This is a genomic window from Bacteroides pyogenes (genome assembly GCF_014196225.1).
GTDB lineage: Bacteria > Bacteroidota > Bacteroidia > Bacteroidales > Bacteroidaceae > Bacteroides > Bacteroides pyogenes_A.
Map to the genome: position 1 here is coordinate 263,091 of NZ_JACIDI010000002.1, position 57,671 is coordinate 320,761.

Annotated in this window: 38 protein-coding genes and 2 pseudogenes (1 of these 40 only partly in view); 20 read left to right on the forward strand and 20 right to left on the reverse strand. The window is 47.7% G+C overall.

Features of this window, described 5'->3' with window-relative positions:
- Positions 1-248 precede the first annotated feature (248 nt).
- From dtd to GGR07_RS02125, 4 genes are all read left to right on the forward strand, one after another.
- The gene (gene dtd, locus GGR07_RS02110; protein ID WP_034542211.1) at positions 249-701 is read left to right on the forward strand and encodes a D-aminoacyl-tRNA deacylase; all 453 of its coding nucleotides are present in this window, start codon (positions 249-251) and stop codon (positions 699-701) included.
- Positions 702-703: 2 nt separating this feature from the next.
- Positions 704-1,042, forward strand: coding sequence for a nucleotide pyrophosphohydrolase (locus GGR07_RS02115; RefSeq protein ID WP_021644174.1), 339 nt, complete (start codon positions 704-706; stop codon positions 1,040-1,042).
- The gene (deoC, locus tag GGR07_RS02120) at positions 1,029-1,931 is read left to right on the forward strand and encodes a deoxyribose-phosphate aldolase (protein WP_021644175.1); all 903 of its coding nucleotides are present in this window, start codon (positions 1,029-1,031) and stop codon (positions 1,929-1,931) included. Before GGR07_RS02115 ends, deoC begins: the two co-directional genes overlap by 14 nt.
- 326 nt (positions 1,932-2,257) lie before the next feature.
- Positions 2,258-2,449 (forward strand): hypothetical protein, encoded by a 192-nt coding sequence (locus tag GGR07_RS02125; RefSeq protein ID WP_021644177.1) that lies wholly within the window; start codon positions 2,258-2,260, stop codon positions 2,447-2,449.
- 73 nt (positions 2,450-2,522) lie between these two features.
- On the opposite strand, the gene GGR07_RS02130 is transcribed toward GGR07_RS02125, so the two are convergent.
- On the reverse strand, positions 2,523-3,500 hold the full coding sequence (locus GGR07_RS02130; RefSeq protein ID WP_021644178.1) for a polyprenyl synthetase family protein: 978 nt from the start codon (positions 3,498-3,500) through the stop codon (positions 2,523-2,525).
- Positions 3,501-3,587: 87 nt separating this feature from the next.
- Here GGR07_RS02130 and polA point away from each other — a divergent pair, with 87 nt between their 5' ends.
- The 4 genes from polA to GGR07_RS02150 all read left to right on the forward strand — a co-directional run bounded on the left by polA (position 3,588) and on the right by GGR07_RS02150 (position 11,694).
- Positions 3,588-6,752 (forward strand): DNA polymerase I, encoded by a 3,165-nt coding sequence (polA, locus tag GGR07_RS02135; RefSeq protein WP_122056420.1) that lies wholly within the window; start codon positions 3,588-3,590, stop codon positions 6,750-6,752.
- A 345-nt stretch (positions 6,753-7,097) separates the two neighbouring features.
- On the forward strand, positions 7,098-7,490 hold the full coding sequence (locus tag GGR07_RS02140; RefSeq protein ID WP_034542209.1) for a DUF3836 domain-containing protein: 393 nt from the start codon (positions 7,098-7,100) through the stop codon (positions 7,488-7,490).
- 1,459 nt (positions 7,491-8,949) lie between these two features.
- Positions 8,950-9,744 carry a gluconate 5-dehydrogenase gene (locus GGR07_RS02145; protein ID WP_021644186.1) on the forward strand — a complete coding sequence of 265 codons (795 nt, stop codon included), beginning with the start codon at positions 8,950-8,952 and terminating at the stop codon, positions 9,742-9,744.
- A gap of 708 nt (positions 9,745-10,452) precedes the next feature.
- On the forward strand, positions 10,453-11,694 hold the full coding sequence (locus tag GGR07_RS02150) for a DUF4861 domain-containing protein (RefSeq protein WP_021644189.1): 1,242 nt from the start codon (positions 10,453-10,455) through the stop codon (positions 11,692-11,694).
- Between the two features lie 3 nt (positions 11,695-11,697).
- On the opposite strand, the gene GGR07_RS02155 is transcribed toward GGR07_RS02150, so the two are convergent.
- From GGR07_RS02155 to GGR07_RS14045, 3 genes and pseudogenes are all read right to left on the reverse strand, one after another.
- The gene (locus tag GGR07_RS02155) at positions 11,698-12,315 is read right to left on the reverse strand and encodes a polysaccharide deacetylase family protein (protein WP_021644190.1); all 618 of its coding nucleotides are present in this window, start codon (positions 12,313-12,315) and stop codon (positions 11,698-11,700) included.
- Positions 12,316-12,525: 210 nt separating this feature from the next.
- Positions 12,526-13,741: pseudogene (locus tag GGR07_RS14040) on the reverse strand (hypothetical protein); the annotation flags it as partial.
- 189 nt (positions 13,742-13,930) lie between these two features.
- Positions 13,931-15,886: pseudogene (locus tag GGR07_RS14045) on the reverse strand (glycosyltransferase family 117 protein); the annotation flags it as partial.
- Positions 15,887-16,269: 383 nt separating this feature from the next.
- Here GGR07_RS14045 and GGR07_RS02165 point away from each other — a divergent pair.
- A complete protein-coding gene (locus GGR07_RS02165) occupies positions 16,270-17,835 on the forward strand; it encodes an alpha-galactosidase (protein WP_122056671.1) in 1,566 nt (521 codons plus the stop codon).
- A 49-nt stretch (positions 17,836-17,884) separates the two neighbouring features.
- On the opposite strand, the gene GGR07_RS02170 is transcribed toward GGR07_RS02165, so the two are convergent.
- The 11 genes from GGR07_RS02170 to GGR07_RS02220 form a co-directional block, all read right to left on the reverse strand.
- Positions 17,885-19,912 carry a glycoside hydrolase family 97 protein gene (locus GGR07_RS02170; protein WP_021644195.1) on the reverse strand — a complete coding sequence of 676 codons (2,028 nt, stop codon included), beginning with the start codon at positions 19,910-19,912 and terminating at the stop codon, positions 17,885-17,887.
- 227 nt (positions 19,913-20,139) lie between these two features.
- Positions 20,140-20,520, reverse strand: a complete 381-nt coding sequence (locus GGR07_RS02175; RefSeq protein WP_021644196.1) for a hypothetical protein — start codon at positions 20,518-20,520, stop codon at positions 20,140-20,142.
- Positions 20,521-21,092: 572 nt separating this feature from the next.
- The gene (locus tag GGR07_RS02180) at positions 21,093-21,845 is read right to left on the reverse strand and encodes a metal ABC transporter ATP-binding protein (RefSeq protein ID WP_034542207.1); all 753 of its coding nucleotides are present in this window, start codon (positions 21,843-21,845) and stop codon (positions 21,093-21,095) included.
- Positions 21,842-22,780: a metal ABC transporter solute-binding protein, Zn/Mn family gene (locus GGR07_RS02185; RefSeq protein ID WP_034542206.1), complete on the reverse strand. Its 939-nt coding sequence runs from the start codon at positions 22,778-22,780 to the stop codon at positions 21,842-21,844. Before GGR07_RS02185 ends, GGR07_RS02180 begins: the two co-directional genes overlap by 4 nt.
- Positions 22,781-22,861: 81 nt before the next feature.
- On the reverse strand, positions 22,862-23,557 hold the full coding sequence (gene mnmD, locus GGR07_RS02190; RefSeq protein WP_021644201.1) for a tRNA (5-methylaminomethyl-2-thiouridine)(34)-methyltransferase MnmD: 696 nt from the start codon (positions 23,555-23,557) through the stop codon (positions 22,862-22,864).
- Between the two features lie 48 nt (positions 23,558-23,605).
- Positions 23,606-24,067: a YqaA family protein gene (locus tag GGR07_RS02195; RefSeq protein ID WP_034542205.1), complete on the reverse strand. Its 462-nt coding sequence runs from the start codon at positions 24,065-24,067 to the stop codon at positions 23,606-23,608.
- Positions 24,052-25,062, reverse strand: a complete 1,011-nt coding sequence (locus GGR07_RS02200; RefSeq protein ID WP_034542204.1) for a hypothetical protein — start codon at positions 25,060-25,062, stop codon at positions 24,052-24,054. The genes GGR07_RS02195 and GGR07_RS02200 overlap by 16 nt, the downstream gene beginning before the upstream one ends.
- Complete coding sequence (purD, locus tag GGR07_RS02205; RefSeq protein WP_122056672.1) at positions 25,052-26,347, reverse strand: phosphoribosylamine--glycine ligase; 1,296 nt, start codon at positions 26,345-26,347, stop codon at positions 25,052-25,054. Before purD ends, GGR07_RS02200 begins: the two co-directional genes overlap by 11 nt.
- 65 nt (positions 26,348-26,412) lie before the next feature.
- Positions 26,413-28,605, reverse strand: a complete 2,193-nt coding sequence (locus GGR07_RS02210; RefSeq protein ID WP_122056421.1) for a S9 family peptidase — start codon at positions 28,603-28,605, stop codon at positions 26,413-26,415.
- Positions 28,606-29,075: 470 nt separating this feature from the next.
- On the reverse strand, positions 29,076-30,728 hold the full coding sequence (locus tag GGR07_RS02215; RefSeq protein WP_034542203.1) for a THUMP domain-containing class I SAM-dependent RNA methyltransferase: 1,653 nt from the start codon (positions 30,726-30,728) through the stop codon (positions 29,076-29,078).
- 70 nt (positions 30,729-30,798) lie between these two features.
- Positions 30,799-31,701, reverse strand: a complete 903-nt coding sequence (locus GGR07_RS02220; RefSeq protein ID WP_034542202.1) for a serine O-acetyltransferase — start codon at positions 31,699-31,701, stop codon at positions 30,799-30,801.
- Between the two features lie 271 nt (positions 31,702-31,972).
- Here GGR07_RS02220 and GGR07_RS02225 point away from each other — a divergent pair, with 271 nt between their 5' ends.
- Together GGR07_RS02225 and GGR07_RS14140 are read left to right on the forward strand one after the other, a co-directional pair.
- The gene (locus GGR07_RS02225; RefSeq protein WP_147298115.1) at positions 31,973-32,692 is read left to right on the forward strand and encodes a hypothetical protein; all 720 of its coding nucleotides are present in this window, start codon (positions 31,973-31,975) and stop codon (positions 32,690-32,692) included.
- Positions 32,693-32,786: 94 nt separating this feature from the next.
- Positions 32,787-33,080, forward strand: a complete 294-nt coding sequence (locus tag GGR07_RS14140; protein ID WP_081723991.1) for a Rid family hydrolase — start codon at positions 32,787-32,789, stop codon at positions 33,078-33,080.
- Positions 33,081-33,379: 299 nt separating this feature from the next.
- Here GGR07_RS14140 and GGR07_RS02235 read toward each other — a convergent pair whose 3' ends face one another.
- The 4 genes from GGR07_RS02235 to GGR07_RS02250 all read right to left on the reverse strand — a co-directional run bounded on the left by GGR07_RS02235 (position 33,380) and on the right by GGR07_RS02250 (position 40,712).
- Complete coding sequence (locus tag GGR07_RS02235; protein ID WP_256680543.1) at positions 33,380-34,618, reverse strand: porin; 1,239 nt, start codon at positions 34,616-34,618, stop codon at positions 33,380-33,382.
- A gap of 197 nt (positions 34,619-34,815) precedes the next feature.
- Positions 34,816-36,159, reverse strand: coding sequence for a histidine-type phosphatase (locus GGR07_RS02240; RefSeq protein WP_051990525.1), 1,344 nt, complete (start codon positions 36,157-36,159; stop codon positions 34,816-34,818).
- Between the two features lie 732 nt (positions 36,160-36,891).
- Positions 36,892-39,510, reverse strand: coding sequence for a DNA mismatch repair protein MutS (gene mutS, locus GGR07_RS02245; RefSeq protein WP_034542287.1), 2,619 nt, complete (start codon positions 39,508-39,510; stop codon positions 36,892-36,894).
- Between the two features lie 326 nt (positions 39,511-39,836).
- Positions 39,837-40,712: a DMT family transporter gene (locus GGR07_RS02250; protein ID WP_034542199.1), complete on the reverse strand. Its 876-nt coding sequence runs from the start codon at positions 40,710-40,712 to the stop codon at positions 39,837-39,839.
- 319 nt (positions 40,713-41,031) lie between these two features.
- Here GGR07_RS02250 and GGR07_RS02255 point away from each other — a divergent pair, with 319 nt between their 5' ends.
- The 8 genes from GGR07_RS02255 to GGR07_RS02290 all read left to right on the forward strand — a co-directional run bounded on the left by GGR07_RS02255 (position 41,032) and on the right by GGR07_RS02290 (position 53,301).
- Positions 41,032-41,610, forward strand: coding sequence for an RNA polymerase sigma-70 factor (locus tag GGR07_RS02255; protein WP_034542198.1), 579 nt, complete (start codon positions 41,032-41,034; stop codon positions 41,608-41,610).
- Positions 41,611-41,915: 305 nt separating this feature from the next.
- Entirely contained in the window at positions 41,916-42,827 is a 912-nt protein-coding gene (locus GGR07_RS02260; protein ID WP_122056422.1) for a FecR family protein, read from the forward strand.
- A gap of 209 nt (positions 42,828-43,036) precedes the next feature.
- Positions 43,037-46,393 (forward strand): SusC/RagA family TonB-linked outer membrane protein, encoded by a 3,357-nt coding sequence (locus GGR07_RS02265; protein ID WP_122056423.1) that lies wholly within the window; start codon positions 43,037-43,039, stop codon positions 46,391-46,393.
- Between the two features lie 17 nt (positions 46,394-46,410).
- Positions 46,411-48,009, forward strand: coding sequence for a SusD/RagB family nutrient-binding outer membrane lipoprotein (locus GGR07_RS02270; RefSeq protein WP_122056424.1), 1,599 nt, complete (start codon positions 46,411-46,413; stop codon positions 48,007-48,009).
- Positions 48,010-48,031: 22 nt separating this feature from the next.
- A complete protein-coding gene (locus GGR07_RS02275) occupies positions 48,032-49,054 on the forward strand; it encodes a glycoside hydrolase family 18 (RefSeq protein ID WP_122056425.1) in 1,023 nt (340 codons plus the stop codon).
- A gap of 98 nt (positions 49,055-49,152) precedes the next feature.
- A complete protein-coding gene (locus GGR07_RS02280; protein ID WP_231381848.1) occupies positions 49,153-50,217 on the forward strand; it encodes a DUF1735 and LamG domain-containing protein in 1,065 nt (354 codons plus the stop codon).
- A 29-nt stretch (positions 50,218-50,246) separates the two neighbouring features.
- A complete protein-coding gene (locus GGR07_RS02285) occupies positions 50,247-51,662 on the forward strand; it encodes a BT_3987 domain-containing protein (protein WP_221213934.1) in 1,416 nt (471 codons plus the stop codon).
- Between the two features lie 22 nt (positions 51,663-51,684).
- Complete coding sequence (locus GGR07_RS02290; protein WP_147298116.1) at positions 51,685-53,301, forward strand: hypothetical protein; 1,617 nt, start codon at positions 51,685-51,687, stop codon at positions 53,299-53,301.
- A gap of 261 nt (positions 53,302-53,562) precedes the next feature.
- Here the strand turns inward: GGR07_RS02290 and GGR07_RS02295 are convergent, their stop codons facing one another.
- Positions 53,563-55,632 (reverse strand): acetate--CoA ligase family protein, encoded by a 2,070-nt coding sequence (locus tag GGR07_RS02295; RefSeq protein WP_122056426.1) that lies wholly within the window; start codon positions 55,630-55,632, stop codon positions 53,563-53,565.
- 582 nt (positions 55,633-56,214) lie between these two features.
- Between GGR07_RS02295 and GGR07_RS02300 the strand changes: the two genes are divergently transcribed.
- Positions 56,215-57,671, forward strand: the 5' portion of a protein-coding gene (locus GGR07_RS02300; RefSeq protein ID WP_122056427.1) for a TonB-dependent receptor family protein. 796 nt of this gene lie beyond the right edge of the window; the window shows 1,457 of its 2,253 coding nt (coding positions 1-1,457); its start codon is at positions 56,215-56,217; its stop codon lies off the right edge, out of view.

Here is a 57,671-nt window from a genome sequence, read left to right on the forward strand (position 1 = left end):
TTTCCACTTAAAGCCAATCATCGGAAGCGATGCGCTGTTTGCGGTGCAGTAAAAGCAGTATTTTCTTTCCATCTAAAGCCAATCACCGGAAGCAATGCGTTGTTTGCGTTGCAGTAAAAGCAGCATTCTCTTTCCACTTAAAGATGAATAGACGGTTGAGGCAAAGAAAAGCGGATCAATCTTCCGTTTTCTCTCGCGGATTTTGTACTTTTGCCTTTCATAACGTAAATACACGAAGGAAAGAGTCAATGAGAATCGTAATTCAACGGGTAAGCCGTGCGTCCGTCACCATAGGCGGAGCACGCAAGTCGTCCATCGAACAGGGGATGTTGATACTCGTGGGCATCGAAGAAGCCGACGGGACGGAAGATATCGACTGGCTCTGCCGGAAGACCGTCAACCTGCGCATATTCGACGATGAAAACGGAGTGATGAACAAGTCGATACTGGAAACGGGAGGAGACATACTCGTCATCAGCCAGTTCACACTGCACGCCTCTACCCGCAAAGGGAACCGACCTTCGTACATCAAAGCCGCCAAACCGGAGGTATCCGTCCCTCTCTACGAAGCGTTTTGCCGGAAACTGAGCGCTGCGCTGGGAAAAGAAGTGGGCACAGGCTCTTTCGGAGCCGATATGAAGGTGGAGCTTCTGAACGACGGACCGGTAACGATTTGCATAGACAGTAAAAACAAAGAATAGAGATGACGATAAAAGAGGCTCAACAACAGGTAGACGCATGGGTGAAGCAATACGGAGTGCGCTATTTCAGCGAACTGACCAACATGGCGGTATTGACCGAGGAAGTCGGCGAACTGGCACGTGTCATGGCGCGCAAATACGGCGACCAGTCGTTCAAACCCGGTGAAAAGGAGAATCTGGACGAAGAAATGGCGGATGTGCTCTGGGTACTCATCTGCCTTGCCAATCAGACGGGAGTAGACCTGACCGATGCTCTGCTGAAAAGCATGGAAAAGAAAACGAATCGAGATAATCAAAGACATATAAATAATCCAAAACTGAAAGATCATGGAGGAAAATAACTTGAAAGACAACAAATATCTGGCTACTCTGGCCAAGTATGACACCGGTCTGAAGGATGCGGATGTAGCAGCCCGCGTAGCGGAACTGACAGAGAAGAAGGTTCCGGAGAACAATACCGGAGAGGTGAAGAAGTTCCTGTTCAACTGCATCGACCTCACTACGCTGAACACCACAGACAGCGATGAAAGCGTAATGCGATTCACTGAAAAAGTGAACGAATTCGACAACGCATTCCCCGATCTGAAAAACGTGGCAGCCATCTGCGTGTATCCGAACTTTGCCGCCATCGTAAAGAACACGCTCGAAGTAGACGGAGTAAACATCGCTTGCGTATCAGCGGGATTTCCCTCTTCGCAGACCTTTATCGAGGTGAAAATAGCCGAAACATCGCTTGCCGTTGCCGACGGAGCGGACGAGATAGACATCGTTCTCTCGGTCGGCAAGTTCCTGAGCGGCGACTACGAAACAATGTGCGACGAAATCGAAGAACTGAAGGAGGCTTGCAAAGAAAGCCATTTGAAGGTGATTCTCGAAACGGGTGCGCTGAAGAGTGCCGCTAACATCAAAAAGGCCTCTCTCCTATCCATGTATGCAGGAGCCGACTTCATCAAGACTTCCACAGGCAAGCAACAGCCGGCAGCCACTCCGGAAGCGGCTTACGCGATGTGCGAAGCCATCAGAGACTATCACGAAAAGACAGGGCGCAAAGTGGGATTCAAGCCCGCAGGAGGAATCAATACGGTGCACGATGCCATTGTCTACTACACCATCGTAAAAGAAGTGCTTGGAGAAGAATGGCTGACGAACAAGCTGTTCCGTCTGGGCACAAGCCGCTTGGCAAACCTGTTGCTCTCGGACATCAAAGGGGAAGAAATCAAATTCTTCTAAACAACGCGAGCCTGTTTCCGCCGATATGGGTAAACGGCTGAAACAGGCTCGCACAACTTATACACGGCACACCCGAACCATGTCGCACGGGTTTTCCAATCGCATCCACCTCTTTCGCAAAGAAAGTCTTACCATTTTTCTGCAACGCAAGCCTCATCGCTTCTGCAACCAAAATCTTTTTACTTCCACAACGAAAGCCTCATCGCTTCTGCAAAGAAAAGCCTTATCGCTTTTCCATAACGAAAAGTCCTATGAATCTGCCTTAGCTGCCGTTTTCATTACCGAAAAGTGAACAAAAGCGTCATACAAGATACAAGCAAATATCAATGTACGGTTACAATAAGTGGTTAGGCGCATACACGGCTTCTGCATCCGAACCGGTTTATCCATATTTCTATGTCTTCGAAACAGAATATAAAGGTAATGGTCACGGACTTGAAAGCTGTTTCATCAACTCTACCATGCTTGCTACTGACTCATGCGAGCGGATGATTTCCTCCTTTTCTTCTAATGTGTAATGCCTATACATAATGCCCCCAAAAGTTTTCCGTCTAACTTTTGGGGGGCACTCTATTTTTTGACATGCAAGCGCTATTTTTCGCGCTCCACTACATAATCCAAGAAGCTGTTCAAAGCCTCCGATACATCGGGCAATGAGGGCATGGAAGCAAGAATGTCCGTGGCCTTTTGCCTATATCCCTCCATCGTCCTGAAAGCATATTCGATACCTCCTTTTTCTTTGGTAAAAGATACCAGAAACTCTATTTCGGTGGGAGTGGCCACTCCATCTTTCACCCGGATAGCCGTTTCCACTGCTTTCGGATCTTCGGTGGTATTCAATACATAGAGCACCGGAAGCGTCAGCTTCCCCTCCTCCATATCGTTTCCTGTCGGTTTACCGATTTCCTTGCTATCGGAGTAGTCGAAAATATCGTCTTTGATCTGAAAACAGATTCCGATATACTCGCCCAGCAGACGCGCTTTTTCAACCTCCTCCTCTCCCGCTCCCATCGACAAAACTGCGGCTTTGGTACAAGCGGCAAACAACGCAGCCGTTTTTTTACGGATTACGTCGAAATAAACGGTCTCGGAGAAGGTATGTGTGCTTACATTCGACAACTGAAGCAGTTCGCCGTCGGCAAGATCCTGCCCCAATGAAGAAATAACCTGAATGATATCGTGGTTCATCGTAAGCCCTGCGTGCACCAGACTGGTAGCCAACAGATAATCGCCGGTAAGTACCGCCACTTTATTGTTAAAGCTGGCGTTTACCGAAAGCTGCCCCCTGCGTTCGGAACTTTCGTCCACCACATCGTCGTGCACAAGGCTTGCAGTATGAAGAAGTTCGAGCGAAACGGCGGCATGAAGCGTGGAAAGGCGTATAGGACCATAAAGGCGTGCCACCAGTAAAGAAAGTATAGGGCGCATCATCTTGCCATTCCTCTGACGTATGTGAGCAATCACACTATCGAGCAATGTGTTCGAGCTGGAAAGAGAGCTGTCAAAAAGCTTTTTGAAGTCGGCCAGCTCGTTAATAATCGGTTTCTTGATGAGAGAGACACTGTCCATCCATACACTATTTGGACACAAAAGTAATAATAAAACGGTTAATACCGTATTTTTTTGTACTTTTACCATGAAAAATTAAGTTATTCTATGGAATCAGACAACAAATTATTCCTTTTAGATGCCTACGCGCTCATATACCGGGCTTATTACGCCTTTATCAGAAATCCGAGAATCAACTCCAAAGGACTAAATACATCGGCCATCCTCGGCTTCGTAAACACGCTTGAAGAAGTGTTGAAGAAGGAAAATCCCACACATATAGGAGTGGCGTTCGACCCTGCCGGCCCTACGTTTCGCCACGAGGCTTTCGAGCAGTACAAAGCTCAACGTGAGGAAACGCCCGAAGATATCCGTCTGTCAGTACCTCTTATCAAAGAGATTATCCGCGCCTACCGCATCCCTATTCTCGAAGTGCCGGGATACGAGGCGGACGATGTGATAGGCACGCTCGCCACCGAAGCGGGACGACGCGGAATCGCCACCTATATGATGACTCCCGACAAAGACTACGGGCAGTTGGTGGGCGAAAACGTCTTTATGTATCGACCCAGACATACGGGAGGGTTTGAAGTGATGGGCATCGAAGAGGTAAAAGCCAAGTTCGCCATCGAATCGCCCGCACAGGTGATAGACATATTGGGGCTGATGGGCGACTCGTCGGACAACATCCCCGGCTGTCCCGGTGTGGGAGAGAAAACCGCTCAAAAGCTGGTGGCGGAGTTCGGAAGCATCGAGAACCTGCTCGATCATACCGACCGGCTCAAAGGTGCGCTGAAAGCAAAAGTAGAGGCCAACCGCAAACAGATTGAATTCTCCAAATTCCTTGCCACTATCAAAACGGATGTCCCCATTGCGCTGGAGATGGACAAGTTGGTACGGGAAGAAGCGGATGAGGATTCGCTACGCCGGATTTTCGAAGAGTTGGAGTTCCGAACGCTTATCAACCGGGTATTGAAAAAAAACGGTGCGGGAAATGGGATATTATCATCTGCGGGAAGAAACGAGTATGCAGGAAGAAACACCGGAACAGACTCAAGCCGAAAAAGCGATTTTGCAAAAGGAAATATTTTTTCCGAAACAGGCTACAATGAATCCCAACAAGAGGGAAACAACCTTTCCGGAAGTGGAAACAGTGAATTTGCACAACAGGGGAGCAACTTTTTTGCAGAAGGCAACAGTGAATTTGCACAACAGGCAAACAATCTTTCCGCAAAAGGAGGCAATGAGTCCGCACAAGAAGGAAACAATCTTTCGCTCAAAGGGAAAAATGATCCGGCAAAAGGAAGAAGTGACCGCTCGGCAAAAGGAAGCGGTGGTTCGGCAAAAGGCAAAGACGGAGAATTGTCGCTCTCTCTTTTTCCTGAAGAAGAGGAAGCCGTACAAGGCGATTTGTTTGCGAATTTTGCAGGCAACGGAGCAGGTGTGCCGGAAAAAACGAGCCTAAGCACGTTAAAAACCATTAATACAGACTATCAACTTATTGATACAGAAGAAAAAAGAAAGAGAATTATTCAAAAGTTACTTACATCGAAAAATCTCTCATTAGACACCGAGACCACAGGAACCGAACCTATGGAGGCGGAATTGGTGGGAATGAGCTTTTCCATCGCCGAAAACGAAGCGTTTTATGTTCCGGTGCCCCCCGACCGGGAAGAAGCGGTAAAAATAGTCGCGCAATTCCGCCCGGTGTTTGAAAACGAAGATTCGCTAAAAATCGGACAGAACATCAAGTACGACATGATCGTGCTTCAAAATTACGGAGCGAAGCTAAAAGGCCGGCTCTTCGACACCATGATAGCGCATTATGTGCTGCAACCCGAACTTCGGCACGGCATGGATTATCTGGCGGAAATCTATCTGCACTACAAAACCGTTTCTATCGAAGAACTTATCGGGCCGAAAGGAAAAAACCAGAGGAGCATGCGTGACCTCGACCCGCAAGATGTTTACCTTTATGCCTGCGAAGATGCCGATGTCACTCTCAAGCTGAAAAACGTGCTGGAGAAAGAGTTGAAAGCAAACGATGCCGAAACCTTGTTCTACGACATCGAGATGCCGCTCGTACCCGTACTGGTGCATATCGAGCGAAACGGCGTGCTGCTCGACACGGAAGCCTTGAAGCAATCGTCTGCACATTTCACCGCCGAGATGCGACGCATCGAACAAGAGGTATACGAAATGGCGGGTGAATCTTTCAACATCGCCTCGCCGAAGCAAGTGGGCGAAGTGCTGTTCGACAAACTGCGAATCGTGGAAAAAGCGAAAAAGACAAAGACGGGGCAATACGTCACTTCGGAAGAGGTGCTCGAAAGCCTGAGGCATAAACATCCGGTGGTGGAGAAGATATTGGAACACCGCGGATTGAAAAAGCTCTTGGGCACATACATAGACGCCCTGCCGCAGCTTATCAACCCGCGCACGGGACGGGTGCATACATCGTTCAACCAAACGGTCACGGCTACGGGACGCCTCAGTTCGAGCAACCCGAACCTGCAAAACATCCCCATCCGCGACGAGAACGGCAAGGAGATACGCAAAGCATTCATCCCCGACGAAGGTTGCCTGTTCTTCTCTGCCGACTACTCGCAGATAGAGCTCCGCATCATGGCGCACCTGAGCAAAGACAAGGATATGATTGACGCTTTCCTGAGCAATCACGACATCCATACCGCTACCGCCGCAAAGATTTACAAGACTGATTTGAAAGAGGTAGATGCCGACATGCGGCGCAAGGCCAAGACTGCCAACTTCGGTATCATATATGGCATATCCGTATTCGGACTTGCCGACCGGCTGGGCATCGAAAGGAAAGAGGCCAAAACGCTGATCGACGGTTACTTCGAAACCTATCCCGAAGTAAAGACATACATGGACGAAAGCATTCAGGTTGCACGCGAACAGGGTTATGTAGAGACTATCTTCCACCGCAAACGCTTCCTGCCCGACATCAACTCCCGCAACGCAATCGTACGCGGATATGCCGAACGTAACGCCATCAACGCGCCGATTCAGGGCAGTGCCGCAGATATCATAAAGGTAGCCATGACGCGCATCTACAATCGCTTCCTTGCCGAAGGGCTTCAGGCCAAGATGATTCTGCAAGTGCACGACGAATTGAATTTCAGTGTACCCGTAAGCGAAAAAGAGCGGGTAGAAGAGATCGTTATCGAAGAAATGGAGCGCGCTTGCCGGATGCACGTACCCTTAAAAGCCGATTGCGGATGGGGAAAAAACTGGCTCGAAGCGCATTAAAAGAGACAAAAAACAGATGGAAATGAGCCCGGATGCAAGCAAAGAAAAGTAGCAAACAGACTCTAAATCAAAGTATAACAATCTTTAACCATAGATACAGAAAGCAAGAGGAAAGCTGGCTTTAGCAGACTTATTGATTCATTCCATATCCGGCAACACCACTGCCGGATATTTTTTTCTCTTCTCCTTTGACAAAAAGGAAGCAGACAACAGAGACCGTTGTTGACATATTGATACTATTTTACACACGCATAGAGGTTTATATAGAAATAATTCCTAAATTTGCAGCGCAATTCGAGAGAATCAATAGACAAATGAAAGTTTAATATAAAAAATAGAATAGTCATGAAAACAAATTTCTCTTTTAAAGTGGTAATCTTATCCGCAGTTCTTTTCGTTGCATCCATCGCAGCTTCTGCCCGTGTTTTCGACGGTCAGCTCATCTACAATCCGATAGAAGAAAACGGTATGATGGTAGGCCAAACCGTTTACAAAAAGGACGGAAACACGCTTGCCAACTATATGAAGCACAACTACAAGTACGACGAACAAAAGCGTATGGTTAAAAGCGAGACACAGAAATGGAGCGCAGCAAAGGAACAATGGGAAAACGACTTGCGCATCGAATACGCATATAGCGGAAAAACCGTGACCACTACTTACTATAAATGGAACAACAAAAAGAATACATACGTTTTGGTTCCTGAAATGACGGTAACCATGGACACAGAACTGTAAATAAATCCTCTCATTCTGAATTCTAATAACAATGCGAGCGCTGCTTCCCCACCGGAGGCGGCGCTTTCTTTTCCTTCTCGCACTGCTAAAAGAATCCTTCCCATCCTCACTCCTACTGATTAAGAGGAGCTATGCTCTTTTCTTTTTCCTTCTCCCATTGCTAAAAGAATCCTCCCCCTATATAAAGAAACTTGTTCAAAACGCCATACTCGATGCCTCACACACGACAGCATGACGCTGCGGTATAAGAACCTAAAAGTTCAAGACATCATACACGATGCCTCAGGAGCGATAACGGAGCTTTAACGTCCGATCACCGTTTTCCCGGGTTCTCCTATCGCGCGAAGCAATTGATCAGCATGCCCAATCGGCGCTTTTATCAGCTCCGGAACGCTATAAGTATAGGTAAACGAATCATAAAAACCGGAAAGCCGAGATAGCAGATACTAACTGTCCGGAAAGAATAAAAGGGACGAGCCGTTTCGTTCGTTTTTCTTTTTGCAATTCAATATAATCAGCACTCTTTCGATAGATATATTTTACCAATATGGTGACTATATATACTCACCATGCCTGACTATATATACTCACCATACATGACTATATATACTCATCATACATGACCATATATACTCACCATACATGACCATATATACTCACCATACATGACCATATATACTCACCATACATGACCATATATACTCATCATACATGACTATATATACTCATCATACATGACTATATATGCCCACCGCAGCGATAAACGACATCTGTCCAATCCGGCATATAACAGGCTGATTCTGGGGACCGATTGCAGATGAGCAACGCGCTGAAGAACTTATCCTCCGGCTGGTTCATGCCTCATGCCGGTCTTCCCGGTTCGAGACTCAAAGCCGGATATGCCGTGTCCGCCTCGTTCACTTTCAGCAACCGGCAAGTATCAAAGAGCGGAAAGAATCACCGAACGACGGCCAACTTCGCTCTTGCGAATGTTGCTTTTCTCATAGCCGCGAATAAAACAAAGGAACGTGCTACAAGAAGAAGAAAGCGCATAAACTGGACCGCCTTTTGCCGGATAGATCGTATCACCAGATTAGGAACATTTGCTTAATAATGAAAACGATTATCGCAAAAATACTTGAGTTGAAAAGCTGCATAGAGCCAATTCTGTACGTTTTTTGCAGTAATTGGAACAAAAACGCAAGGTTTCTCCGTTTTCTTTTGCTATTTTTGCACCGTGTGCGTAAACGAAGAACTTCTTACAAAGAATTTATTCAGAAAAGATAAAGCACCTTTATTGAGGGAATAGGTGGTGAGAATTTCGATTGCGAACGACAGGAGTTCTCCCCTATCATGGATTTAAAATAACAATTTATAAACTCAACCGTGCCTGCCGTGCCATCTTGCATCGTCTACTACCGATGCCCGGCACATCGGCACATTAAAAAAATTCAATCTTATGGTAAACTTTTCATTGGAAGGCAAAGTAGCGCTGGTGACGGGCGCTTCTTACGGAATCGGTTTTGCTATCGCGAGTGCTTACGCGAAAGCCGGCGCCAAAATCGTGTTCAACGATATCAAACAAGAGTTGGTAGATAAAGGTATGGCTGCCTACAAAGCCGAAGGAATCGACGCAAAAGGATATGTGTGCGACGTGACGAACGAAGAGCAGGTGAACGCTATGGTGGGCCGCATTGAGAAAGAAGTTGGCACAATCGATATTCTGGTGAACAATGCCGGCATCATCAAACGTGTTCCGATGCACGAAATGAGCGCGGCAGAGTTCCGTCAGGTGATCGACGTCGATCTGAACGCACCGTTTATCGTTGCCAAAGCGGTCATCCCTTCGATGATGAAGAAAGGACACGGCAAAATCATCAATATCTGCTCGATGATGAGCGAGCTGGGACGCGAGACGGTTTCTGCTTACGCAGCAGCCAAAGGCGGATTGAAGATGCTGACCCGCAACATTGCTTCGGAGTACGGCGAATACAACATCCAATGCAACGGCATCGGCCCGGGTTACATCGCTACTCCGCAAACTGCGCCGTTGCGCGAGATCCAGCCCGACGGTTCGCGCCATCCGTTCGACCAGTTCATCATTGCCAAAACTCCGGCTGCCCGTTGGGGAACTCCGGAAGACCTGGCAGGTCCTGCGGTATTCCTCGCTTCCGAAGCCTCCGACTTCGTAAACGGACATGTGCTTTACGTGGACGGCGGAATTCTGGCTTACATCGGCAAACAGCCGAAATAAACGCCATCTTCCGGCAAATGAAGAGAAAGGCTGAGGCTCTCGGCCCTTCTCTCCTGCCTGTCCGATATCGCTCTTTCTCTATGCGGAGAAAAACATGTCAACCAAACGCAAGAGGGTTCACATATAAAATATAGCCTTTTGGCTCTTTGGAGAAAAGCCCTAAGAAGCTCTCGGCCCCTCTCCTGCCCGCCCCCGCATCATCTGTTTGCAGCAGAGGCGGAAGCGCTTTGCCGGATGGCCTCGTGCTTTTCCTCATCGCCGGCATGAATAAAGGAGGGATTCTGTGGTGAGGGCATGACAACGCGGACGTTTCAGAAAGTACCGGAATGAAAATGGCTATACGGAGCCGTTCGGTTGGCATGTTGTGCTCCCCTTGATAGAAACCGGTGGAGACGAAAACGCGAGACACGGGTCGTATCGGAGTTTCTATCATTGCTCTACAGGCCTTGGTCGGAGACACAACTGAATATACGGGGTGATATTGTGGCAGATTATTCTTGCTGCTTATCACCCTTTTTGTTATGTTTGCATGTGATGCGGGATATCGTTTTGCCGCGGCCTCATCGTTATGATGCCGTCAGCATTCATGAGTGCAGGTAAACCGTTTGCGGGAGATGGAATATGAATAATAAAATTCTTCGGAACCAGAAACAGCGCCATCGATTCTCGATGCTCTGAATTCTTGTCCGACGTAACACCCGATGAATAATGAAAAAGACTCTTTTATTGTTTGCCGTCGCTTGGCTATGTTATTCTTGCGCCGGCGGTAACCGTACGATGACTGTCACCGTTACGAACCCTTTGTCGATAGAACGTGCCGGCGAAATGGTGGAAATCTCCATGAATGACGTAACGGCAAAGTTGCAATTGCCCGATACGGCACAGATCGTAGTGCTCGATGCCAACGGACAACAAGTGCCCTATCAACTGACCTACGACCAGAAGCTGATTTTCGCTGCTGCCGTAGAAGCGGGCGGTACGGCTTCGTATACCATCCAAGCGGGCGAACCGGCTCCGTTTGACGTTCTTGCATGCGGGCGCCAGTATCCCGAGCGAATGGATGATGTGGCGTGGGAGAACGATCTGGTGGCTTTCCGCGCTTATGGGCCTGCCCTGCAGGAAAAGGGCGAACGGGCATTCGGCTACGATGTGTTCACCAAATACAACACCACGCAGCCTGTGGTAGAGGCCCGCTATGCGGAGGAGCTGAATGCGGAAAAGCGCGCGAAGATTGCAGAACTGAAGAAGACCGACCCCGAAGCGGCTGCCGAAATGCAACGGGCTATTTCGTATCATGTAGACCATGGCAACGGGATGGACTGCTACGCCGTAGGTCCTACGTTGGGCGGCGGTGCTTCGGCGTTGATGGAAGGAGATACAATCATCTATCCCTACTGCTACCGTACACATGAGATTCTGGATAACGGGCCGTTGCGCTTCACGGTGAAGCTCGAGTTTACTCCGCTTGTGGTGCGCGGCGATTCGAACGTGATAGAGACACGCCTCATTTCGCTCGACGCAGGCTCTTACCTCAACAGAACCGTGATCACATATACCAATCTGAAAGAAACCATGCCTGTGGCCACGGGAATCGTTCTACACGAGCCTGACGGTGTGGTGAAGACCGATGCGGCAGGCGGTTATATCACCTATGTAGATCCTACCACCAACCCCGGCGGCGATAACGGTAAGATGTTCATGGGAGCTGCGTTCCCCGCAGAAGTAAAAGAGGCGAAAACAGTTCTCTTCCCCGAACAGGAGAAGAAAGAGTTGCGCGGCGGCGCCGATGGACATGTATTGGCAATCAGCGATTATCAGCCGGGCAGTGAATACGTGTATTACTGGGGATCCGCATGGGACAAGGCTGCCATAAAAAGTGTCGATGCGTGGAACCGATATATGGCGGAGTATGTACAGAAGCTGCGTTCGCCGCTTGTTGTAAGCTATTGATTGCTAATCGAACACTTTAAATGCGTACCCTTCTTCTTTCAGAAAATCAATAGAACGGGGAAGGGCGTATTTCAGGTTTCCGTTGTTCCATGACTTTAGAGAGTCATGAAAAGTAATGATGGAGCCGTTCCGCGCATAGCGTTTCACATTCTCCAAGACTTGTTCGGGGCGCACCCGTTTACTATAGTCGCGCGTCACCAGGTCCCACATGATAATCCGGTAGTGATGCCGCAAAGTATAATACTGCCGGAACCCCATGTGTCCGTGTGGCGGGCGGAACAGGTCGGAGTGAATCACCTTGTCCACTTGCTTGGCGTTGGCCAGATAGTCGGGGTTTGAGTAATTGAATCCGCGGATATGATTGTACGTGTGGTTACCGATACGGTGCCCATGCTCCACTACCATCCGATATTCCTCCGGATGCTTGCGGATATTGTCGCCCACCATGAAGAAGGTGGCCTTTATGCCGTGCTTTTCCAGTAAGTCAACTACCCAAGGAGTCACTTCCGGAATCGGACCGTCGTCAAAAGTCAGGTAGACGGCCCGTTCGTTCGGATCCATCCGGAAAATGGCCTGTGGATATAAAGCCCGGAAAAGACAAGGGGGTTGTTCTATAAACATTTAATCTCAGCGTTGAATGTTTTTTTCTTCAGGGTCGAGAAGCTAACCGTTAGTTCCCCATTCTTTTTACGTATTCTTTGTACAACGTATCGAATTGCACCGAATAATGCTTAGCCAATTCCTGCGAGTCGTATTTCTGCAACAGACGGATGTAAGCGTCGAGAAGACTCGCGTTATATACGAAGTTCTCACCCGCAATAGCAAGCTGAGCGTCACTCATGCTCAAATACCATATCATGTATTCCAAAGACTTGTTAGCCAGTTCATCCATTATCTTGTCGGCTTTTTCTTTCTGTCCCAGCTGATAGTAAGCTTCCGCCATTTGGAAAGCGCCGTTCGCCCAATCGTACGGAACGTTGTATGCCGGAATCTTTTTCTCCGCATAGTCGAGAGCCTTAAGAGCTTTCTCTTTTTCTCCTTCTTTCACCAATTGGCTGACTAATTGGGAGAAAATACGGCGATGCGTGTAGCACATGCGCATCAGATTTTCGTCGATATATATTCCGGGCTTGTCGATACCTCCGAACTTGAACTTGTTCATCAGGTTGTCGTACATCTTTTCGCTGTCTATCTTTACCCCCAGTTTATCCGTATCGAACGGAGTAAAACGATAGGCCAACCCCTCCTGAATGAAGTGTTTGTTCATACCCAGCTGATTGTCGACTCCCACCGTGATAGCCATGTAGATGGGGCGTTCCCAATTCGCGTTGGCAAGCATTTCGAGCATCATCAGCTCGCTTTTGTAGAGCGCGCGCTTGGGTTTCCCGTTCGAATCCTTCAGGCTGATCGTCATATAGTCGGGGATAGAATCGCCCAATGCGGCCGGTATCTTCATACCCGAACGGCGAACAGCTTCTTTGTCTATCTTTACTACGATGCTGTCTGTCGGAATCACCCGAAGTCCTTCTTTGTCAGAACGTACCCAGTATTTGAGGATATTCTTCAGTTCGTAAGGATTTTCTCCAAACTGATTCTTCAGTTCGTTCATCGCTTCCGGATTTCCTCCTTTGAGGGCATTCTCGGCTTGCGCATACATTTCGTCGATATGTTTTCTTACTTCCGGACGAATCGGGATGTATTCGTTCTGTCCCTCCACATATTCCGTTCGCTCCCAAGTGATGGGGAGCGAAGGAGAGTCGTAGGCCGGGCGTTTCATCTGATCGATGTACCAGTCTGTTTGCAAATAGCTCAGGTTGCAAGTACGAGCGTCGGTACGGAAACCTTCCACTTCCTGATTGTACCACAACGGGAAAGTATCGTTATCGCCATTGGTATAGATAATCGGATTGCCCTTTTCCTGAAGCGTCATCAGATAGTTCTGTCCGAAATCTCGTGCTACATAACGTCCGCTACGGTCATGGTCGTCCCATGTCTGGCCCGCCATCTGTATAGGAACCAGCAGGCAAAGCAACGAAACGAGACCCGCTACTGCCGGAGTGGGGTTGAACGGAATGTAAACCTCGTACAACGAGGCAAGTTTGTCCTCCAATTCCTCTTCTTCCTCTTTGGTGATGAATGTCGCCCTTTTCGCCTCCAGCGTCTTTCTTATCTTTTCGGCTTCTTCTTCCGTTGCTCCGTCGATCAACCTTTTCTGAGGCTTCAACCGCGAGCACCACTGTATCAGTCCCGCTACTCCCATACCTATCCAAATGGAGAAGGCATAGAACGAGCCGGCATACGCATAGTCGCGTTCACGCGGCTGTGCCGGAGTCTGGTTGAGGTAGAGCACGATGGCGATACCCGTCATGAAGAACAGGAAGAATACTACCCAGAACTGCTGGATACCTCGCTGGCTGCGGTAAGCCTGCCAGAACAGGCCGATGAGTCCGAGCAATAACGGGAGGCAATAGAATACGTTACGCCCCTTGTTCTCTTTCAGCTCTTTCGGCAGCAGCTCCTGATCGCCTACCAGCATCTTGTCGATGAACGAAATGCCGGTGATCCAATTGCCATGCTCTATCTCTCCGCTACCCTGAATGTCGTTCTGTCTTCCGGCAAAGTTCCACATGAAGTAGCGCCAATACATGAAATTCAGCTGGTAGGTGAAGAAGAACTTGATGTTTTCCCATTGCGTGGGTATGTTCACCATAATGTTCCGTCCGCATTCGTCGTAGGCGACGTCTTTTCCTTTGATGTCCACCCATTGCTTGTAGAGTGCGGCATGCGAGGAACTGTACATACGTGGGAAGAGCATATTCTGCGCGTATTGGTACTCTACCCGTCCGGTGAGTTCCATGTACGAGTCCTTCTCGTCGGGTGAAGTTTTCTCCTTACGGATGTATTTCGATGCTTTCTCGGTTTGGCGGGGTACGCAATATCCGTCTTTTACGTCGAGCGCCACCTTCGAAGAAAAGGCAGGGCCATAAAATAGCGGGCGGGTTCCGTACTGTTCGCGTCCGAGGTATTCTCCCAGCGTGAAGATATCTTCCGGAGAGTTCTGGTCCATCGGCGTATTCGCTGTGGAGCGGATCACAATAAGTGCGTATGAAGAATAGCCGATCACAATCATCATCGTACAGAGGAGCGCCGTGTTAAGCGTGCGTGCCGATATGCGGACTTTTTCTTTCATCTTCTGCTGCATCTTCGGAGCCAGATAGAAACCGAGCGCGGCGATGACCAGTATGCCTATGAGGACGCTGCTTGTGCCGTGTCCGTAGAACGGAATACCCAGCAAGGCGATAGTAAGGACGAAAGAGACCGCCATGCGCGTCTTATTCTTTTCCGTATAGCTTTCGTACACTCCCCAGATAAGGGCGGCTGCAAGCACTATGATGTAGACTACCACACCGGTATTGAAAGGCATGCCCAGTCCGTTGACAAACAGCAGTTCGAACCATCCGCCTACTTTCACAATACCGGGAACGATGCCGTAGAGCACGGCAGCCACCAGTACGCCGGAACCGAGCAGGGCGATAAGCGAACCTTTCGCCGTAGCGTTCGGAGTTTTTTTATAGTAATACACCAGCACGATGGCAGGCAGACAGAGCAGGTTCAGCAGGTGTACGCCGATACTCAAGCCCGTAAGGTAAGCAATCAGGATAATCCAGCGGTCGCTGTGCGGTTCGTCAGCCACATCTTCCCACTTCAGGATGAGCCAGAACACGATGGCCGTGAAGAGTGAAGAGAACGCGTAAACCTCAGCCTCCACAGCAGAGAACCAAAATGTATCGCTGAATGTATAGACCAATGCGCCTACCAGTCCGCTACCCATAATGGTGATAAGCTGTCCGGAAGTGATATGGTTTTCGTCCGTAATCACCAGCTTGCGGACAAGGTGAGTGATGCTCCAGAAAAGAAAAAGGATACAGGCGGCACTCATCAGCGCGCTCATATAGTTCACCATCTTCGCCACAGTCGTCACATCCGAAGCGAACTGAGAGAACAGATTCGCCACCAGCATGAAGAACGGTGCTCCGGGCGGATGACCGACTTCCAGCTTGTATCCGGTAGTAATAAACTCCGGGCAATCCCAGAAACTGGCAGTAGGTTCTATGGTCAGGCAATAGACGGTTGCCGCAATGATGAAAGTAAGCCAACCCATCAGGTTGTTTACGGTTCTGTACTGTTTCATTGTCAGTATGATTATCGTAGTTTATTCGTTAAAAACAGATTATGCGAGGCAAAGATAGCGATTTGGGGTATAAAGCGGGTATAAAAGCCCAAGAAAGTAAAAAGTTTTAGCGTTCTTTTACTTGGGAGAGGCTTTCAGTGCCGATGACTACTCGCCGATTTATGCTTTTTGCTCCGAAATCATTGGGATAGTTAAGAAATTCCATACATTTGTGATTGATAATCTGATAACCGAAGAGTTGAACTGCGCGTAAAGCACCTTTCGCGCCAATGAACCATAAAAATATGATAAACAAACTGATTGACCATGGAGCATGGATGTTGCTCGCAAGTGCTTTGGCGCTATTCTCTCAAACTTCTCCGAATGAATCGCTAACCCAACCTATGCCTACCCCATCCTCCGGAGTCTCTGAGCAAGAAACAGACCGTTCATTTCTCCCTCCACTTATGGGCTGGAGCTCATGGAATACTTATCGTGTAAATATCAGTGAAGAACTTATTAAGCATCAGGCGGATGCTTTGGTTAGGCAAGGATTGAAAGATGTCGGATATATTTACGTCAATATCGACGACGGTTTTTTCGGCGGACGAGACGAGCGGGGACAGATGACATATCACAGGGAGCGTTTTCCCAACGGGATGAAAGTTGTATCGGATTATATTCATTCTTTCGGATTGAAAGCCGGAATCTATGCCGAAGCGGGAGACAACACTTGCGGTTCTATTTATGATGACGACAAAAAGGGAATCGGATCCGGCCTGTATGGTCACGAACAAGCGGATATGAATCTCTTTTTAAAAGATTGGAACTACGATTTCATCAAGATAGATTATTGCGGAGCGCTTGAACTGGGACTTGAAGAGGAACAGCGATACCAGACCATTTGCGATGCCATCCGGCAGACCGGGCGTACGGATGTTTCCATCAACATTTGCAGATGGGCGTTTCCCGGTACTTGGGCAGCGCGTCTGGCGCGTTCTTGGCGTATCAGCCCGGACATTACACCTCATTGGAATTCTGTGAAAAACATTATCCATAAGAATTTGTATCTCTCTGCGTATGCGGGAGAAGGTCATTATAATGATATGGATATGTTGGAGATAGGGCGTGGACTAAAGTTTAATGAGGAAATCGTACACTTTGGTATGTGGTGTATTATGAGCTCGCCTCTGCTCATAGGTTGCGATTTGACTACTATTCCCGAGCCTTCTCTCCGACTACTGAAGAATCGGGAGCTTATCGCTCTAAATCAGGATGTATTGGGATTGCAGGCGCACGTGGTACAGCACGACGGAGAGAGTTACGTGCTGGTAAAAGATATCAAGCGGAGGCGCGGGCGGGAAAGGGCTGTAGCGCTTTATAATCCTTCCGATACGGCACACACGTTTGTCGTATCCTTCGAGACTTTGGGCTTGGGGGGTAAAGCGGCTGTTCGAGATGTGGTGAACTGTAAAGATCTGGGGATATTAGAAGAGAGGATTGAGTATACCGTGGAGCCTCACTGTGTGGCTATCTGGACTCTTAAAGCCGACAGAAGGGTGGAAACTTCTCTTTACGAGGCTGAACAAGCCTATTTGCCCTGTTATAATGACTTGGGAATGAATCCGAAACAGGTGCGCTATGCTGTATCTTCCAATTGTTCCGGAGGTATAAAAGTAGCATACTTGGGCGGTCGTCCGGAGAATTATGCCCAATGGAAAGATGTATACAGCGATAAAGGCGGGGAATATAAAATGGCTGTAGCCTATTGCGCCGAAAGGGATTGCAGGTTGGAGGTCACTGTCAATGGTAAGAAGCGTGTTGTTAGCGTGAAGAGTTCCGGCGGTAAAGACCGTGTAGCTTCCATCGTACTGCCGATAGAGCTGAAAGCCGGATACAATGATATTCGTATGGGGAATGCTTACTCTTGGGCACCCGATATTGATTGCTTTACGCTGACCAAAGAATAAACGTTTAGTCCTGTGTGTTTTGCGTAGAACTATTCACACCGCTTGCTGTTCAAAGCGGTGTGAGAGGCGTAAAACTGATTGCTTGTCCTCCTCCTGCCGCCATTCGAACGGTTAATGTATCTTCGGCGGTCACTGTCTGTTCCGTAATCGTATAATCCGTCGGATTGGATTTCCAATCGGCGTTCTCTCCGTCGGCATATATCACGGCTTTGTATTGTTTTCCAGATTTCAGAAAATCGAGTTTGATAGATATTTTGCGTGCCTCTTCATTGGTAGAAGCTCCCAGGAAGTATTTTTCTCCCGCTTTGCGTACGATGGCGATGAATTCGCCGGGCTCTCCCGCCAAGGCTTCCGAGCGGTCACAGTCGGGGTCGAAGTCTCGGAAGAACTGGAAGGCGGGATGTCCTTGATAGTTCTCTATCAGATCGGAAGCCATCTGCATGGGGGAGTAAAAAATTACCCAATTGGCAAGCTGTTTGGCTAAAGTAGTATTTACCCGGCTATTCCCTTGGTCCAATTCGTTCCATTTCTTCCGCCGGGGAGAGTGACGTGTTTTCAGAAACAAAATGTCGAATACGCCCGGTGTGTAGTCCATGGGACCTGCCAATAAGCGGGTAAAGGGTAGCGTGACGTGGTGAGCGGGCGGATTTCCTTCGCTCCATGCGTTCCACTCCATACCTCTGGCTCCTTCGCGGGTCATCATGTTGGGCCATGTACGGCGGATGCCGGTATCTTTGATGGGTTCATGGGCGTCCACCATCATCCGGTAGCGGGCAGCTGTTTCTACTACACGCTGATAATGATTGACTCCATACTGTCCGTGGTGCGACAACCCGTAAGGAAAGCTTCCGGCATAGCCGGTCTTTACATAGCGGATGTTACGATCGGCATACCACTGCATCGCTTTGTCGAGCTGGCGTTCGTAGTTCGGGATGTTTCCGCCTGTTTCGTGATGCCCGATAATGACAACTCCTTTCTCCTTGGCGTAGCGCACGACTTCATCAATGTCAAAATCGGCACACGGTTTGGTGAAATCAAAATTTTGTGAACTACCCCAACTTTCCCAACCGGCATTCCATCCTTCGAACAAAACACCCTGAATCTGATTGGCGGCTGCAAAATCGATGTACTTCTTCGCATTGGCAGTAGTAGCTCCATGTCTTTCATCCATTTTCCACGTCTCTACTCCCAAATGCATCCCCCACCACACACCTATATATTTCAGGGGACGAATCCACTCGGTGGAAGCAAGCGCGCATGGTTCGTTCAGATTTAATATGAGGGCGGAATTGATTAGCCCGACCGCTTCGGGGACTATCTGGAGGGTACGCCACGGAGTGGTGAAGCGGTTTGCCTTACGTGCTTTGATGCCGTCGGGATAGGGTGTCAGCTCTGCTTTGAACGCTCCGTTGCCCTGTTGGCGAAGCGTCATTTCGGGAAAATCGTAAAGAGCAGCTTCGTGGATGCTGGCATACATGCCGTTTGCCATTTTCAAAGTGAAAGGAGTATTCGCTGTTTCCACTTCCGAGAGTGGAAGCTTCCGGTAGAGCAGTTCGTAAGTCTCGGCACTGGCGGGAATCGACCAGGATATACCCTCCTGACGGAAGTTGAAAGCAGTTAGTTCATCGGTAATAAGCAGTGAGTCTGTTGAGGGAATGTCATATTCGTACCGAAATCCTATCCCATCGTCGAATAGGCGAAAGCGGAGCGTAAGCCGCACTTTCTCCCGATTCTTCAGGTGGATTGCCATCTCATTGTAGTGGTTTCTGTTGGTTTTGTTCTCTCCCCACGGTTGTTCCCAAATTTCATCCTTGCTATCGGAGACAGTTTTCTCTATTTCGAAGCCTTCGGACAGGTTGATTTCTTGTTTTGCGGTAAGCCCCAGAGCCGAACGGGTAATGAACAATGAATCTTTCACGGTAACTTCGTAAAACGGTTGTCCATTTTCGTTCAGAATCAAGTTCAGTTTTATTTGTCCGTCGGGCGACAGAATTTCGACTTGTGAGGGCTTGCTGCATGAGCAGAGGCTACAGATGCAAATGCCGACAGCCAGAAAAGAAAAGATTTTTCGTGTCATTTCAGTATCTAAAGTTTCTTAATCAAACTGTATTATCGGGGTCTGAATTTGTATCGGATGGAGCACTTCAGGAGTTGATGTGTGCCTATCGTTCGACAAGCATTCGGACTGAACAGATGCTATGTTTGTTTTTTTACTCGATGCGAATGTACGATATAAACTTGGTTTTTCTACCTTTTAGGGTGGGAATTTTGTTGAGTGTGTGAATATTTTCGGCCCCTATGTTTTCAATACACCCTTGTGAGGGTAAGTACCGAATATTTCGGCAGTCCTATGCCGTAAGTCAGTTGCAATCTATTTTGGGTTCTGTTTGTTATTACCCAATCGCCCACCAGATATTTTGTATTTAAACCGAAATGTACGACTTTGTTTTTGAATGAGTAGTCAAGGTTGTTATATCTCCCCGCTTCCCCGAATTTTATGTCTACTTCGTTTTCCGTTTTAAAAAACAGCCATAAATTATCGACTCTTACTTCTTCCCCGTTTTCATAGGAGATACGCTCTCCATTCCAAACAGTTTGTACAAGCGATAGTTCTCCCAATTCTTCTTTTTTATCGCAACCGATGAAAAGGAGGGTAAGCAATAAGAAAAATGTATGTTTTTTCATAAGTTATTGTTTATAATCCGATGATAGCGAATAATTCCCGCTGCAAGATATGGCAAATGTAGACGCTTCTTCTGTAAAAAGCAAAATTTCCTTAGCCTTTTTGAGAGAAATGTTGTTCGGTGTATTTTTTAAGTTGCCTGATGGCATAGGAGCCGGAAATTATATAAAAAAGCATAGCCGACCGCGTAGGAAACACTATTCTGCAATTCATGCGCAGGAGCCGGAAACTATATAAAAAAGCGTAGCCGTACATAAGTTGTAGAAATGAAAATTGAGTTCTCTATTCCGAGAGTTGTTCCCTTTCGGAATCGCTTTCTCGTTATCATCCTTTCATTTTTCATAAGAAGAGAGAAAAGGGCCCGTTTGATTATGGTGTCTATGTCGGCAAATCCTTATTCCGAAGGGTACTTTTTATTGCAATGAGATGAGTATATATGCCCAGCGTGGTGAGTATATATAGCTACCTCGGTAGCCATATATGGCTACCACCCATGACTATATATGCCTACCACGGTGGCTATATATGGATACCACCCATGACTATATATACTCAGCGCGAGGGATATTAAACGTTACTTGTGCGTGCAGTGATGGTGCTCTCCGAGAATGCGGTGGGGCAGCGTGCCGTGCCCCAACAGCTCGATGGGGCAATGGAAATTCCGCTCCAGCCATTCGGTGGTGATACCCGTGTCGGGGTGATAATCCAGCGTCTCGTTCACGCAGGCGATAGACTTCACCTGCTGAAGCACGGTGCCGATGTCGTGACTTACGAGGATGATGGCGCACTCTTTGTTGATTTCCGCCAACAGTTCGTAAAGGCGCGCTTCGAAGCGTTTGTCGATGTACGTGCTCGGCTCGTCGAGAATCAACGCAGTGGGAGAGGAGATGACGGCTCTTCCCAGCAGGGCTCGTTGCAGTTGCCCGCCGCTCAGTGCCCCTATGGCCCGGTGTTCCAGTCCTTCGAGCCCCATGCGGGCAATGGTCTGTCGTCCTTTTTCCCGCTCTTCGGAGGTGAAACGGGAGGTGAGGGGCTTCTGTATGCTCAGCCCCGAAAGAATCACCTCTTCCACCGAGATGGGGAATTTGCGGTCGATGCTGTTGTACTGCGGCAGATAGCCGAGCGAAGGGTGCGAGGCAAAAACGATTTCTCCCTTGGTAGGCTTGAGCAGGCCAAGTATGCACTTTATCAGTGTGGTCTTTCCGCCTCCGTTAGGACCGATGATGCCCAGAAAGTCACGCTCGTATACGGTAAGATTCACATCGTGCAGCACGGTGCGTCCGTCGTATCCGGCAGAAAGGTTCTTTATTTCGATGATGGGCTTCATGGCTTTGTGGTATCTGCGGCAGGCGAGAGAGCTTGCGCGATTCGAAGCATTTCTTCTTCCCAATGATAGTTCAGCGGATTGATGGGAATGATTTTCGCTCCGGTTTGCGCCGCAATGGTCTCCGCATTCCGTTTGTCGAACTCAGGCTGTATGAATATGACGTTTACTTTCTTCGCCCTCGCTTCGTCTATAAGGCGTCTCAGATAGGCAGGCGAAGGCTCTTTGCCATTCTCTTCGATGGCCATCTGCTGCAAACCATAGTCGCGCGCGAAGTAGGAGAGTGCGGGGTGATAGATCATGAACGTCCTCATCGCTCCGGGTGCGGCGATCCGGCGGCGGATAAGGCTGTCGATGTGTTGTATGCGACGCCGGAGAGAGTCGTAACGGGTCTTGTAATACACATCGTTTGCTTCGTCCAGCGCACAGAGTGCCTTGCAGGTATTCTCCGCCAGAATAAGCGCGTTGGCGGCGGAATTCCACACATGTGGTTCTACGGCATGCGAGTGGTTTCCGTGCCCGCTGCACACCTCGCCCGCATGGAAGTCTTTCCCGTCAGCTTCAATCAGGTTTATCCCTTTTGATGTGTCGAACACCAGTATATGCGGAGTATTGTCTATCAAGCGACTCATCCAAGTTTGTTCGAATCCGATGTACCCGATGCGAAGATACGCCTTGCTCTCTCCCAACGATACGAGTTGCTGGGGAATAGGATCGTACGTTTCCGGACTGGATCCTTGCGGAACCATGCTTACCACCTTAAATTTATCGCCTGCGATGGCTTCGGCGAAGTATCGCTGCGGCTCTATGGTGACGGTGATGACAGGCTTCCTCTTTTCATCCTTTCGGGTGTGCGATGAACGGCCCGTGCATGCAGCCAGGCACAAGCTGCAGGCTATGAGGAAAAAGTAACTCTTCTTTTGGAACTGTATATTCATTTTTTCGTTTTTTATTTGTAGTCTATTCGAGTTCATAAAGGGACGGATTCATCAGGAATCGGCGCGGCATACGGTAAAGGCTCAAGGCTTCCGGCCCCGCAGTATCTCACGCTTCCCGCCCGGAGGCCCCGCAAGGCGTTCGACAACGAATCCGGCGGTTTGCAGCATCCGGCGTACCGCTCCTTTGGCGCAGTAAGTCGTCAGTATGCCTCCGTCGTTTAATAAAACGTATAAACCGTGAAATAGTTCTTGCGACCACATCTCCGGCTGCTTCTCGGGAGCGAAAGCGTCGAAGTAAATCAAGTCGGCTTTCCACATGCCATCTCCTTCTGAAAGGGGGATGCCTTGTTTCACCAACCGGTTGATATCTGCCTGTATTTTTCGAAGAGTAAAATGAGGTGTCAGCTCCACTTCTTTTTCCCAAGGGGAAGTGTGCATGCGCTTAAAGAGTTGGCAGTTCCCGCCCACATAATGCAATTGTTCCACTGCTTTCCACGCCAGCGGGTACAGCTCCACTCCGGTGTAACGCACTTTCCTTTGGCTTCTTTCGGCTTCTTCGAGGGTGAGCCATGCGTTGAGCCCTGTGCCGAATCCGACTTCCAGAATCTGAGGAGAAAGCGCCGTACAGGCTTTCAATCCCATATCCACAAAGATGTGTTGCGACTCCGTGCGGGCGCCTTTTGTAGAATGGTAGTGTTCGTCCAGCTCCGGAACAAACAAGGTAGCGCTTCCGTCATCCGTTTTTTCTATCAGTCTTGAAAACTCTTTCTTCCTCATTTTAACGCCCTGTTATTTATAATGTTTTCGCTAACCGACAACAACTTCTCATGCGCTTTCCAATACGTAGAGTATGAAAATATAGCGTACCAGTTTTCCCACGAACATGGCTCCTGTAGTAATCCAGATATTGCTTCGCATAAACCCCAATGCAATGGAAATCACCTCTCCCACGGCAGGAAGGAAAGAGAAAAAAGCCATCAAAGCTCCTTTCCCCCGTAAGAAAGCCATCATTCTATCAATCTTCTCTTTTTTAACTTTAAAATATTTCTCAATCCAACTAGTCTTTCCCAAACGGCCTACATAGTAACAAGTCAGGCTGCCCATCGTATTGCCCAACGTGGCGGAAAGCAGGCAGGCAATGGGATTCAGCCCCAGCTTTACGAGTGTAACGAGCACGAGCTCCGAGCTGAAAGGCACAATGCTTCCGGCAAGCAAAGCGGAGATGAAGAGTCCCGGTATGCCCCACTCGATAAGCAGCCAGATAACAGAGTCTATAAAAGCATCCATATATTAAAGCCGAATAAGCAAATAAGGCAAAACATGGAAACTATGAAAAACATGTTTGATACTTTGCTGTTGGTCAACACAAAAAGATGCCCCGTCAGTATGCTGTTGCAGACGATGAGCGAAGGCAACAGATTGAAACAGTGCCAGGGCTGCAAGGCAATGAACAGGAAGATACAGAACGTCCAGTGTACAAGGCATTGCAGATAAGTCCGCGTGCGTATCTTGTCCTGATAGCTGGCCGCGAAGTAATGTCCGGTACTCACGACAAACAACAGAAACAGATACCCGAGCATGGCAAGCTCCCAAGAGGGAAGTTGCTGAAGCTGAAATGCTTTTTCAAAAATTGCCAGCTCGGTAAACGGTTGGCGGAACAGCTCCATCTGCCCGTAGAAGAAAGCATGACCGAAGAGCAGCCAATAGGGAGTGGTCCAACCTAATATGGCGGCGAAGAAACTGCGAAGGGTAAGGGATTGGAAGCGGTATGCTTCAAACAGCCAGAGTACGCTGAAGAAGGTGAGCTGCGGAAACAGGATACTGCCTGCCCCGAGAAAAAGAAAAGAGTAGTACAAATCACTTGACGCATGCGGCTTTTGATAACTTTTAAAAAGGAAGTAAATGGAAATCAGTGAAACGATCGCCACCACGTCTCCGGCATGTAGCAGATGCATCTCCGGACAGGCGGTAATCAGCAGAAAATAAATGGAAGTCTGTACAGAGGCACGCATGCGGATGATGGTGAACCGGTTGTTCAATTCTATCAGAAAATAACCGATAAGCGCATAGACCAGAAAGCTTGTAAGACGCTCGCTCCAATAAGACGTCAACAGTGTATGGACAGACGGCCAGAGAGAACTTGCTCCGGACACTTCTGCCAGACGTTCACGGACGGGCAGCAGGAAAGAGGTCAACACCCAGCAAAGGGTGCAGACGAGTATAACAACAGGCAGTGTCCACCGTCCTGCCGTTATTCGGCCTTGTAATCGTTTATCTCTCATTCTTCTTCAAATTCAAATCGAATCCGATGTCGCGACGAAAGTACTTCTTGTCGAACCGGATCCTATCGGCTGCCTTGTAACTTTGCTCCAGCGCTTCTTCTCTTGTTGCCCCGTAAGAACATACGGCAATGACACGTCCTCCGTTTGTGACAATTTGCCCGTCTTTCATCGCGGTTCCCGCATGGAAGATGATGCTGTCTGTTGCCGAAGCTTCTTCCAGTCCGCTGATAGGGAACCCTTTTTCATAAGCCTCCGGATAGCCTCCGCTGACAAGGATGACACAGGCGGCTACCCGTGGGTCTTCTTTCAGTTCCTTTTCGTTCAGACGTCCTTCAGCTACGCCTTCCATCAGCTCCACAAGGTCGCTTTGGATGCGGAGCATTACGCTTTCTGTTTCCGGGTCGCCCATACGGACATTGTATTCAATCACCATCGGTTCGCCTTTCACACGGATCAGTCCGAGGAAAATGAAGCCTTTGTAGGTGATTCCCTCTTGTTTCAGACCGTTGATGGTAGGCTCTATGATGCGTGCGCGTACTTTTTCCATGAATGTTTCGTCGGCAAACGGTACGGGAGTAACGCTTCCCATTCCGCCGGTGTTCAGCCCGCGGTCGCCTTCGCCGATGCGTTTGTAGTCTTTTGCCACCGGAAGCACCTTGTAGTGTTCGCCGTCGGTGAGTACAAACACAGAACATTCGATACCGCTCAAAAACTCTTCGATAACTACTGTTGCCGATGCAGCGCCGAACATGCCGCCCAACATCTCTTTCAGTTCCTTTTGGGCTTCATCCAGCGTAGGGAGTATCAGAACACCCTTGCCGGCGCACAAACCATCGGCTTTCAGCACGTAGGGAGCTTCGAGCGTTTCGAGGAAGGCCAGCCCCTCTTCGATGTTGTCGGATGTGATGCTCTTATAGCGGGCTGTGGGTATGCCGTGACGCATCATGAATTCTTTGGCAAACTCTTTGCTTCCTTCCAGCTGTGCTCCTTGTGCCGAAGGACCGATCACTGCAATGTGTTTAAGTTCAGATCGGTCATGGAAATAATCGTAGATTCCTTTTACGAGCGGATCTTCAGGACCTACCACAATCATATCCACCGATTCTTTCAAAGCGAAGGCGGCTATGGCGGGGAAGTCTGTCGGCTTGATGTCGACGTTCTCGCCTGTTACTGTCGTGCCGGCATTTCCCGGCGCGATATAGAGCTTCTTTACTTTCGGACTTTGGGCAATTTTCCATGCCAGCGCATGTTCACGGCCTCCTGAGCCAAGCAATAGTATTTTCATGAGTTGTATTTTTGAGGTTTTTAGTTCTTTTCTTTTTACGTTCGACGGATGCACGGCAGCTTCCGTTACAAATGCTCTTCGAAATAGCGGATGATTTTCTCGTACAGATGCACCCGGTCGCGCCCCGATACGTTGTGCTTGTGACACGGATAGATAAAGAGATCGGGATAAGTGCGCGCGTCTACGCAGGCTTTCATGAACGACAAGGTGTGTTGTGGCACACACGTGTCGTCGTGATCGTCATGAATGATGAGCAAATGCCCTTTCAGCTGTCCGGCAATATTCTTCAAATTACATGCCTTGTATCCCTCCGGATTGGTTTGCGGAGTATCCATATAGCGTTCACCGTACATTATCTCGTAATAGGCCCAATCGATTACCGGCCCGCCCGCTACTCCTACCTTGAATATTTCAGGGTAACGTAAAAGAAGAGCCGTACTCATGTGTCCGCCGAAGCTCCATCCGTGCACACCGATACGGTTTCCGTCTACATAAGGCAGCGACTTGAGGAATTCTACTCCCTTTACCTGATCTTTTCCTTCCTCAATGCCCAATTGGCGGAACGTACAGTTTTCGAACTCCAGCCCGCGATTGGAACTGCCCCGGTTGTCGAGCGTAAACATTAGATAGCCTTTGTTTGCCATGTAGATGTCCCATCCCCGTGTACCGTTCTGCCATCCTCCGTTGATTAACTGCGCATGCGGTCCGCCGTATACATAGACGATAACCGGATACTTCCTGCCCGGATCGAAGTCTGATGGCTTCACGAGCCTATAATGCAGGTCGGTCGTTCCGTCGGCGGCTTTAATTGTTCCCGTTTCGATAGAGGGCATTCGGTAACCTTCGTAAGGATTGCGGGCAGCAAGCAGACGAACGCTTTTGAAGCTGCGCGTGTCTGTGAGATCGATATTGCGGGCTTCCGTCCGGGTGGAAGAATAGTCGATGAGATATGTGCCGGAGCTGCTCAATGTGCCGTAATGACTGCTCTCCACGGTTTTATCGAACGGACGGTTCATCTTTCCATTCGATACATTCACGGTGTAATGCCCGCTGCTCAGTCCGTTTACTGCGGTGAAAACCACCTCTTTCCGTTTGGCGTTGAAGCCCAAAACATCGCTGACCAGCCATTCGCCTTTGGTCAACTGTCGGGTCTTCAGGTATTCACGATACTTGGCTCCGCTTTTCCCCTGTTGTGTGTCTCCGTAGAGGGGCGTTTTCAAATCCATCAGATAAAGATGGTTGAAACCGTCGCGCTGGCTTTGGTAAATAAACTTAGTGTCGTCCCACGGAAGAAAGAGGATGGGATGCTGGGGTTCTACGTACTTCTCGTGCATCTCCTCGTAGAGCACTCTGACGAGTCTTCCGTTTTCTGCATCATACTGGCAAAGCTTGGCGTGATTCTGGTCGCGGTTGACCTCGATGAGGAAGAGACTTCTCTCATCAGGCGACCAGCTGATATTGGTGAAGTAGCGGTCGGTAGGATCGCCCATTTCCAGATAGATGGTTTCTCCGGTGGACGGGCGGTATATGCCGACTTTCACCTGATGACTCGTCATTCCTGCCATCGGGTAGCGGATATTGTTCGTTTCGGCAATACGGGTGGTTACATCCACCAATGGATATGGAGTCACCATACTTTCATCCATCCGATAGAAAGCCAGCAAGTTTCCTTTCGGGCTCCAGAACGTTCCTTTCGATATACCGAACTCATTGCGATGTACAGATTGTCCGCAGACGATCCCCGCAGGCTCGTTCGTCACCGCGCGGTTGTCGACATATAGATTGTTTCCTACGGTGTATGCCACTCTTCTACCGGCTGCGCAATAATCCTTATTGGCTGCCTTTGCCTGTATCTCGAGTGTATGAACCACTTGGTTCGTCTTGAAGTCGTATGTGATGTATTTGTTTCCTGTATTCAGCAACACATGAGTCTTGTTCGCCCACGGAAACCGAACATGGTAAAGACTTGGAAGTTTTCCCGATCGGTTTTTTTCAAGAGTTTCGTTTATCCGTTCCCTCGTTACGAGCACCGTTTCTTTTCCCGTTTTCGGCTCAACAGCATAGATCGTATCCATGCTCGGTTTGATACACTCGTCTCCCCACCATTGCAGCCCGTACAGGTTTTCTGCGTAACGATAGGTCTCACCGCCGGGGATTAAGTCTTCCAGTGTGAGTGTCTTAACTTCTTGTGTCATAACATTGATTGCGATTGGTAGCGCCGATAATAGCATCATGGCTCTTGTTCCAATTTTACTCATTGCTTATTCCTTATTTATAATGTTTTCCAGTCTTATCCACCTTGTTTTAGCGGAAGCTTTTAGCATTCGGATGACTCTTTTTTAAAAAGCTTTTGCCTTTCAGAAAGCTTTCGCCCTCCAACAATAATTACCTCCAAAAGAAAGTTAATCATAACAAAAACAATCTTCAAAAAACAACAATGTTCAAAAGACAGCCATTTTCAAAAGAAAGTCATCGTCGCATGATATTCCTCACCTTCTTTTCGCACTGCAGCAACGTTCATTCGTCGGTGTTTAGAGTTCGTACTTTCCTTATTCCCCACCGAAAAGTTCACATACGGCTTCTGCTTGTGTCGTATTCCGGATTCATGCTGTCCTACTCCCTTTTTCACGGTAAGAAACCTTGGTTTGTCAATGTTCCGAAATACGTAATCTATTCCCTTTTGGGGGTGCACAAGGTTGATTCACCGACATCTTCGGGCATGATAGTCTTATTCCTTTTCCGGTTCCGGTATTCTCGGTTCGCGATGTCCCTTATATTCTCTCAGAACTTTGGGATCTCTCTTTTCACGAAACTCTCCGCGCGGTTTTCTTTCTCTGTCATCCCGTCTGGAGTCCCTCTCGTCTCGTCTGAAACCTCCTTCTTCTCTCCGAAAAGATTTTCCTCCTTCCCGGCGGGGCCTTTCTGCGCCTTCGCGTCGGAACGTCCGCTCTTCTTCCCGCCTTGCATTGTAACCCCCGTCTCTTTCTCTGCGGAATGGTCTTTCTTCTTCCCGGCGGGGTTTGTATTCTCTTTCCCGGCGGAATGTTCTATTTTCTTCCGAACGGGAATCATATCTGTTGTCTTCTTCTTTGCGAGACTTGTACTCACTTCCCCGGCGATAAGTCCTTTCTCCCTCTTTCCGGAACTTGTGTTCGCTGTCCCGATGAGACTTGCGCATTTCATCTCTGTAAGGGGCGGACTCATCTCTTCCTTCTTCTTTCTCGGCTTCCTGCGTTTTAAATTCTCTGTATTTTCCGTCGAATATTTCGTATTTACGGAACTGGCATTCCAGCGCTCCATTGAAAAGAGGAATCTTTTGGCTGGCTTTGAGTCCTATCTGGTCGAAGCATTCGTCGCGATAGGAGAGAACCCATGCTTCATTTCCCACGAAAGCATGTTTCAACCGTTCGCCGATGGTCTGATACAACCCAAGCAGGTCGTTCGTAGAAATCCGCTCTCCGTACGGCGGGTTGGTGATGATGACCGACTTGTTTTCCGGTTGTTCGAACTGCTGAAAAGGTTGCAGCTTCAATGTCACGTCTTTGGAGACTCCCGCCGCTTTGATGTTGTAAGCGGCTATTTCATGCGCTTTAGGGTTGTTGTCGTATCCGTAAATCTTATGCTCGAAGTCACGCTCCTGCGTATCGTCATTGTATATCTCGTCGAAAAGGTCGGAGTCGAAATCCGTCCATTTCTCGAAAGCGAATCCTTTCCGGAATACTCCCGGAGCAATGTTACGGGCAATCAATGCCGCCTCGATGGGTATGGTTCCGGAACCGCACATCGGATCAATCAGGTCACACTCTCCGCACCAGCCCGTCATCAATATCATCCCAGCGGCAAGTACTTCGTTCAACGGTGCTTCCACAGCTTCCTGACGGTAGCCGCGACGGTGGAGAGATTCTCCCGAAGAGTCGAGCGACAGCGTACAGGTAGTCTGCGCAATGTGGATATTCAGCAAAACGTCGGGTTTGTTGATGCGCACAGACGGACGTTTACCGCTCTTCTCGCGAAAATAATCCGCGATCGCGTCTTTTACCTTATATGAAACGAACTTCGAATGCCGGAACTCTTCGCTGTACACCACCGCATCTATGGCAAATGTCTTATTTTCATCAAGATATTCTTCCCATGGAATGGCTTGTATCTGCTCATACACCTCATCGGCATCTTTGGCAGTGAAATGCTTGATGGGTTTCAGGATGCGGATGGCGGTTCGCAGGCAAAAGTTGGCCTTGTACATCATCTTTTTGTCTCCGGTGAATGAAACCATCCGTCGGCCTATTTCGATGTTGTCGGCTCTTAATGCGGTTAGTTCTTCGGCAAGAGTCTCTTCCAATCCCTGGAAAGTCTTTGCTATCATTTCGAATTGTTCGCTCATATATATTTATCTGTTTCTATTCTTTGCATTGTTGAGATGCCCGTTATCGCAAACCATGTATTTCCGTTTCCTATTTTTTTGCTTTTGTCTGCACAAGTCTGGCACCTGCCGGAACGTCTTCCGTCACCCAGATATTACCTCCTACGGTCGCATCGCGCCCGATGGTAATTCTTCCTAAGATGGTGGCGTTGGAGTATATAATGACATTGTCCTCCAGAATGGGATGGCGTGGGATGCCTTTGATAGGCTTCCCGTCGGCATCGAGCGGAAAGCTTTTAGCTCCGAGCGTAACGCCTTGATAGAGCTTGACATGATTGCCGATGACGCTGGTTGCCCCGATAACGACACCGGTTCCGTGGTCGATGGTGAAGTGGCTGCCTATTTTTGCTCCCGGATGGATGTCTATTCCTGTTTCACTGTGCGCCATTTCGGTAATGATGCGCGGAATCAGCGGTACTCCCAACTCCAAAAGTTCGTGCGCGATGCGATAGTTGCTGATAGCTTTGATGGCCGGATAACAGCAGATCACTTCACCGTAACTTTCGGCGGCGGGATCTCCATTGTAGGCAGCCTCCACATCGGTTGCGAGAATTCTTCTCATGGCAGGCATCTTGCTGATGAATGTAGCTGCCAGACGCGAAGCTTCCTCTTTCTTCGAATCAGAACAGGAAGAACATTTTTCACCGCCACTGACGAAACAAAGTCCGGCAAGTATTTGCTCCGAAAGTAAATCGAACAGCTTTTCGATATTTACTCCGATGTGATAGTTGATAGTCCGGCTGTTGATGGTTGAATTGCCGTAATATCCGAGAAAGAGGATGGAACGAGAGAGCTCGATAATGTCATACAGTACTTTGGCAGAGGGAAGCGGTTCACCATCTTTGTGTTGATGAAACAGTTCTTTGTAAGATTCGCTTTCCGATAGCTCATCGACTGCCTGTGTCAGAATGTGGGTGAAGTTCAGTGGACTCATTAAGTCATTGCTCTTTTTGATACGGGGACAAAGATATTAAAAAAAAGTGAGAAGTATTGCCGGGAAAGTACTTTTCTGGTCGATTGGTTTGCAGAGCATGCAAAATCTCGTACATTTGTTCGCTGATGCTGTGATTCCGATACACAACGTAAGGAGACTCCGCCATTATCATTTTTATTCCGGAAGCGCAAAACTGCGAATCTACAATGTCCGGAATGTCCCGATCGTCAAAATTTAACAAAGATGAATAAATAGAAGATTTGTATGTATTATGAGTAGAAAGGTCTTTCGAATTCAGATTGATGAGAGAACTGAATATCAAGTCGCCCTACATCCTGATTCGGGCAATTCTTTTGCCGAGCAACTGGATAATCTGAAACTGGAATATAAGCAATTGTTGTCTGATATGAAGCTGGGAAATGAAACGCTTGTTTTCGCGAAAGTGTTTGTGTCGGACTATCTTAATCAGCGCGATTGCATGAATGAGCACGTTTTGTTAAAAGAACATTTCAGCAATTGTGCGGTTTCAGTGATCGAGCAGCCTCCGCTTGATGGGAACAAAGTAAACATTCTTCTATGGTTGGTACAGGGAGTCGACTTGCATAAGAAAAGATGCGGCGACCTTTTCACCATCCAAGCAGGATCCTTTACGCATGTGTTCCATACAATCTGCTGTGAGTCTTCCGGCGAAGCACTTGAAGAAGCTACGAAGAAAGCTTTTGAGACTCATCAGTCTCTTATTGGACAGAGCGGAATGGATATCTTCAATCGTTGTGTGCGGACATGGTTGTATGTGAGAGACATCGACAATAACTACATGCCGGTGGTGAGAGGGCGAAACCGTTTTTTGACGGGAACGGCTTGCGGAAAGATACGCACTTTATCGCTTCCACAGGGATTGAAGGAGCAGGTGCCACTTCCGCCTGCGGATTATGTATGGAACTATACAGTGTGTGCGAGGAAACGAAAATCTGAATTTGAAATATCTTAAGGCTTTAGACTACCTGAATCCCACACATGAATACGGTGTTTCTTTCGAGCGGGGGGGGTATGTATCACTTATCCCGACATGAAGCACATCTTTCATATCCGGAACCGCCAGTATCGATAAGCACGGGAAGTATATATACCGCGGAGATGTCGGTCGGCAACTGGATAGAGTATTCCTGAATATCCGCCACTTACTGCTTGACGCAGGCGCTTCTCTGAGCGATATTGCATGTTTGATTATTTATTTGCGTGATGTTTCTGATTACTTCACAGTGAGCCGGTATATGGAAACTCATTACGGAGAAACTCCTTATGTCATTGTCCGCGGTAAAGTGTGTAGGTCTGAGTGGCTTGTCGAGATAGAGTGCATGGCGTTACAAAGGCAGTAACCATATATATATTATAGATGTCTCGCTGTACATATATACTCACCGTGCTGTACATATATGCCCACCACGGTGGAAATATATAGTCAATACGGCAGGCAGATATCATAAGCGACGGATGAATTTTTATTTCCTCCCGATACGAGCAAAAATTTTACCGGTCGGTAAAAAGTATTCTTTAAAAAGCTGTCAGACATTCGGGAGAAGTCGTTGCAGACACCCGTCTTTTGAAAAAGTAAAGCCTGCCTATCCTTTAAAAACTCTACGGGCAAATGAAAAAGAGGAGAAAGCGGCTACTCTCATTAGAAGAGATATTGCACCCTGCATTGGAAGACATCTACTTTTTGCTTCTCTTTCTGATACCTGTTCACCGTAATATGGTGATAACCGGCGCGAAACGTCACGTTCTTATTCCAGAACAGAGAAAGCCCCACCGTAATGTCCTGCATCTTACCCGCTTTTTCAAATCCGTCGATATACGAACCTGCCAAGGCATCGTTGTCTCTCAGGTCGAGATAGCCGTATCCGAGAGCAAGCTCCAGATTCTTCCGGTCGGGATTGTCCACTCCCGAACCTGTGTAATTGTATTTATAATCCGCAGGATTCACCACGATGCCGCGCGCCGATACATAGAATCCCCCTGTGTTATACTCTTTTCTTTCATCACGCGAAATGTGTGACCAATAGTACTGACTGCTCAACTGGAAGTTATGGTAGATGGCCTGCAACTCCGCCGTAAACTTGTTCTCCCAACGGGCATCGGTGACGTCTATCTCTACCGCCTTCCGCTTATCTACCGAAGTCAGAAAACCTTTTCCATAAAGCACACGGGCATGCTCTCCGTTGTTCGATTCGGCTTTCACGTGCATCGCCGAGAAACCGACATGCAATCCGTATCGCTCTTTCATAACGGGGCGCCACACAAACCGTCCGGCGGCAGTATATCCCTGAGGCCCCGACTTGTCCGTACTCTTACTGAGCGCGGAGTTATCGGCAAAAAGACCGTACTGAAACCAGAGAGGATTGTTATAAATCGTGTGCATGACACCGATACGGCGTCCCGGCTGATAGATGTTCGCTTCCGGTTCGTCCATGTATTCTTTCTTTGCCGAACTGTAAGCCGAAGACAGGCCGAAAGGCACGGTGTAATGTCCCGCACGCACAAAGTTGTTTTTCTCGAAACTATATTGCAGATAAGTATCTTTCAACGATACCACATTGTTCGCAAGGCTGACATCACCCCGCATCGACCACTTTCCATAAGTAGCCTTGAATCCGATACGCATGTCGCGCACGGAAACGCCTTCGTTCATTTTCCCTATTTGCTGCTCGGAAGCATCATTTTGGGCATACGTAGCTGCATCGAACAGAGCGCGTCCGGTTAATTTCACCGAAAACTTATCTTGCATGGACTCCACAACACCCCTTGAAGCCTCTTTCCCTCCGCCCGGTTTCATGGAGAAGTTCCCTTGTACACCTTCTTGTGCGCTTGCCTGTATCGTCCACAAAGCAGCAATACCCCAAACTATAATTTTTTTCATATTCTTCTATTTATATATTGTTTTATCAATCTTTGTCTCGTAGCAGCAATGTTTTTCAGCGAACCGGCTATTGCCCGTCACCGGCGTCTTCGTAATACGGAAAAGCCGATAAATGATTCGAAGCATATTCACGACTGTTCGTCCTCGATGCTTTCGTAGGGGCTACAGCCTCATGCACGATAACTTCGCGCACCTCACTACTGCTCGTCCTCGATACTCTCGTAGGCGCGGATGGCTTCCATGAACCGTCCGTTCACGGCATCCAGCGTATAAAGTCCGTCGGCATTTGTGGAAAGCCCTTTCAGCGATACCTGAAAAATCATCGGCGGATTATCCGGGGTGAGCAATTCGATGTTTCTCAACTGCGCTGTCGACTGGTAAACAAGGTTGATGGCCACATACAGCTTCCCTTCTCTGTCTGCCCATTTTTCTATCACCATCTTACTGCCGATAGGCGTTTTCTTCTCGATAGAGTAGGGGAGTTCGTAATCTTCCACTCCCAAAGCCGCTGCAACCGATGCCAGATTGGAGTCGTGCCCGCAGAGGAAAGTAAATTTACGGTTGTCGGCATTCAGCTCGTCGTACATATAAACCAACAAAGGATGGGCTACGTTGACTGCTACAATCGGCGCCGAAAACAGCACATCACCATAAACGTCCTTAATCTTGGCTATCTTTTCCCAGTCTGCAATTGTCAAATCGTGTCCGAAAGCCGCTTTCTTCTCATCCGGTTCCTCGTAGTACTGAAGGATGAAAGCATCGGACGCCGTGTTCGCCACTTTCAGCGAGCCTTTCATCTTAGGCTCGTCGCCTTTCTTCAGAATAATGCGGGTATTATAGTCGTCGAACGCACAAATCTGTCCCGATTTACATGCCGGAGAATCTTTCAGGTCGAGCACCCTCGCCGTTATGTCGTACGACTCTTTCAGCCCTTCGTTGATACCGACAATCCCTCTTGACCCACCGAAAGCGGCAATTTGTTTCAAAGCCTCCTCCTCAAAACGAGGACCGGCTTTCGTCAACCGCGGAAAGAACACCGGATCCATCTTACTCGGTGTAAAGCGATGGTTCACCCTCACATTGGCAACCGGCAGAAACGCCGCCGTAAAATAATGCGCCGTAGCGATGCATCGCTGCATGCTATTGGCGTATATATTCACCTCATCTTGCGTGGGAACGGCATTCTCCGGAAAGAGTCCCGCACCGACCAGCCACTTGCGGAAGAAAAGTCCGTTCATGGTCTCCAACGCACCTCCCCGGCAAGTAAGTTCACTGGCTGCCGCACTCCAATCGTGCCAAGGATGCGATGTGATCTCCTCCAGCACGCTGCCTTTGGTAGAAAGCGGAGCACGAATATTGTGCCGGCTCAATACCACAACCTCTTTCAGTTGATAGCGGTTTTTGAAGTCATCGGTGCGCTTCGTCTGCGCAGACAATAACGAAGGATACAGCGCAAGTATTGCGACTACCCAAAGAATTTTAAAGAAACGTTTGCCATCCGAATCCGGCAAACCAAGTCTGGAAAAACAATTTGTATCCATAATAGAAAAGTTTTAGAGAGTTCTTAACTGAATTTACGGCAAAAAGAGAAAGAACTCAAATCCCTGCATTGTCGCACGTCTATTCCTATTTTAAGTAACAAATAAAAACAAAAAAAGATTGTCCACAGCAATGCCGACGAATTGCCGGGAAGATTGTTCCTGATTTTAAAGATTTACCGATAATCCGGATAAAGGGCAGGGGAATATACAAGCATTCCTTCTCATTAGTGTCCATCGAAAATCGCCAATCGATCTTTCAAACAACTGAATTTCTGTTCATTATAATATATTCCGAACCGAAATGAGTTGAATCTTCATCTTTAAGCAATACTACTTTTTGTCTTAATTTCCTCAAGCTGCCGGACGAGAATCTGCTGCATGAACTTTGAACAATACAAAGCCCGCCGTATTTGATTTCAAAGGCGGCATCTTATCCATTCTCGCTATGAGCGTGAAGCATACAAAGTCTGCCGTATTTGATTCCAATGCCCGCCCCCTTGAATCTGCCGCATGAACTTTGAGCAATACAGTTTTTTATCTCAATTACTGAAACCCTGCGGCAACGTAACATTTGCGATACCCAAAATATTCGCAGTCTTGATGGGTCTGATTTATTTGATGATTTAATTGTTAACCCGTCCTCTAATTTTCAGCGGCACCAGTGGCTACTTGTCTTCCTTCACCCTCAGCCTGACTAATGTCGAGCGTGTGAAGCATGGAAGAGTATGCAGTCTATCTCCCCCTGACTATCTTCTTGATATCGTTCAGCTTGTTCAAAGCCTCGATGGGAGTAAGGTTGTTTACGTCGAGATTCAGTATCTCGTCGCGTATCTGGCAAAGAATGGGATCTTCCAGTTGGAAGAAACTAAGCTGCATGCCCCCGCGATTCTCGCTTACTTCCGCCAACGGTTTACCCGAAATGCCTTGTTGGCGACTGTCCGACTCAAGTTGCTTCAATATTTCGTCGGCACGCTTCACGATGCTTTTCGGCATACCCGCCATCTTTGCCACATGGATACCGAAAGAGTGCTCGCTTCCGCCCCGTTCGAGCTTGCGAAGGAAAATCACCCTGTTATCCACTTCTTTCACCGACACATTGTAGTTCTTAATCCGCTTGAACGACTTTTCCATTTCGTTCAGCTCGTGGTAGTGCGTGGCAAACAACGTACGCGCTTTGGCTTTGGGATGCTCGTGAATATATTCCACAATAGCCCACGCTATGGAGATTCCGTCGTAAGTGGAGGTTCCGCGTCCAAGCTCGTCGAACAGCACCAAGCTGCGTGTGGAAATATTGTTCAGTATATCCGCCGCTTCGTTCATCTCCACCATAAATGTAGATTCTCCCACCGAAATGTTATCGCTCGCACCCACACGGGTAAATATCTTATCCACCAATCCGATACGCGCGCTCTCTGCCGGAACGAACGAGCCTATCTGAGCAAGCAGCGTGATTAAGGCGGTTTGTCGCAGAAGCGCCGACTTACCTGCCATGTTCGGCCCGGTGATGATAATGATCTGTTGCGTACTGCTATCGAGCATCACATCATTGGCTATATACTTTTCGCCTATCGGCAGCTGCTTTTCAATCACCGGATGGCGTCCCTGACGAATATCGAGCACGTCGCTGTCTTCAATCGCCGGACGAATGTAACGGTTCTCACGCGCCACATTGGCGAACGAAAGCAAGCAGTCGATACGCGCTATCTGATTGGCATTAATCTGTATCTGCGGAATAAATTCCGCCAATGCCTGTACCAGATCGGCATACAACCGCGTTTCCAACGCCATGATTTTGTCTTCCGCCCCGAGAATCTTTTCTTCATACTCCTTCAGCTCCTGCGTAATGTAGCGTTCGGCATTCACCAACGTCTGCTTGCGTATCCATTCCTGCGGAACCTTATCCTTATGCCCGTTGCGCACTTCGATGTAATAACCGAACACATTGTTGTAAGCCACTTTCAGGCTCGGTATTCCTGTCTGTTCGCTTTCTCTCTGTTGAATCTGAAGCAAGTAATCCTTTCCCGAATACGAAATCCGGCGCAGTTCGTCGAGCTCGGCATTCACGCCGTCCTTTATCACTCCGCCTTTATTGATCAACAGGGGAGGGTCGTTCTGAACCTCCTTGTCTATCCGGTCGCGAATGGAAACGCAAAGATTCAGTTGCTCGCCGATGCGGTTCAGGCTCGCATTGTCGGCTTCGAGACAAGCCTGCTTGATAGGTTGGATGGCCTGCAAAGCCACTTTCAACTGCACGACTTCACGAGGAGAAACCCTGCCTACGGCAACCTTCGAAACGATGCGCTCCAAATCGCCGATGAGATGCAACTGCTCTTCAATAAGCTCCTTGAAGCCGGGCTGCCTGAAGAAGTATTCCACCACATTCAGGCGGTCGTTGATGGGACGCTCGTCTTTCAGCGGAAACACCATCCAACGCTTGAGCAGGCGGGCTCCCATCGGACTGATTGTACGGTCGACCACATCTATCAGGCTGCTTCCCCCGTCGTTCATGCTGCCTATGAGTTCGAGGCTGCGGACGGTAAACTTATCCAACCGAACGTACTTTTCCTCTTCGATGCGTGCCAGCGAAGTGATGTGCCCTATTTGCGTATGTTGCGTCATGGTGAGGTATTGCAGAATAGCACCCGATGCGATAATACCGTTTTTGAGATGCTCCACGCCAAACCCTTTCAGATTCTTGGTTTCGAAATGCTTCAGCAGTTTCTCACGTGCCGAACTGTCGGTAAACACCCAGTCGTCGAGTTCAAAAGTAAAGAATTTGCTGCCGAAGTTTCCCTCGAACATCCCTCTTCTTCCGCGTTCGAAAAGCACCTCTTTGGGAGCGAAGTTATTAAGCAGCTTGTCTACATAATCAAACGGTCCCTCAGCCGTGAGAAACTCGCCGGTAGATATATCGAGAAAAGCTACTCCGCAACTCCCTTTACCGAAGTGAACCGCAGCCAGAAAGTTGTTCTCTTTGTAATTCAGCACATTGTCGTTGATAGAAACCCCTGGCGTAACCAGCTCCGTGATGCCCCGCTTCACGAGCTTCTTGGTAAGTTTAGGGTCTTCCAACTGGTCGCAAATGGCAACGCGCTTGCCTGCGCGTATCAGTTTGGGCAGATAAGTATCGAGCGCATGATGAGGAAACCCCGCCATCTCAATGGTTTTCTCTTTTCCATTGGCGCGCTTGGTGAGCGTGATTCCCAGTATTTCGGATGAAATGATGGCATCTGTAGAATAAGTTTCGTAAAAGTCGCCGCAACGAAACAGCATCACCGCATCCGGATGTTTGGCTTTCAAATCCAGAAACTGCTTCATCATGGGCGTGAGGACAATATCTTTATCGTTCATTGTGATTTCTTTCTCTTTTCTCATTGTAGCATACCGATCTTTTTAAGAAGACAAAGATACGGTTTTCTGACAGAGATTCAACCGGATGCGGCTTCCTATTTTTCCAAATAAGTGTTACAAAGCTTCAAAGAAAAGCGGTCTTTTTCTTAACAAAGCAGTCAGAAATACTAAAACATGTTATTAAACACGTTTTTTCGATTGGATAATTTGCAGTTTTCGCAAAAGTGCCTACCTTTGCAATGTGTTTTTCATAGTATTAGATTTAAGGTTAACAAAGGTTGGAGTACAGCGGTACTCCTTTTTTTATGTCCGTACGTTTCCTTACGCTATTTCTTTTCCGCCCAATATACTCCCAATATGATACATGCCGCTCCCAGCAGAGCCACCGGAGTTATCCGTTCATTGAGAATCAGCGAGGCGGCCGCCATCGTTACCACCGGATTCAGATAAATATAATTGGAAGCGCGCATCATTCCCAGTTGCTTGATGACGATATTCCATACCACATAGCAGATGAGTGAAGCCAGCACACCGAGGAAAAGCAGGTTCATCCACACTTCGGGCAAGAACAACACATTCGGAGCGAGCGTGAGAGGATGGAGCAAAAAAGCCGGCAGAATAGTGACCAATCCATAGAAGAATATCTTACGGGTGAGGAATACGGTAGAATAGCGTCCCGTCACTTTCTTTATAATCAGGCTGTAGAATGCCCATAGCAGTGCGGCAAAGAAAGTAAGCAAATCGCCCAACGGAGATATCCTCAGTATCACGCTTCCGTTGAAGACTACCAGACCTACCCCCGCCAATGCAATGAGCGAACCCCAGACAAGTCCTTTGGTCACCCTCTCGCTCCGGTAGAAAAGCATAGAGACTCCGGTAGTAAGCAACGGAGCGGTACAGATAATGAAAGAGACATTGGATGCCTGTGTAATCTCCAGCGCCACATTTTGCAGAAAAAAGAAAAGCGAACCGCCGGAAATGCCTCCCGCCGCCAGCCAGAGTTCGTCCCTGACTGTGTTGGCAAACAAACGCGGGGGCGAAATAACCCAGATGCCGATGTAAGCAATCAGGAAACGGAAAAAGAAAATATCCTGAGGAGTCAGCCCGTGCCGGATCAACACTTTGGTAGAAATAAAAGTCATTCCCCACACGCTTACGGTGAGAATGGCTATCAGATGATAATATCCCTGCTTCAGTTGCATATATTGCCTTCCATTTGAATAACACCGCAAAGATAAATCTAAACATCAATATACAGATGATATTACAATAAAATTACTTCTAAAATGAGGAACACACACGACAAGCACTTCACACGACGAGAGCGAGCATAAAAAGCAGAAACGAATGCAGCAGTATCCCGGAAAACAGGAAAACAAAGAACCTGATTTGCTCTGAAGGCTCAACAAAGCGAAAAGGAACAAACGCAAAAGAAAAAAGAAACATTAGGAAAAATAAAATAAAGTCTGTTCCTTTGCAGCCAAAACTTCCTTTTTCTATCGTATTACAGAAACAAAAACTATGAACAGCAAGCAACGGACAGAAGATGAATACCTGATATTGGAGCAGTTATCCAAAGGCGATTCTGAGGCTTTCCGCAAACTGTACCTGTTCTATTACGATCGCTTATTCCGCTTTGCGCTGACGTTTCTGCACTCCGAACCTGCTTCGGAAGATGTTATATCGGATATTTTCTTCAATTTATGGAAAGACCGCTACACGCTGCCTTCCATCCCCAACCTTCAGGCGTACTTGTATCAGGCCGTGCGAAACGGATGCCTCAATGTATTGAAAAGCGGATATGTATCGAAGCGCGACGACCTTCCCGATACCGATCTGCAAGTGACCGTTTCGCCCGATTCTCCGCTCGACGAGCTTGCTTACAAAGAGCTGACCGAAGCCATCGCGAAAGCGGTTGTATCACTGCCCGAACGTTGCCGCCTCATCTTCCGCATGGCAAAAGAAGACGGAATGAACCACAAGGAAATTGCGGAGGCGTTGAATGTCAAACTATGTACGGTGGAGCGGCAGTTGCTGCTGGCAAAAGCAAAGATAAGAAAATCCATCGAACCGTTTCTCGACCCGCACGAAGAAGAGTAAAAGAACCGCAACACGAGAATAGCATGATAAAGGTGAAGCTGCATACTCAGCCTGCTTTATCCGTATGTACAAGATAGTTTCCCTTCATTGAAACTTTTGTTTCCCTTCGGGGGAACTTTATTTTCCCACGTGGGACAATTTTGTTTCCCCAATGGGAAACTACGGTATCCATGAAAAGAGAAGGAACCGCCGCACTACATAAAACCTGCCCGCAATAAAAAACTTCGAAAAAAAGAGTTTTCGCTTTAGCAGTTTTGCCGTGTGAGTTTTCTATAGAGTATAAAGCTTTAGCAAAACACATCAGAATGTATACAGAAGAAAAGAATAATAAAAAGAAAAGAAAAGCCGACGCGTTGATCGAGAGCATAAGGTTGCAATCTTCCCGTCCGGGCGAAGAATATTCGGCAGAACGTTCATTTTCCCGGCTGATGGAGCGTATCAATGCCATCGACCGTCCGGAGGATATCTTCCGCCTGCGCGCACGTTACTACCGGAAATGGCTTGTTGCCGCCACGGTGTCTCTGCTCATCGCCTTAAGCGGATGGCTCTACACCGCCTTAACGCCCGAAGCCGTCCCCGCGCTCATCGTACAGAGCAACCATACGGGGCTTGTGCAAAACGTAACCTTGCCCGACGGAACTGCCATCAAACTGAACAACCGGTCCAAACTCATCTATCCCGAACGTTTCTCCGGAAAGAAGAGAGAGGTGTTTCTGGAAGGAGAGGCTTACTTTGATGTAGAGCACGACAAGAAGCATCCGTTTGTGGTGCATGCGGGCAGCCTGAAAATCAAAGTGCTGGGAACGAAGTTTACGGTAAACGCGAACTCCACGCTGCCGCAAATCACGGCAACCTTGCTGGAAGGCTCGATCGATGTAAGCAACGACAAACAAAGCATACTGATGAAGCCCAATCAGCAACTGACGTACGACATCGGACAAAACAGCATGAAGCTTGCCGACCTTACGGACACGGCGGACGAAATACGATGGACAAAGAACGTGTGGGTGCTTTCCGGCACTCCTTTGCTCGATATCTGCCGGCGGCTCGAGCAACTGTTCGATGTAAAATTTATCATCATGAACGACGAGCTGATAAACAAATCGTTCACCGGAGAATTCTACACGAACGAGTCGCTCGAATCCATCTTGGAAATCATGCGGATAAGCACTTCGCTCAAATACGAGCGCAGAGGGAAGAACATAATATTGAAATAATAAATTGTAAAACCTTTTAAAACCGGAATTGCCTATGACATAATACTGTAAAGAACAAAAAAAGGCAGGAAAATACTGGCTATATTTTCCTACCCTAAGAACTTTGTGCAAACGATGATAGTCATCATCATCAAAATCCTTAATTTCTAATTTATAAAAGTATGACAAATAAAAAAAAGAACCAAGATTTTTGTCAGAAATGTTGCAGTATGTGCGCAAACACTTACAAAAAGAGCATATTTCTGGCAATATTACTCTTCACAATTCCCTATTTGGCTTTCGCTCAAACAACCGGGCAAAACGTTAAACTCAACTTTACCGACACTCCACTTTCCGTTGTAATCAGCGATATCGAAAAGCAGAGCGGGTTTAAATTCTTCTACAACAATGACATAGACGTCACTCAAAGAATGTCCGTACAAATTACTTCGAACGACATGCACCAAGTGGTAAGTACGTTGTTAAAGCATACATCCATCGGCTACAGCATCTCCGGACAGCGGATAGTGCTCTTCGCGAAAAAGGCAACAGCCAATGGAAAGAAGACATACACCGTGAACGGAGTGGTGAATGACACCAACGGTCCGGTGATTGGCGCCACCGTTTCTACCAAAGACGGAAAAGGAACCATCACCTCTCTCGACGGCGATTTCCGGTTGGAAAACATTCGCATGGGCGATGTCCTCACAGTATCTTACATAGGCTATCAGGCAAAAAGCATCGTGTTCAACGGACAGGAAAAGCTCGTAGTCGATCTGGTGGAAGACACCAAGACATTGGACGAAGTGGTGGTTACGGCACTCGGTATCAAGCGTGCGACCAAAGCGTTGAGCTACAACGTTCAGCAAGTAAAGACAGACGACGTAACCGTGAATAAGGATGTAAACTTCATCAATGCGCTGAGCGGAAAGGTGGCGGGTGTCAACATCAACGCTTCTTCATCCGGCGTGGGAGGCGCCTCCAAAGTAGTCATGCGCGGAACGAAATCCATCACTCAGTCGTCAAACGCTCTCTACGTCATAGACGGCGTGCCCATGTTCCCCCAAACAAAAACGGGAGGCATGGAGTTCGACGCGAAGGGGACCACAGAGCCGATAGCCGATATCAATCCCGAAGACATCGAATCGATGTCGGTACTGACCGGTGCGGCGGCGGCTGCTCTTTACGGATCGGCAGCGGCCAATGGCGCCATCGTTATTACCACTAAAAAAGGTAAGGAAGGACGCGTGCAGATTACCGTGAACAGCACTACGGAGGTAATGGACGCTTTTGTATTGCCTAAATTCCAAAACCGGTACGGAACAGGCAGCCTGAACTCTCAGGCGAATGTTTTAGACCGTAGCTGGGGAAGAGCGTTGAACAGCTCGAACTATTATGGGTACAGCCCGGCAGACGACTATCTGAAAACCGGAGTTACCGCAACGGAAAGCATCTCGTTGTCGACAGGAACAGACAAGAACCAGACTTATCTGTCGGCAGCCGCTGTCAACTCAAACGGTATTATTCCCAACAACAAATACGATCGTTATAACTTTACTTTCCGCAATACCACCAAGTTCCTCAACGACAAGATGACGTTGGACTTAGGCGCAGGATATGTTTACCAAAGAGACCGGAACATGATCAATCAGGGAGAATACGGAAACCCCTTGGTAGGCGCATATCTGTTCCCGAGAGGCAATGACTGGGAAGCGGCGCGCATGTACAAGCGCTACGATGAGTCGCGCAAAATCGATACGCAATATTGGCCTGTGGGCGATGGAGGACTCACCATGCAGAACCCTTACTGGGTGAACTACCGCAACTTGCGCGAAAACAGCAAAGACCGCTACATGATGAATGCCAACCTACACTATCAGATATTGGATTGGCTGAGCGTATCGGGAAGAGTCCGTCTGGACAACTCCATCAACGATTATACCGAGAAATATTACGCCACCACCAACGACCAGCTTACCGAAGGCTCGAAGCGCGGATTCTACGGAATCAACCGCACAAAAGATAAACAGATATACGCAGATGCTTTGTTAAGCATCAACAAATCTTTTGGCAACGATTGGAATCTGCAAGCCAATTTGGGAACTTCATTCTCCGACATGAGGACGGACCTCTTGGGAATAGGAGGACCGATTGCCGACGGATCGATTCCCGGCGAAAAGCAAGGATTGACAAACTTCTTCGCCGTTCAACATTTAAGTCCGAGCAAAACGGCGCGCAATCAAGACGGATGGCGCGAGCAGAGCCAATCGGTGTTCGGTTCTGCCGAGATAGGATACAAAAGCACGTATTACCTCACGCTTACAGGACGTAACGACTGGCCGTCTCAACTGGCAGGTCCGAAGTCGGTAAACAAGTCTTTCTTCTATCCATCCGTCGGTCTATCTGTGATTCTGTCCGAAATAATACCCAATATGCCTGCCGATCTTCCTTATATAAAGATGCGCGGTTCGTACGCTTCGGTAGGTTCTCCCTTTATGCGTTTCATCGCCAATCCGAGCTACGAATGGCATCAAAAGCTTTACTCGTGGAGCAACAACACGGTTTATCCGGTATACAACCTGAAGCCGGAACGGACAGACTCATACGAACTCGGACTGACCGTACGCTTCCTGAAATACTTCGATCTTGATGCGACGTATTATTCGGCAACCACCAAAAACCAGACGTTCGACCCTAAAATAGGGGGCGGAGCTTATTCTAAGATTTACATCCAAACCGGCTCTATACGCAACCGCGGAGTGGAGCTATCGCTGAATTTCCACAAAACATGGAACAAGTTTACGTGGAATAGCGGATATACATTCTCTACAAACAAAAACAAGATTCTGGTATTGGCAGACAATGCCATCAATCCGGACACAGGTAAGGAATTCTCCATTTCCACGCTTGACATGAACGGACTGGGCGGAGCACGCTTCCTGTTGAAAAAAGGAGGGACAATGGGCGACCTTTATTCTCGTGTCGACCTGAAGCGGGATAGCAACGGAGCTATTTACATCACTCCCGACAATAAGATAACAACATCGCCCATCACCGAAGAAAAGAATTACATCAAGCTGGGCAGTGTGCTTCCCAAAGCGAACATGGCATGGAGAAACAACTTTAACTGGAACAACTTCCATTTCGGTTTTCTCATATCGGCACGTTTGGGAGGTATCGTGTTCTCTCGTACACAGGCTGTTCTGGATAACTTCGGTGTTTCCGAAGCGTCTGCTGCCGCACGCGACAAGGGATACGTAATAGTGAATAAAGGAGATTATGTGAATCCCGAAACTTGGTACACCACCATCGGAGGAGGGACTTCCATTCCGCAATATTACACCTATTCCGCAACCAATGTGCGTTTGCAGGAAGCAAGTGTGGGATACACTATTCCACGAAAGAAACTGGGAAATATCTGCGACATTACTTGCTCGCTGGTAGGGCGCAACCTTTGGATGATTTACAACAAAGCGCCGTTCGACCCGCAGAATGTAGCTACCACCGGAAACTTCTACGACGGTATCGACTATTTCATGATGCCTTCTTTACGCAGTATCGGTCTTAGCTTGAATCTTAAGTTTTAACAGTAAACACACCCTTTATGAAAAATATAATCAATAAATTATCTTTGGGCTTGATGGTATGCGCTGCAACGGCTTGTACCGGAAGCTATCAGGAGATAAACTCGAATCCTTACCAACCGAACGACTTGTCTGCCGACGATTATTTGTTGGGCTCCGCAATAGCGAACTTAACCGGAACAGTAATTTCGGCCGATGTCAACACCGCACAATTTACCGATTGTTTGCTCGGTGGACCTCTGGGCGGTTATTTCGCTCCGTCAAAAGACGGCTGGAACAATATAACCATCGCCAACTATAATCCGACAAACGATTGGACAAACGTTTTCATGCACAGCGATCATATCATGCCGACTTTATTTACCAATCTGGGTATTGTCGCTCGCCATTCTGAAACAACGGGTAATCCTGTCCCTCTTGCCATTGCAAAAATAATCAAGGTAGCGGCAATGCATCGTGTGACGGATGCTTATGGAGCTATTCCTTATTCCGAAATAGGTTCTTCGGGTGAAATCTCCGCGCCATACAATTCTCAGCAAGAGGTGTATAACCAATTCTTCACAGAGTTAGACGAAGCCGTCAAAGCGTTGGAAAACGCGCAATACACCTTATCTGCCGACCTTATATATGGAGGTAACCCGCACCAATGGGCAAGGTTTGCCAATTCACTGAAGTTGCGCTTGGCAATGCGAATTGTATATGCCGACCGTGAGAAGGCTCGCCAAATGGCGGAAGAAGCAATAAAAAGCAAAGCCGGATTGATTACTTCGAATGCGGACAATGCACAATGGGATTATTTCAAATCTTCGGAAAACCCTATTTACACGGCTACGCGGTACAATTCGCCGGCTCAAAGCACCACGGGAGGAGATACGCATGCAGCTGCAGATATTATATGCTATATGAACGGATACAAAGACGCGCGCCGCGAGAAGTATTTCAATAAATCGCAATGGGAAGGAATAGAGTATATCGGTCTCCGCAGGGGTATAGAGGTTCCATCGCTCAATGCGGCGGGATACAAATACTCGGGAGTAGGCGTAAAGCCGAACGATCCCATCATGTGGATGAACGCGGCGGAGATAGCTTTCTTACGTGCGGAAGCCACAGCTGTGTTCGGATTCGATATGGGCGGCACGGCTGAAGAGTTTTACAATCAGGGCATACGCCTTTCTTTCGAACAATGGGGTGCAGAAGGAGCTGAAGCATACCTTGCAGACGAAAGCTCGGTTCCGGACACATACAAAGATCCTATCGGAACCAACAACTATCTGACCGCTTTATCTTCTCTCACCATCAAATGGAAAGAGGATGCCTCCGTAGAAGAAAAGCAAGAGCGAATCATTATTCAAAAATGGATTGCTAACTGGATGTTAGGTAATGAAGCATGGGCAGACTATCGCCGTACGGGATATCCTCACCTGATTCCCGCTTCCGAAGCCGGAAACAAAAGCGGAGGCATTGTAGATTCTTCAAAAGGACCGGGACGTATTCCTTATCCGCAGGAAGAATACACCAAAGAAGGAGGTAAATATGTAATCGAAGCCGTATCGAAACATTTGAACGGCCCGGACAATATGGCAACCAAAGTTTGGTGGGATGCCAAACCGAATAAATAAACCGAATAAAAATTTTAATATTATGGATAAGAAAATAGTATTCACCTTTTTCCTCATTATATCTACGGCACTCTTTTCTTGCAGCGAATGGACGGAGATGGAAAGCATAGATATAAAAGAACCTGATATCACCGCGCAAAATCCGGAACTATATGCAAAGTATCTGGAGAACTTGCGCGCTTACAAAAAGTCGGAACACAAGCAAGTGTATGTATGGTTCGACAATAGCGAGAAAACACCGCATACAAGAGCGCATCATCTGACTACATTGCCCGACAGCATCGATGTGGTTTCGTTGATTCATCCCGATCAGTTAGCAGATTGGGAATTACAGGAGATGAATGAGATTCGTAGCCAAAAAGGGATGGAAGTGATTTACACCATCAGCTTCGATGCCATCAAAGCTTTTTATAATGCCAAATTAGAGAAAGCTACGGACGAAGAGCCTGTCGCCTCTCTGTTTGAGGACTTTCTGGTAGATTCTCTGCAACATGCGTTATCTCTTGCCAAAAAGTACGAGTACGACGGCATCTGTATCGAATACTCAGGAAAGTCGATGCTCCACATGCGCGAACCGGAGAGAACCGAATACACGAAAAACGAACGGATCTTTATGGGGATTGCAGCCGATTGGCAGAAAAGAAATCCAGAGAAAAGCGTAGTATTTGAAGGAAAGCCTCAAAACCTGATCGACAAAACATTTCTTGAGAAGTGCAAAATGGTAATGGTATCGGGCAAGAATGCAACGAATGAAAACATGCTTACTTACCATTTGTCGTTAGCCGCAGTGGAAGGCGTACCTCAAAGCCGTCTCGGAATGGTTGTATCAGCTACTTCATTAAATGACCCCAATAAATTATACGGTTATTTCGCCAATGGAGAGTTAGCCATGCAAGGCTTGGCAAACTGGGCGCCGATGGCACATAACGGAATTGAAGTAGCCGGAGTGGGCATATACAATGTGTCTACCGACTATTATGAGCCAACCAGAACTTACCATTATACGAGATCAATCATATCAAGCATTAATCCACCCGTAAAATGAAAAAGAGAATAAACATGAAAAAAAATAGAAGTTATTCACTACGCTTATCATTTGTTTTTGCGCTGTGTTGCTTAATCGGAGCAGGATGCCAAAAAGACATGGAAAACTTCGATAATAAAGTTTTTATCAGCAATGAGACGGTAGAAACGTTGTTGTTGAAAGGAGACGATACCGGTAGGGGAATTATTCAGACAGCTATCGCTCAACGCGAGCAAACAAATATTGAAGTTGTTTACAAAGCCGATCTTTCATTGGTAGACCAATACAATCGGATGTTCAATGACAAAGCAGTCGCCCTGCCTGAAGCATGTTATGAGATAGAACAGCCAAAGTCGACTATTGCAATAGGAGGCGTCAAAGGAAATGATGTCATTGTGCATTTCAAAGAACTCTCCACACTGAACCGAGACTTGTTGTATGTATTGCCTGTAACCATCAGCAGTGCCAACTTAGATGTGTTATCAAGCGCGCGAACTCGATATTTCGTCATTAAAGGAGCTGCTCTTATTAATGTGGTAGCCAATATTAAAAACAACAAACTAAGCCTTTCTTCTTCGGGGAGCAAAGACGCTCTGAACAACCTGAGCACGATAACAGCCGAAGCGCTGATACGTGTCGATAAGTTCGGCAAACTCATCAGCACTATCATGGGTATCGAAGGACGCTTCCTTATCCGCATCGGCGACGCCGGCTTACCCGATAACCAAATCCAATTGGCTACTTCGAGCGGAAATGTGACTGATCCCAGTTGGACTGTAAACACAAACGAATGGACGCATGTGGCCTTGACTTTCGATTCGTCAAACCGCTCGGTAGAGCTATACATAAACGGAGTCAAAAAAGGCGGAAGTAAATCTTCTCCTTACAGCGGTACAGTAAATTGGGGGAATAGCTCATTCTGGATCGGATATTCATATGAGGACGGACGTTTTCTGGATGGAGACATCTGCGAGTGCAGAGTATGGAACCGCATACTGACACAGGAAGAGATACAAGCCAAAAACCATTTCTATACCGTATCTCCCGAAGCGGAAGGATTGGTGGCTTATTGGAAATTCGACGAAGGGGCCGGTATTGTTGTCAAAGACCATACTAACAATGGAAATAATATCGCATCATCCAAACCTTTGACTTGGAAAGCCATAGAGTTGCCTGCCAAATAACTTTTTCAAATTACTTTAAAATACGGAAAATGAAAAGAATCAAGTTTATCAAACCGCAATATTGGCTGATGGCATTCGTTTTGATCGGCTGTTTGGCCGCTTGTACGAATGACGATATAAAAATAGGCCAAGTAGATGAAGGAAACTATACTGTCAGCAATGAAGAATTAGCGTTTATCAACGATATAAACGGTAAACGCATGTTTACTGTTACAGAATTTCGTAACGAAGGGAGCACCGAACTGTTTGTGAATGTTCCTAAAAAAGCCTCGGCTAACAGTAGTGTTACCGCCACTTATGACAAATCTGTATTAGATACGTATAATGCAAATAATAATTCGGATTATGAAGCCTTTCCGGAACAACACGTCACTTTCGGTAAAGAAGGTATTATCACGCTGAATGCCGGAGAAATAAAGTCGTCGGGGCTGAAAATCTCTTTCACTTCCAACGGAACGCTTTCTACGGATAAAAACTATGTAATTCCCTTACGCATGAAAGTAACTTCGGGTAACTTCAAGTTAGCCAAAGAAGATGAAACAAGGCTGATTTTTGTAAAAGATCTGACCGGATTACCCGACTGCCAAAAAGAGAGCGGCATAAAGGTATTCAGCTGCATGGAGGTGAACGATACGAATCCGCTGAATAACCTGAGCTTTACGCTAAAGAAAAGCGGGAAACCGTTGATCGACGTATTGATAATCTTTTCTGCCAATATCAATTATGACGAAAAGACCGGGCGCGTATACATATATAATAATGAGAACGTACAAGCGATTCTCGACAAACGCGAACATTATCTGAAACCGTTACAAGACAGAGGGATGAAAGTAATCCTCGGAATCTTGGGCAATCACGACCGTTCGGGTATCGCCAATTTGGCAGACGAAACGGCAAAAGCTTTCGCGCAGGAAGTAAAAGCCATGTGCGACGCCTATAATCTGGACGGTATCTTTGTAGACGACGAGTATTCAAAATACGAGTACCAAAACATTACGCCGGGATTCGTGTATCCATCCAGACAAGCTGCCGCACGCCTATGTTACGAGGTTAAAATGGCACAGCCGGACAGGTGGGTTATTGCTTATGCGTACAGCACAACTTATGGGCTACCGGCAGTAGACGGCAAGCAGTCGGGCGAATTTGTAGACTATGCGTTGCATGATTATGGACAGTCTTCCGATTTAAGCCGCGAATTTCCGGGCATGCCTAAAATGAATATGGGGCTCCACTCTCAGGAGTATAGCCGGGGATATTGGGCATACGAAAGCCAGTTGATACAGATGAGAAAAAACGGATACGGTTCACATATGATTTTTGCGATGGACCCCAATCGCTGGAATTTCGAATATGGGCAGTTGACATCTATGCAACGCATAGCACGTGCTTTTTATGATGACGAACTCGTGTTCGACGGGAAGAAATATCCGAAAGATTGGAAGTAATAATTTAGTAAAACAGGAAGTTATGAAACTATATAAATATCTGTCTATTTCATGTATTATGCTGTTTTCATTCGGTATAGCCGGGTGTTCCGATGAAAATGAGAAAGAAAGAAAAGAGATTGTCTCTCCGTTGCCCGAACTCAAAATAAAAGAAGAACCCATAAAAGTGAAGATCGGCACGGACAGTAAAGTCAGTATCGACATCTTGGAAGGCGGTGGAGAATACAACGTTTTTTCTACCAACGAAGATGTTGTTACAGCCGAAATTATCGACAATAAGGTTTCGCTGGAAGGGAAAGCGATCGGAGAGGCGGCATTGGTTCTGTCCGATAAGAACTCCAAGTATCTGAAGTTTCCCGTCAGCGTATATCTTACCGATAAGATAAAGTTCAGCCAAGAAGAAGTTGAAATGAAAATATTGACAGGACACCGCAAGTCGATAAAAGTAAATATCTCCGAAGGGAACGGCGGTTACAAAGCTGAATCCGACAACCGGGATATAAAAGTCACCGTCACAGAGGAGGGGGAAATAACCATCGAAGCGATAGCGAAAGAGGAATCTTTTTCCGGTTCTGTTACCATAAAAGACAAAGCAGGTTTCACTGCGTCCATCCCGGTGAAGGTAGAGGTCACTACAAATCCTTTCCCCGAAGAGTTTCTTGCTGAAATAAAAGCAGACAGCAAACGGCGTTATTTCTTTGACGGCGAAAGCAAGGATAGGGAGAATAGCACACCTGTCAGAAAATTGGAAGACGGCCAATATACATACGGATGGACATACTATTCGATATACAGCCTGCAGATTTCATTCAAAGGAGATTTGAGTGTCGGGAAAAAAACAGAAGCAACATATACCTACTACGCCTATTATAGTCCTACACAAGAGGTTGTCGATTTAGAAATCATTCAAAATGACGGAGAAAACATCTGGGCTATCTTCAGTTATAAAAAAGGCGGGGTGATACATTATGGATACTTCTGCGATAAAGCAATCGACAAAGAAATTACTAAGTTGAAATTGGAAAAAAACATGGTAACAATCTCCGGTAAAGAAGGAGAACCGAAGAGCGTGAAAGTCAAAGTACTATCAGGCAGCGGAAGTTATGAAGCCCATTCGGATTATGACGGGATAGAAGTTACCGAATCGAACGGCGTACTTCTTATCACCGGAACTCCGGAAAAGGAGGAGATTGAAGCGACAGTAACTGTTGAAGACAAGGAGAATAATCAGGAAGAAGAGATTACCGTTATTCTGAAAGCATCGGAAGAAGGAACGGCTGAAAAGACCTTTACGTTGGATGAGAAAATCATGTCTGACGATAAAGAGCGTTTAGTAATCGATGGTAGTTCCATCTCTGTTTCGGATATGGAAGTTATACAGTCATCGACACAATTAGGATTTAAGCAGAAAAAGCCTAAAAAGGGGATTGTTTTCATGAACTTACAAGATAAGACAGTGGGTGAAAAAAGTAATATTGGGATTTATGTCTATGGGTTAGACCCATACTCCTCGCGTGTCAATGTTCCTGTAAGTTCATTCAAAGTATTGAAAAACAGTGATGGAAAAATCTGGGCAACATTCATTTATACAAGTAAAGACGGAAAAGAAAGAAAAGGATATATTTGCTGTGGCGCTTAAGTAAAAAGATCTTTCGGAAGAAATAGGGAATTTTGCAAAACAATTGAAACGCTATAAGTTTACAACCAACGCAGGTTGATAGTCCAACAACATGTTTCTCGTCGACAAAATTACCGCGTTTCTTTTGAAAGTCTTTATTAAAGACTGATTAGAGCATATCAAAACAAGTGAGGGTGAGATTAGAGCTCGCCCTCACTTTTTTAGTTTACTGAACTGCAAACAACCTTGCAGCCCGGATAAAATTGATCATCCCGAATATCCTCACTCCGCCTTTTTCTCTATCCGGATACGGGCATCCACAGCTATCACCCACTTCTCGGTGGCGAGCAGCGGATTGATGTCCATTTCCTTAATCTCTGTGGCAAACCGGAGCAGGGTAGACAGACGGACGATGATCTCGGCAAACTTGTCTTCGTTCACACCTTTTTGTCCGCGCGTGCCCTGAATGATTTTGTACGCGCGCAAGGAGCGTATCATGGAATAGGCTTCGGGGTAAGACAGCGGAGCGAGACCGGAGGAGACGTCTTTCAATACTTCGACAAAGATACCACCCAATCCGCAGAGCACTACGTGTCCGAACTTCTCTTCGTATTTGGCGCCGATAAACAGTTCCGCACCCTTGAGCATAGGCTGCACCATGACGGCTTTCGCATCGGGAATCTGCATCATGCGGTCGAACTCCAGAGCCAGATGTTGCTCTCCTTTGATGTTGAGCACCACTCCGCCTACATCCGATTTATGTACCGGGCCTACCACTTTCGCCACTACGGGGAATCCGCAACGGCGGGCGAAAGCGATTACTTGTTCTTTATTGTCCGAAACAAACTCGTCGACCAACGGTATGCCGGCGGCGTGCAGCAATGCCTGTACGTAATGAGGCTCAATGTATCCGTTTTCGGGAATGGAGTCGATGATTCGCCGGATGCGGGGAATGTCTACGCCCAGCAATTCGATCTCCGAAGCGGCAGGACGAGGAACGTTCATGATGCGCGAGAGGGCTGTGCCCAGCGTTACTTCATCGGAGAAATTCACATGTCCTTTGGCAAGAAATTCTTCCACTTCGGCGCCGGCGGTATTCACAGAAGGCAAGATGGGGAAGATCGGCTTGCGACAGGTTTGCATCTTCTCGTGAAGCACGTCGTACATATCGAACATCGTCACCAGTCCCGGTGTGCCGAAGATGGCCATCACGGCATCTATGTTGTCAAACTTGTTTTCACAGAAGTCGAGACATAGGCGCAAGTGTTCGGGAGTACCCGTGGCAAGCACGTCGATCGGATTGCCCACCGAAGCGCCGGGAAACAGTTGTGCCTTCAAGGCTTCGGCTGCTTCGCCTTCGAGTTTGGGAACATTCATGCCGCCTTTGCTCAATGCGTCGGTCAGCATCACTCCCGGTCCTCCGGCATGGGTGATGATGGCTACGTTCTTTCCCTTCAGCTCGGGCAACGTAAAGACGCAACCCACCGTCGTGAGCTCCTCGCGCGAGAAGCAACGCACGATTCCTGCCTTACGGAAAAGAGCTTCCACCGCCGAGTCGGAACTGGCTATGGCTCCCGTATGCGAAGAAGCCGCGCGGCTGCCGCTTTCGGAACTGCCTGCCTTGATGGCGGCTATCTTGCAGCCCTTGCGTATGAGCGAAGAAGCATGGAAAAGCAATCGGTCGGGGTCTTTAATGTTTTCGATATACAGCAGTTTGATGCGCGAATCTTTTTCCGCGTCGAAATGTTCGTCCATATACTGCAACACATCTTCTACGCCGATCTGCTTGCCGTTTCCCACCGACCATACGGAGTTGAACAGCAGTCCCTTCGTCACTGCGCTCTCCAGAATGAATACCGCCGTAGCTCCCGAACTGGAGATCAGATCTGCCCCCGCCGGGCTCAAGCTGGGAATGGGACGGCTAAACACGCTGTGATGCCAAGTATTGAGCAACCCGATACAGTTCGGTCCGATCAGTGAAGCTCCGTAGCGGTTCACCGTATCCAGAATCTGCTGTTCGAGCAATGCCCCTTCGTGCGTTTCTTCGCCGAATCCGGCAGAAAGTACGATAAACGCCTTTGTCTTTTTCTCGCTTGCCAGCACCTCCACAGCTTCCGGACACATCGCCGCCGGGATAGCGAGAATGGCCAGTTCGGTATCAGGCAGCTCCCTTACATCGGCAAAAGCCTCCACGCCTTGTATCTCTTTCTCCTTCGGGTTCACGGCTCTGATTTCTCCCCGGTAACCGCCCGCTATCAGGTTTCTCAGAATAGCCCCGCCCGGCTTATGCACATTATTCGACGCCCCTACTACAACAATGCTGCGGGGGCGAAGCAACTGGCTTGTAATCATATCGTATGCAGATTTTGGTTGAACATAAGCGCAAATATATCCTTTCTCCGAAGAAAATGCAAAAATATGCAGAAGATATTCCGGCGCCGGGCATAAACGCACCCGCACTTCAGGCTCTCGCACCGGCAACGGGATGCTGAATGCCGACAGCCGCAGGCAATGTCACTCAACCTCGTGGCGATCGATGGACAGGATAGTTTCCCACTGGGGAAACTTTATTTTCCCCGTATGGAAACTTTTGTGTCCCCAATGGGAAACTTTTGTTTCAATAAAGGGAAACTTTTGTTTCAATGAAGGGAAACTCCGCTTCATCCGTACGAAGCAATGATTTGCGAAGAATCTGCCGGAAGAGAGCCCTCAGACTGAACAGAAATATTCATATACTAAAAAAAAGGTATTTTATTCTTATCAATACCTGAATATAGCGATTGCGGTACGATTAGGCTATACGTAACTTTGCGCCATGATTTAAAGTTGACATTCCGGTTTAGTAATTACATTTATAAAACGCTAAGAATCAACGATTCTTTTTATTCTACAAATCAAGAAAGCGTTATAACTCTTCGTTTTTATACACATAATATGACAATAAGCAGAAAACCGTTGTTCATTATTCTCCTTGCTTTGGGACAAACGCATGCCTACTCGCAAGAGCAAAAGCAAAATCAAGAACAGGAAACCAAGAACGACTCCGTCTACCAGCTCCAAGAGGTGGTAGTCTCATCCCGGCAAATACTCGGAAGCAAGTTTAAAGCCAGAAACCGCACCGGTTCGGCCTATTACATCTCGCCCGAAGAAATACGAAAAATGGGATATACAGACATCAACCGCATGCTGAAAGCGGTTCCGGGAGTAAACATGTACGAAGAAGACGGTTTCGGGCTGCGCCCGAACATCAGCTTGCGCGGCACGAAAGCCGAACGAAGCGAACGCATCTCCATCATGGAAGACGGGATACTGGCCGCTCCCGCGCCTTATTCGGCTCCGGCGGCGTATTATTTCCCCAACGCCGCCCGCATGGAAGCCGTCGAAGTGCTGAAAGGAAGCAGTCAGGTGCAGTATGGCCCGTTCACTACGGGAGGAGCCATCAACATGGTATCGACTCCCATACCGAACGCTTTCTCGGGCAAGGCGAACCTCTCTTACGGAAGCAAGAACACGTTCAAGTCGCATACGCACATCGGAAACATGTGGAAGCACTTCGGCTTTGTGGTGGAATACCTGCGCTATCAGTCGGACGGATTCAAGAAATACGAAGACCATCCCGTCAAAGGATTCACCAGAGACGACCTCATAGCCAAAGTAATGGTGAAAACCGACAAAGGCACGGGTGTAAACCATGCACTGGAACTGAAGTTCGGATACGCGGGCGAGAACTCGGACGAAACGTATGTGGGGCTTTCCGAAAAGGATTTCAAGCAAACTCCTTTCCTGCGCTATGCAGGCTCGCAGATGGACGAGATGAAAACCAATCACCGGCAATGGGTAGCCACTTACCTGCTCAACTTCTCCAACAAACTGAAAGTAACCACCAACGCATATTACAACCGCTTCCACCGCAACTGGTACAAACTGAACGACGTAAGGGCGGGAATCACCTCTAAAGAAAAGAGGTCTATTGCCGATGTGCTCATCGATCCGGAAACAAACATCCGTTACTTCGACATACTGACGGGCAAAACCGACCGCGAAGGCGAAGCGCTGCTGGTAAGGGCCAACAACAGGACGTATCGTGCCAAAGGCATACAAACCAAAGCGGAATACCGCTTCAACCTGAATGAGTTCTTCTTCGATATAGAGTTCGGACTGCGCTACCATCACGATGAGGAAGACCGCTTCCAATGGGACGACGCTTACTCCATGAAGAACAAGAAGATGGTGCTGTTCATGGAAGGCATTCACGGAACGAATGCCAACCGCGTCACATCGGCGGACGCACTGGCAAGCTACCTGCTCGCCAAATTAAGATATCAATCATGGACTATCACTGCCGGATTGCGCTACGAAGACATCGACCTGCTGAAAAAAGACTATACGAA

What these genes read in the sequence shown, in the direction of transcription:
- GGR07_RS02235 (WP_256680543.1), bottom strand. Translation starts at nt 34,618, where the DNA reads ATGAAAAAAATTATAGTTTGGGGTATTGCTGCTTTGTGGACGATACAG.
- GGR07_RS02280 (WP_231381848.1), top strand. Translation starts at nt 49,153, where the DNA reads ATGGAAAACTTCGATAATAAAGTTTTTATCAGCAATGAGACGGTAGAA.
- mnmD (WP_021644201.1), bottom strand. Translation starts at nt 23,557, where the DNA reads ATGAGGAAGAAAGAGTTTTCAAGACTGATAGAAAAAACGGATGACGGA.
- GGR07_RS02255 (WP_034542198.1), top strand. Translation starts at nt 41,032, where the DNA reads ATGAACAGCAAGCAACGGACAGAAGATGAATACCTGATATTGGAGCAG.
- GGR07_RS02180 (WP_034542207.1), bottom strand. Translation starts at nt 21,845, where the DNA reads ATGAAGCCCATCATCGAAATAAAGAACCTTTCTGCCGGATACGACGGA.
- GGR07_RS02265 (WP_122056423.1), top strand. Translation starts at nt 43,037, where the DNA reads ATGTGCGCAAACACTTACAAAAAGAGCATATTTCTGGCAATATTACTC.
- GGR07_RS02165 (WP_122056671.1), top strand. Translation starts at nt 16,270, where the DNA reads ATGCCTACCCCATCCTCCGGAGTCTCTGAGCAAGAAACAGACCGTTCA.
- GGR07_RS02130 (WP_021644178.1), bottom strand. Translation starts at nt 3,500, where the DNA reads ATGGACAGTGTCTCTCTCATCAAGAAACCGATTATTAACGAGCTGGCC.
- GGR07_RS02175 (WP_021644196.1), bottom strand. Translation starts at nt 20,520, where the DNA reads ATGAAAAAACATACATTTTTCTTATTGCTTACCCTCCTTTTCATCGGT.
- GGR07_RS02150 (WP_021644189.1), top strand. Translation starts at nt 10,453, where the DNA reads ATGAAAAAGACTCTTTTATTGTTTGCCGTCGCTTGGCTATGTTATTCT.
- GGR07_RS02275 (WP_122056425.1), top strand. Translation starts at nt 48,032, where the DNA reads ATGGATAAGAAAATAGTATTCACCTTTTTCCTCATTATATCTACGGCA.
- GGR07_RS02215 (WP_034542203.1), bottom strand. Translation starts at nt 30,728, where the DNA reads ATGAGCGAACAATTCGAAATGATAGCAAAGACTTTCCAGGGATTGGAA.
- GGR07_RS02260 (WP_122056422.1), top strand. Translation starts at nt 41,916, where the DNA reads ATGTATACAGAAGAAAAGAATAATAAAAAGAAAAGAAAAGCCGACGCG.
- GGR07_RS02270 (WP_122056424.1), top strand. Translation starts at nt 46,411, where the DNA reads ATGAAAAATATAATCAATAAATTATCTTTGGGCTTGATGGTATGCGCT.
- mutS (WP_034542287.1), bottom strand. Translation starts at nt 39,510, where the DNA reads ATGAACGATAAAGATATTGTCCTCACGCCCATGATGAAGCAGTTTCTG.
- polA (WP_122056420.1), top strand. Translation starts at nt 3,588, where the DNA reads ATGGAATCAGACAACAAATTATTCCTTTTAGATGCCTACGCGCTCATA.
- GGR07_RS02185 (WP_034542206.1), bottom strand. Translation starts at nt 22,780, where the DNA reads ATGAATATACAGTTCCAAAAGAAGAGTTACTTTTTCCTCATAGCCTGC.
- purD (WP_122056672.1), bottom strand. Translation starts at nt 26,347, where the DNA reads ATGAAAATACTATTGCTTGGCTCAGGAGGCCGTGAACATGCGCTGGCA.
- GGR07_RS02225 (WP_147298115.1), top strand. Translation starts at nt 31,973, where the DNA reads ATGAGTAGAAAGGTCTTTCGAATTCAGATTGATGAGAGAACTGAATAT.
- GGR07_RS02220 (WP_034542202.1), bottom strand. Translation starts at nt 31,701, where the DNA reads ATGAGTCCACTGAACTTCACCCACATTCTGACACAGGCAGTCGATGAG.
- GGR07_RS02210 (WP_122056421.1), bottom strand. Translation starts at nt 28,605, where the DNA reads ATGAGTAAAATTGGAACAAGAGCCATGATGCTATTATCGGCGCTACCA.
- GGR07_RS02195 (WP_034542205.1), bottom strand. Translation starts at nt 24,067, where the DNA reads ATGGATGCTTTTATAGACTCTGTTATCTGGCTGCTTATCGAGTGGGGC.
- GGR07_RS02125 (WP_021644177.1), top strand. Translation starts at nt 2,258, where the DNA reads ATGTACGGTTACAATAAGTGGTTAGGCGCATACACGGCTTCTGCATCC.
- GGR07_RS02200 (WP_034542204.1), bottom strand. Translation starts at nt 25,062, where the DNA reads ATGAGAGATAAACGATTACAAGGCCGAATAACGGCAGGACGGTGGACA.
- GGR07_RS02115 (WP_021644174.1), top strand. Translation starts at nt 704, where the DNA reads ATGACGATAAAAGAGGCTCAACAACAGGTAGACGCATGGGTGAAGCAA.
- GGR07_RS02285 (WP_221213934.1), top strand. Translation starts at nt 50,247, where the DNA reads ATGAAAAGAATCAAGTTTATCAAACCGCAATATTGGCTGATGGCATTC.
- GGR07_RS02295 (WP_122056426.1), bottom strand. Translation starts at nt 55,632, where the DNA reads ATGATTACAAGCCAGTTGCTTCGCCCCCGCAGCATTGTTGTAGTAGGG.
- dtd (WP_034542211.1), top strand. Translation starts at nt 249, where the DNA reads ATGAGAATCGTAATTCAACGGGTAAGCCGTGCGTCCGTCACCATAGGC.
- GGR07_RS02240 (WP_051990525.1), bottom strand. Translation starts at nt 36,159, where the DNA reads ATGGATACAAATTGTTTTTCCAGACTTGGTTTGCCGGATTCGGATGGC.
- GGR07_RS02155 (WP_021644190.1), bottom strand. Translation starts at nt 12,315, where the DNA reads ATGTTTATAGAACAACCCCCTTGTCTTTTCCGGGCTTTATATCCACAG.
- GGR07_RS02170 (WP_021644195.1), bottom strand. Translation starts at nt 19,912, where the DNA reads ATGACACGAAAAATCTTTTCTTTTCTGGCTGTCGGCATTTGCATCTGT.
- GGR07_RS02290 (WP_147298116.1), top strand. Translation starts at nt 51,685, where the DNA reads ATGAAACTATATAAATATCTGTCTATTTCATGTATTATGCTGTTTTCA.
- GGR07_RS02145 (WP_021644186.1), top strand. Translation starts at nt 8,950, where the DNA reads ATGGTAAACTTTTCATTGGAAGGCAAAGTAGCGCTGGTGACGGGCGCT.
- deoC (WP_021644175.1), top strand. Translation starts at nt 1,029, where the DNA reads ATGGAGGAAAATAACTTGAAAGACAACAAATATCTGGCTACTCTGGCC.
- GGR07_RS02140 (WP_034542209.1), top strand. Translation starts at nt 7,098, where the DNA reads ATGAAAACAAATTTCTCTTTTAAAGTGGTAATCTTATCCGCAGTTCTT.
- GGR07_RS02250 (WP_034542199.1), bottom strand. Translation starts at nt 40,712, where the DNA reads ATGCAACTGAAGCAGGGATATTATCATCTGATAGCCATTCTCACCGTA.